The organism is Ochrobactrum sp. PL_is483, assembly GCF_055816855.1.
On the sequence record NZ_JBVPGS010000034.1, the window covers coordinates 171539 to 229209 of the forward strand.

48 protein-coding genes (1 of these 48 cut by a window edge) are annotated in these 57671 nt (G+C 58.9%); 32 read left to right on the forward strand and 16 right to left on the reverse strand.

Going from position 1 to position 57671, the window contains the following annotated elements; all coding sequences use genetic code 11:
* Nucleotides 1–98: 98 nt before the first annotated feature.
* Nucleotides 99–836 (forward strand): FadR/GntR family transcriptional regulator, encoded by a 738-nt coding sequence (locus tag AC0TNJ_RS11070; RefSeq protein WP_473771144.1) that lies wholly within the window; start codon nucleotides 99–101, stop codon nucleotides 834–836.
* 75 nt (nucleotides 837–911) lie between these two features.
* Here AC0TNJ_RS11070 and AC0TNJ_RS11075 read toward each other — a convergent pair whose 3' ends face one another.
* On the reverse strand, nucleotides 912–4475 hold the full coding sequence (locus tag AC0TNJ_RS11075; protein ID WP_473771145.1) for an autotransporter domain-containing protein: 3564 nt from the start codon (nucleotides 4473–4475) through the stop codon (nucleotides 912–914).
* Nucleotides 4476–4814: 339 nt separating this feature from the next.
* On the opposite strand from AC0TNJ_RS11075, the gene AC0TNJ_RS11080 reads away from it, so the two are divergent.
* The 4 genes from AC0TNJ_RS11080 to repC all read left to right on the forward strand — a co-directional run bounded on the left by AC0TNJ_RS11080 (nucleotide 4815) and on the right by repC (nucleotide 10491).
* Nucleotides 4815–5597 (forward strand): DeoR/GlpR family DNA-binding transcription regulator, encoded by a 783-nt coding sequence (locus AC0TNJ_RS11080; RefSeq protein ID WP_473771146.1) that lies wholly within the window; start codon nucleotides 4815–4817, stop codon nucleotides 5595–5597.
* Between the two features lie 1169 nt (nucleotides 5598–6766).
* The gene (repA, locus tag AC0TNJ_RS11085; protein ID WP_122000889.1) at nucleotides 6767–7963 is read left to right on the forward strand and encodes a plasmid partitioning protein RepA; all 1197 of its coding nucleotides are present in this window, start codon (nucleotides 6767–6769) and stop codon (nucleotides 7961–7963) included.
* 64 nt (nucleotides 7964–8027) lie between these two features.
* Complete coding sequence (gene repB, locus AC0TNJ_RS11090) at nucleotides 8028–9014, forward strand: plasmid partitioning protein RepB (RefSeq protein ID WP_473771147.1); 987 nt, start codon at nucleotides 8028–8030, stop codon at nucleotides 9012–9014.
* A gap of 295 nt (nucleotides 9015–9309) precedes the next feature.
* Nucleotides 9310–10491, forward strand: a complete 1182-nt coding sequence (gene repC / locus AC0TNJ_RS11095; RefSeq protein ID WP_473771148.1) for a plasmid replication protein RepC — start codon at nucleotides 9310–9312, stop codon at nucleotides 10489–10491.
* Nucleotides 10492–10734: 243 nt separating this feature from the next.
* Here the strand turns inward: repC and AC0TNJ_RS11100 are convergent, their stop codons facing one another.
* The gene (locus tag AC0TNJ_RS11100; protein WP_122000892.1) at nucleotides 10735–10917 is read right to left on the reverse strand and encodes a hypothetical protein; all 183 of its coding nucleotides are present in this window, start codon (nucleotides 10915–10917) and stop codon (nucleotides 10735–10737) included.
* Between the two features lie 143 nt (nucleotides 10918–11060).
* On the opposite strand from AC0TNJ_RS11100, the gene AC0TNJ_RS11105 reads away from it, so the two are divergent.
* Nucleotides 11061–11771, forward strand: a complete 711-nt coding sequence (locus tag AC0TNJ_RS11105) for an adenosylcobinamide amidohydrolase (protein ID WP_473771149.1) — start codon at nucleotides 11061–11063, stop codon at nucleotides 11769–11771.
* Nucleotides 11772–11775: 4 nt separating this feature from the next.
* Here the strand turns inward: AC0TNJ_RS11105 and AC0TNJ_RS11110 are convergent, their stop codons facing one another.
* Nucleotides 11776–12972, reverse strand: coding sequence for an MFS transporter (locus AC0TNJ_RS11110; RefSeq protein ID WP_473767789.1), 1197 nt, complete (start codon nucleotides 12970–12972; stop codon nucleotides 11776–11778).
* A gap of 185 nt (nucleotides 12973–13157) precedes the next feature.
* Between AC0TNJ_RS11110 and AC0TNJ_RS11115 the strand changes: the two genes are divergently transcribed.
* Together AC0TNJ_RS11115 and AC0TNJ_RS11120 are read left to right on the forward strand one after the other, a co-directional pair.
* Nucleotides 13158–15149 carry a PhoX family protein gene (locus tag AC0TNJ_RS11115; RefSeq protein WP_473771150.1) on the forward strand — a complete coding sequence of 664 codons (1992 nt, stop codon included), beginning with the start codon at nucleotides 13158–13160 and terminating at the stop codon, nucleotides 15147–15149.
* 129 nt (nucleotides 15150–15278) lie between these two features.
* On the forward strand, nucleotides 15279–16643 hold the full coding sequence (locus tag AC0TNJ_RS11120; RefSeq protein ID WP_473771151.1) for an esterase-like activity of phytase family protein: 1365 nt from the start codon (nucleotides 15279–15281) through the stop codon (nucleotides 16641–16643).
* 77 nt (nucleotides 16644–16720) lie between these two features.
* Here AC0TNJ_RS11120 and AC0TNJ_RS11125 read toward each other — a convergent pair whose 3' ends face one another.
* Nucleotides 16721–17494, reverse strand: a complete 774-nt coding sequence (locus AC0TNJ_RS11125; protein ID WP_473771152.1) for an SDR family oxidoreductase — start codon at nucleotides 17492–17494, stop codon at nucleotides 16721–16723.
* A 139-nt stretch (nucleotides 17495–17633) separates the two neighbouring features.
* Here AC0TNJ_RS11125 and AC0TNJ_RS11130 point away from each other — a divergent pair, with 139 nt between their 5' ends.
* Both AC0TNJ_RS11130 and rbsK read left to right on the forward strand, forming a co-directional pair.
* Nucleotides 17634–18548, forward strand: coding sequence for a LysR family transcriptional regulator (locus AC0TNJ_RS11130; RefSeq protein ID WP_473771153.1), 915 nt, complete (start codon nucleotides 17634–17636; stop codon nucleotides 18546–18548).
* 145 nt (nucleotides 18549–18693) lie between these two features.
* The gene (gene rbsK / locus AC0TNJ_RS11135; RefSeq protein ID WP_473771233.1) at nucleotides 18694–19572 is read left to right on the forward strand and encodes a ribokinase; all 879 of its coding nucleotides are present in this window, start codon (nucleotides 18694–18696) and stop codon (nucleotides 19570–19572) included.
* A 189-nt stretch (nucleotides 19573–19761) separates the two neighbouring features.
* Here the strand turns inward: rbsK and AC0TNJ_RS11140 are convergent, their stop codons facing one another.
* The 7 genes from AC0TNJ_RS11140 to AC0TNJ_RS11170 form a co-directional block, all read right to left on the reverse strand.
* On the reverse strand, nucleotides 19762–20697 hold the full coding sequence (locus AC0TNJ_RS11140) for a nucleoside hydrolase (protein WP_473771154.1): 936 nt from the start codon (nucleotides 20695–20697) through the stop codon (nucleotides 19762–19764).
* Between the two features lie 22 nt (nucleotides 20698–20719).
* Entirely contained in the window at nucleotides 20720–22105 is a 1386-nt protein-coding gene (locus AC0TNJ_RS11145) for an ADP-ribosylglycohydrolase family protein (protein ID WP_473771155.1), read from the reverse strand.
* 23 nt (nucleotides 22106–22128) lie between these two features.
* Nucleotides 22129–23025 (reverse strand): ABC transporter permease, encoded by an 897-nt coding sequence (locus AC0TNJ_RS11150; RefSeq protein ID WP_473767796.1) that lies wholly within the window; start codon nucleotides 23023–23025, stop codon nucleotides 22129–22131.
* Nucleotides 23022–24113 carry an ABC transporter permease gene (locus AC0TNJ_RS11155; protein ID WP_473771156.1) on the reverse strand — a complete coding sequence of 364 codons (1092 nt, stop codon included), beginning with the start codon at nucleotides 24111–24113 and terminating at the stop codon, nucleotides 23022–23024. The genes AC0TNJ_RS11150 and AC0TNJ_RS11155 overlap by 4 nt, the downstream gene beginning before the upstream one ends.
* On the reverse strand, nucleotides 24113–25684 hold the full coding sequence (locus tag AC0TNJ_RS11160) for an ABC transporter ATP-binding protein (RefSeq protein WP_473771157.1): 1572 nt from the start codon (nucleotides 25682–25684) through the stop codon (nucleotides 24113–24115). Before AC0TNJ_RS11160 ends, AC0TNJ_RS11155 begins: the two co-directional genes overlap by 1 nt.
* A gap of 2 nt (nucleotides 25685–25686) precedes the next feature.
* Nucleotides 25687–26793, reverse strand: a complete 1107-nt coding sequence (locus tag AC0TNJ_RS11165) for a BMP family ABC transporter substrate-binding protein (RefSeq protein ID WP_473771158.1) — start codon at nucleotides 26791–26793, stop codon at nucleotides 25687–25689.
* Nucleotides 26794–27036: 243 nt separating this feature from the next.
* A complete protein-coding gene (locus AC0TNJ_RS11170) occupies nucleotides 27037–27867 on the reverse strand; it encodes an IclR family transcriptional regulator (RefSeq protein WP_122000905.1) in 831 nt (276 codons plus the stop codon).
* Between the two features lie 362 nt (nucleotides 27868–28229).
* Here AC0TNJ_RS11170 and AC0TNJ_RS11175 point away from each other — a divergent pair, with 362 nt between their 5' ends.
* The 15 genes from AC0TNJ_RS11175 to AC0TNJ_RS11245 all read left to right on the forward strand — a co-directional run bounded on the left by AC0TNJ_RS11175 (nucleotide 28230) and on the right by AC0TNJ_RS11245 (nucleotide 43359).
* Nucleotides 28230–29276, forward strand: coding sequence for an ABC transporter ATP-binding protein (locus AC0TNJ_RS11175; protein ID WP_473771159.1), 1047 nt, complete (start codon nucleotides 28230–28232; stop codon nucleotides 29274–29276).
* Nucleotides 29277–29278: 2 nt separating this feature from the next.
* The gene (locus tag AC0TNJ_RS11180) at nucleotides 29279–30169 is read left to right on the forward strand and encodes an ABC transporter permease (protein WP_473771160.1); all 891 of its coding nucleotides are present in this window, start codon (nucleotides 29279–29281) and stop codon (nucleotides 30167–30169) included.
* A 4-nt stretch (nucleotides 30170–30173) separates the two neighbouring features.
* Complete coding sequence (locus tag AC0TNJ_RS11185) at nucleotides 30174–30980, forward strand: ABC transporter permease (RefSeq protein ID WP_473771161.1); 807 nt, start codon at nucleotides 30174–30176, stop codon at nucleotides 30978–30980.
* 11 nt (nucleotides 30981–30991) lie between these two features.
* Nucleotides 30992–31300: a (2Fe-2S)-binding protein gene (locus AC0TNJ_RS11190; protein WP_473771162.1), complete on the forward strand. Its 309-nt coding sequence runs from the start codon at nucleotides 30992–30994 to the stop codon at nucleotides 31298–31300.
* Nucleotides 31297–32691, forward strand: a complete 1395-nt coding sequence (locus tag AC0TNJ_RS11195) for an FAD/NAD(P)-dependent oxidoreductase (protein WP_473771163.1) — start codon at nucleotides 31297–31299, stop codon at nucleotides 32689–32691. Before AC0TNJ_RS11190 ends, AC0TNJ_RS11195 begins: the two co-directional genes overlap by 4 nt.
* Nucleotides 32688–33824: an NAD(P)/FAD-dependent oxidoreductase gene (locus tag AC0TNJ_RS11200; RefSeq protein WP_473771164.1), complete on the forward strand. Its 1137-nt coding sequence runs from the start codon at nucleotides 32688–32690 to the stop codon at nucleotides 33822–33824. Before AC0TNJ_RS11195 ends, AC0TNJ_RS11200 begins: the two co-directional genes overlap by 4 nt.
* A gap of 1 nt (nucleotide 33825) precedes the next feature.
* Nucleotides 33826–34875: an ABC transporter substrate-binding protein gene (locus tag AC0TNJ_RS11205; protein WP_122000910.1), complete on the forward strand. Its 1050-nt coding sequence runs from the start codon at nucleotides 33826–33828 to the stop codon at nucleotides 34873–34875.
* 136 nt (nucleotides 34876–35011) lie between these two features.
* Nucleotides 35012–35611, forward strand: a complete 600-nt coding sequence (locus AC0TNJ_RS11210) for a DUF922 domain-containing Zn-dependent protease (RefSeq protein ID WP_473767804.1) — start codon at nucleotides 35012–35014, stop codon at nucleotides 35609–35611.
* Between the two features lie 370 nt (nucleotides 35612–35981).
* Nucleotides 35982–36950 carry a UDP-glucuronic acid decarboxylase family protein gene (locus AC0TNJ_RS11215; protein ID WP_122000911.1) on the forward strand — a complete coding sequence of 323 codons (969 nt, stop codon included), beginning with the start codon at nucleotides 35982–35984 and terminating at the stop codon, nucleotides 36948–36950.
* Entirely contained in the window at nucleotides 36947–37933 is a 987-nt protein-coding gene (gene galE / locus AC0TNJ_RS11220) for a UDP-glucose 4-epimerase GalE (protein WP_473771165.1), read from the forward strand. Before AC0TNJ_RS11215 ends, galE begins: the two co-directional genes overlap by 4 nt.
* Entirely contained in the window at nucleotides 37930–39774 is a 1845-nt protein-coding gene (locus tag AC0TNJ_RS11225; protein WP_473771166.1) for a glycosyltransferase family 2 protein, read from the forward strand. Before galE ends, AC0TNJ_RS11225 begins: the two co-directional genes overlap by 4 nt.
* Before the next feature lie 73 nt (nucleotides 39775–39847).
* Nucleotides 39848–41284 (forward strand): UDP-glucose dehydrogenase family protein, encoded by a 1437-nt coding sequence (locus AC0TNJ_RS11230; RefSeq protein ID WP_473771167.1) that lies wholly within the window; start codon nucleotides 39848–39850, stop codon nucleotides 41282–41284.
* A complete protein-coding gene (locus AC0TNJ_RS11235) occupies nucleotides 41265–41834 on the forward strand; it encodes a DUF995 domain-containing protein (protein WP_473771168.1) in 570 nt (189 codons plus the stop codon). Before AC0TNJ_RS11230 ends, AC0TNJ_RS11235 begins: the two co-directional genes overlap by 20 nt.
* 11 nt (nucleotides 41835–41845) lie before the next feature.
* Nucleotides 41846–42790 (forward strand): glycoside hydrolase family 26 protein, encoded by a 945-nt coding sequence (locus AC0TNJ_RS11240; RefSeq protein ID WP_122000916.1) that lies wholly within the window; start codon nucleotides 41846–41848, stop codon nucleotides 42788–42790.
* A gap of 50 nt (nucleotides 42791–42840) precedes the next feature.
* Nucleotides 42841–43359 carry a DUF995 domain-containing protein gene (locus AC0TNJ_RS11245; protein ID WP_473771169.1) on the forward strand — a complete coding sequence of 173 codons (519 nt, stop codon included), beginning with the start codon at nucleotides 42841–42843 and terminating at the stop codon, nucleotides 43357–43359.
* A 177-nt stretch (nucleotides 43360–43536) separates the two neighbouring features.
* Here the strand turns inward: AC0TNJ_RS11245 and AC0TNJ_RS11250 are convergent, their stop codons facing one another.
* On the reverse strand, nucleotides 43537–43842 hold the full coding sequence (locus AC0TNJ_RS11250) for a hypothetical protein (protein ID WP_122000917.1): 306 nt from the start codon (nucleotides 43840–43842) through the stop codon (nucleotides 43537–43539).
* 312 nt (nucleotides 43843–44154) lie between these two features.
* On the opposite strand from AC0TNJ_RS11250, the gene AC0TNJ_RS11255 reads away from it, so the two are divergent.
* On the forward strand, nucleotides 44155–45303 hold the full coding sequence (locus AC0TNJ_RS11255; protein ID WP_473771170.1) for a helix-turn-helix domain-containing protein: 1149 nt from the start codon (nucleotides 44155–44157) through the stop codon (nucleotides 45301–45303).
* 110 nt (nucleotides 45304–45413) lie between these two features.
* Entirely contained in the window at nucleotides 45414–47153 is a 1740-nt protein-coding gene (gene ggt, locus AC0TNJ_RS11260) for a gamma-glutamyltransferase (protein ID WP_473771171.1), read from the forward strand.
* A gap of 83 nt (nucleotides 47154–47236) precedes the next feature.
* On the opposite strand, the gene pepT is transcribed toward ggt, so the two are convergent.
* Nucleotides 47237–48475, reverse strand: coding sequence for a peptidase T (gene pepT / locus AC0TNJ_RS11265; protein WP_473771172.1), 1239 nt, complete (start codon nucleotides 48473–48475; stop codon nucleotides 47237–47239).
* Nucleotides 48476–48570: 95 nt separating this feature from the next.
* Nucleotides 48571–50169: an ABC transporter substrate-binding protein gene (locus AC0TNJ_RS11270; RefSeq protein WP_122000921.1), complete on the reverse strand. Its 1599-nt coding sequence runs from the start codon at nucleotides 50167–50169 to the stop codon at nucleotides 48571–48573.
* Between the two features lie 299 nt (nucleotides 50170–50468).
* Between AC0TNJ_RS11270 and AC0TNJ_RS11275 the strand changes: the two genes are divergently transcribed.
* The 3 genes from AC0TNJ_RS11275 (at nucleotide 50469) to AC0TNJ_RS11285 (ending at nucleotide 53194) form a co-directional block, all read left to right on the forward strand.
* Nucleotides 50469–52013: a sensor histidine kinase gene (locus AC0TNJ_RS11275; RefSeq protein ID WP_473771173.1), complete on the forward strand. Its 1545-nt coding sequence runs from the start codon at nucleotides 50469–50471 to the stop codon at nucleotides 52011–52013.
* A gap of 4 nt (nucleotides 52014–52017) precedes the next feature.
* A complete protein-coding gene (locus AC0TNJ_RS11280) occupies nucleotides 52018–52626 on the forward strand; it encodes a response regulator transcription factor (protein WP_122000923.1) in 609 nt (202 codons plus the stop codon).
* Between the two features lie 85 nt (nucleotides 52627–52711).
* On the forward strand, nucleotides 52712–53194 hold the full coding sequence (locus AC0TNJ_RS11285) for a GlcG/HbpS family heme-binding protein (protein WP_122000924.1): 483 nt from the start codon (nucleotides 52712–52714) through the stop codon (nucleotides 53192–53194).
* 74 nt (nucleotides 53195–53268) lie between these two features.
* On the opposite strand, the gene AC0TNJ_RS11290 is transcribed toward AC0TNJ_RS11285, so the two are convergent.
* Together AC0TNJ_RS11290 and galU are read right to left on the reverse strand one after the other, a co-directional pair.
* On the reverse strand, nucleotides 53269–54645 hold the full coding sequence (locus AC0TNJ_RS11290) for a GntP family permease (RefSeq protein WP_473771174.1): 1377 nt from the start codon (nucleotides 54643–54645) through the stop codon (nucleotides 53269–53271).
* Nucleotides 54646–54837: 192 nt separating this feature from the next.
* The gene (gene galU / locus AC0TNJ_RS11295) at nucleotides 54838–55731 is read right to left on the reverse strand and encodes a UTP--glucose-1-phosphate uridylyltransferase GalU (RefSeq protein WP_473767819.1); all 894 of its coding nucleotides are present in this window, start codon (nucleotides 55729–55731) and stop codon (nucleotides 54838–54840) included.
* A gap of 378 nt (nucleotides 55732–56109) precedes the next feature.
* Between galU and AC0TNJ_RS11300 the strand changes: the two genes are divergently transcribed.
* Both AC0TNJ_RS11300 and AC0TNJ_RS11305 read left to right on the forward strand, forming a co-directional pair.
* A complete protein-coding gene (locus AC0TNJ_RS11300) occupies nucleotides 56110–57345 on the forward strand; it encodes a lytic murein transglycosylase (RefSeq protein ID WP_122000926.1) in 1236 nt (411 codons plus the stop codon).
* A gap of 221 nt (nucleotides 57346–57566) precedes the next feature.
* A protein-coding gene (locus AC0TNJ_RS11305; RefSeq protein ID WP_473771175.1) for an SGNH/GDSL hydrolase family protein crosses the window boundary here: on the forward strand, nucleotides 57567–57671 show its start. The gene runs 1026 nt beyond the window's last position; 105 of the gene's 1131 nt are visible here — the first part of the coding sequence; its start codon is at nucleotides 57567–57569; its stop codon lies beyond the right edge, outside the window.

The window sequence follows — 57671 nt, forward strand, 5'->3', positions numbered from 1 at the left end:
GATAATATCTCTATATCAGTGATATTATCTTGTAATTCTATTCACGACATCGTATCAATCACAAACAACCTGATCGGCCAAATTGGAACTGACGGACATTGAAGACGCTCACCGCACGGACAATTGAAAATCTTAAGGCCTTCATTCGCGATGGCGATTTTAAAACCGGGGACAAGCTGCCTACGCTGGTGGAGCTTGGCGAAACGCTGGGCGTCAGCCGTACGGTCATCCGTGAGGCCATTGCAGAACTTCGCTCTGACGGTCTGCTGGAAGTGAAGCACGGCGTTGGGGTTTTCATCCGCGATTTCGAAAGGCTGCGTTTTTCAGGCGATGATGTTTCGCCGCTTGAGCCTTTGGCGCGGTTGTCGCTGCCATTCATGGATTTGCTGGAATTGCGCATGGCCTTTGAGGTTCACGCTGCGGGATTGGCCGCGCAACGGCGCTCCTGGGCGCAGGAGGCCAATATGTGGGAAGCACTCAAAAAATTCGAGGCGTCCGTTGACGACGAGGCAGCACTCGATGAGATGGATTACATCTTTCACCGCTCGATTGCCGAGGCAACCAACAATCAGGCCTTTATCGAGTTTTTCAGCGTCATGAGCCTGAAAATCCTGCCGCAGCCCGCATTTTCGAGCGATCTCAATCCTGCATTGATTACGCCCGATTATATTCGCAACAGCGTGACTGAACATCGTGCGATCTGCGAAGCCATCAGTGCGGGGAACGCAGACGCCGCGCGCGACGCCATGCAGGCCCACCTCGCCCGCAGCCACCAGCGCTATCGCGGTTTCAACGGCAGCATCGGATCGCCTCTGAGCAATGTGACGGAGCTTTGAGCCTGGTCAGAAGCGCCGACCATGTTTCTACCGCCAAAATTGGTCTCTTTGGCGGTAGAAATAGTTCCAAGAAATTTAGAACTTTACGCTCAGCCTGGCCTTGCCCGCATTTTGATTGAAGCTTGAACCATACTGACCTGAATACTCAAGACCCAGCGTCGTCTGATTGCCAAGATCAATATCAAAGCCAGCTTTGATAATTGCGGTGTCCTTCGCAATTGGCGCACCAGCCACTTCAAATATCGTTCCGGTATCGAATGCGGCTGCTGTCGTCGGAATGGTATCGCCATAGGCGTGCTGCCAGCCAACCGTACCGCTAAGCCGGGCATTCATGCCGCCCAATACGACTGGAGCGGAAGCGCGAAGACCAATTGTGCTAAACGTGGCTGTCGTCGTTTCTTTTCCAATCCGGAGCGCTGCGTTCCCGCCATGCTCATTGAACCGGTCGGTTTGCAGGCGCACCACTGCGACATTTGCGAATGGCTCGATCGCCGTTCCGTTCAGATCAAAACGATGCGAGAGTTCGCCGAATGCCTGAAAGCTGTTTGCGCTGTAATCGGCATCGAGACTTTCTGAAAAGCCGGGGAAAGCGACAAGGCGATCCGTTTCGATCTTGTGCCAGCTATAGGCAAGGCCTGCCTTGAGCATCGTCGCGCTCCACTGGGTGCCGCCATAGATTCCCAGATGGTAGTTATCACTGTGGCTAGACGAGTTGCGATCATTCACATCGAAACTGGTGCGGCTATAGCCTGCGAGAGCACCCAGCCTCCAGTTTTCGGCGACTTCCGCGTCATAGCCCGCAACAAAGCCGCCCGTCGATTGCTTCAGCTTGCCAGCATTTCCATCCGCGCCGGTTTCACTCCATTGACCGAGCGCCTGTCCCCAGATTGCTGCGCGGGGCGCAGAAACCTGCGTCGAATCCGTATCCGTTGCGACCGACGATGATGCAGCATGCTGCCCCCCGCCACCAAACGCCGCGTCGACGCGGTCCATAACGGCATTGCGAACGATGGAGCTGTCATTGATGAGCGCAGTTCGCGTCGAAGCATGGATTTCCCCCGAAAGCGCGTTGAATGCGCGACGCGCATTCTCTTCGCTATCCTGCATGACGACCGTGTCGTAAACGGCATTACCAGCACCAAGATTCTCGACGGCTACGGCCACCGATTTCTGATTGCTTGTCTTCGCCGTTGCAGCGAAGTCGACATTGTTGCGAGCAATGTCGAGATAGACCGCATTGGGATCATAGGCCAGACCAAGATCCACGAAAGGCATGTTCTGGCTCAAATCGCCGAACGTACCCGCAATGCCGCCTTCAGCACTCAAAATGGTGTAGCGCTTGCCCGGCATATAGGTGCCAGCGGCTTTTTCAATATAGACCTTCGCGCCACCAAGCGTCGCCTTTCCGCTGACATCGATGCGGTCGCTTTTACCGGAGGCATCAATTTCCGCGACGTAAGTGGCTTCTGCATCAAATGCCAGATCGCCAGTGACCTTCAGCGTGCCGATAGAATTGCCCGGTGCGATGATACTGCCGGCGCCGGCATAAAGGCCTCCCATTGAACCTGCACCACCCAGATGAGCGCCGTTTTCCACGCGAACTGTGCCGCCAAGGAATGCTCCTGAATGGGATGCATCGCCAATGACAAGACCGCCTTCTTTTACAGTGGTCCCACCTGTGTAGGTGTTGACGCCATTCAGAACCAGCACACCAGCGCCGGACTTCGTGAGACTGCCAGTGCCATCGATATTACCGTCGAAACGGGTATTGGCGATCTGGTCAACGGTCAGAGCTGCCGAGCCAAGGCTCACTGTACCGCCCTCGCCCATCAGTGACGACATGCTCACATTGAAATTGTTGAGATCGAGCTTGCCGCCATTCACCGCGAAAGCCGTGTTGTCGACGAATGCCCCGCCCACGCCAGCCTGAAGCACTCCGCCTTCCACCAAGGTTCCACCCGTATAGCTGTTTGCCTGGCCCAGAACGAGCGTACCGGCTCCACGCTTGAGCAGTGCGCCCTCACCTGTGGCTTGCTGCAGCAGCGTCACGCGGTTGTTGGCATCCGCGATGTCGATCCATCCAAGCCCCTCAAGCGACACGGTGCGATCCAGCGTTTTCATGTCGCTGCCCGTTATACGCAAGCCGCCATCAATGAGACGCAGCCGAGCATCGGCATTGCCAAGAGCTGCATCTTCGCTGACAAGGATCGTCCCGCCGTCGGTGACTGCTGTTTCACCGATGAAGGAATGATCATCGACGCAATAGTCCTTGATCGCCTGCTGGAAGCGCGCATCCGTGCTCTCGCAGTTGAGCAATGTCTTCTTTTCTTCAAGCGTCAGATCGCTCAGAATCGGTTTGCCATTGGCGTCTGAAATCTGGCCGAGATAGAGATCTCTGCGTTGATTGTTTCGCGTTAGAACAAATTCCTTGTTCTTTTCCGCAAAACCATAAGCATTAGCGCCCCAAACGAGACGCGTCTTGCTGGTTTCATTTTCCGAGTAGGTCTGGAGCTGCGGGCCAACCCATCGAAAATCATGCGCAACGGGTTCATGGTCGGAGATTGCTTCCGGCTGGCGGCCCGGCCGAGTGACTTTTACGTCCTTGATCACTCCCGTGTAGGGATCATTGGGATCATCCACAATCTCATACCATTTTCCGAATGGCCGCGAGACGAGGAAGTGATCGATCTTGGCACGGTCCCAGCTCGCCCAGGTATTGGTTGCGTCTTCGCCTGCCGATGGCCATGTGGTGCTGCCATCGTTGAGATCATGTGGCTTGAAATCTTCACGGACCGCATCAGTCTGGAGCAGCATATACTGCTTCTTGAGCACATTCATCGTGACCGGCGTGTTGTTGGCAACCGCATAGGTTTCGTCTTGCAGCCCGACATCCTTCCCGGCCTTGTAGGCGGCTGCAAGAGCATCGCCCCATTGCTTCCACGACAGGGTGTCGATGTCCTGTCCGGCATAGGCTTCCTGTATGACCGCACGCATCGTCTGCTGATCGGCGTTGAGAACATATTGCCGCGTCAGATCGCGATAAAAAGTGTTGCCGTCAGATTGCTGCATCAGTCTGATCTGCGCATCGATGTGATGAAGGCCGCGCTCGGAAACATCTCCCGCATTGAAATCGCCCATGACGATGATTGGCTGGATGGCCCCTTTTGCCCATGTGTTGAGGGCTTTGGCTTCATTCACGCGACCGGTTGACCCATCCGCATAATCGAGATGGACCGTGCCGATGAGCGTCTGCGGACGCGAGCCCTGGGCATCCAGCTGAGTATAGCTGACATAACGACCTTGCGTATTTCCGCCCAGATTGATCGTGCCGAACTTGCCGGGCAAGCGCGAAATGATACCCACATCGCCGACCTGCACATTACCGTAAGTGCCGCGGCCCGCGGTTTGGAGGAAATCGGGTATGCGGGTCACATAGGTACTACCGTTGACTTCCTGCATCCCCAGGACATCGAAATTGGCGGCTGCCATAAAATCCGCTGTCAATTCCGGGTTCTGCTTGAACTTGTTCCAGATATTGAGCGTCATGATGCGGATGTCATAGCTATCGGCTGCGCGTGCCGGAGCGGCAGCAATTCCTGCGACTGCGACACCGCATAAAAGCTGCGCCGTTAAAGCCAAAAACTTTCCGTTACGTTTGGTCGTCCCCGGTACCATCCCTCGGTCCTTTTCTTGGAAGGTGCTTCCATTTCGGTGCGACAGCCAGATTGACCATCCAACTTCAACCGCTGCTGAAATGACAGAGTTCAATGTCACTTTTATTACATTTTACTCTCCGGCAGGGCATCTAGACTCCAGAACGGGAGTTCCTTGATAGTAAATGTCATTAATATTACATTTTTATTCGCTATCGATTCAGGAAGATATCCATATTTCAACCCCACAATTTCCTCGCCTCATTCAACGCGGAAATGAAATATGGTTCTGAGAAATCAGGCGCATAAGGACGCAACGACAAACATGAGCGAAATTTCTGGTTCCGGTAGCAAAAAGGAAATCCGGCAGCAGATGTTGTTGCAATGGATCGAGAACAGCCACTATGTTTCTCTTGAAGAGATCGCAGAACGGTTCCGTGTCACCACCCAGACAGCGCGGCGCGACATTGCTGATCTGGAGCATCGGGGAAAAGTCCGAAAGCTGCATGGCGGTGTGTCGCAACTGGCGCCGCTTGATCCCCTGACCTACCGTCAGCGCAGACATGATCGAGCCGACGAGAAGGTGCGAATTGCCGAAGCTGTCGTCGCGCTCATTCCCGATGGCGCTACTGTTTTCCTCGACACCGGTACGACCTGCGAAGCGATTGCCAATGCGCTTGTCAGCCGAAAGCGGCTGCACCTCGTCACTTACAGCTTGCGATCTGCCGCCATCATCAGCGAGAAGACGGATTTCACCCTCGCCGTTCCCGGTGGGTTCGTGCGCCCTATCGATGGGGGAATGTTTAGGGAAGACACACCGGAGTTCATTCGGCGTTTCAAGTTCGACTATGCCATCATCTCCGTGAGCGGCATCGATGATGACGGCGATCTATGCGACGACGATCATACGGAAGTAGCCGTCGTTTCAGCAGCGCTTGGGCAGGCTGCACACAAATTGCTCGCAGTCGATAGCTCGAAATTTGGCAAGCGTGCCATGGTGAAGCTTGGTTCGGTTCGCGACGTCACCGCCGTCATAACAAATGAAATGCCCGCTCCGATTTTGGCCCGCATGCTTGAGGAAGCCGATATCCCCGTCATTCTCTCGTGACCGGCAGACCGGCAGACGTTAACATCCATAGACTTACAATGTGCTGCTCCCCGCGTGGGCAGAGCCTTCCTTCCGGAAGCGGCGACGATCTTTCTGACGCGCCGAACCGACATCCGCAACCTTCAGAACTGAACCGAAAAGCGCGCCTTCTGGGTCGCACATTCGGTTCTCATATCCTACTGATAAATATGGCTTTCCGAATCCCTATTAAACCTAAAATGCCATTAGGTTTTGTCCGACTGACGGTCGCAAAGGGCTTTTGAAGGGGATTGCGAGGCGGCATTGTGCGCTGGTTCTTCAGAAGCCAGCATGGCCTGCTTGATAGTTTCAAGGCTACCCTGATTTGGTTAAGAAATCCACCCCTGAAAACAGGAAGCGAGATAAGCGGCAAGGGAAAATCTATCTACTCGCCCTCTCCTGGAGAAAAGCTCGTCGTCCGAACGACGAAGTTTTCCAAGAATGAGGCCCGGCGGAAAATCGGCCGATCTGATGAATAGAGTTGCCCTCTCCTTCCCCGCCGCCAAAATGCTCTGGCTTGATCCGGGAGCCGCCGCGCGGTCATCTTGCGTTGTGGGATTGCGGTATGGGACTTTCGCCAACCCGCTTTTGGGCGAGCGAGCCGGGACGAAACCGGTATCGTCACCTTCGCGGCCTGCCGGGAATGACGCGACTATAGAGTGTCTTGAGCCATCCGCATCAACGACGGACCAGGTAGAGATGATCTCAGCTTGCAAATACATAAAGACTGTCCATCGCCTCCACTGTCAAGGGGACCGTTTCTGCCGTCGCATCTGGCGCATCTTCACGGGCCGCTTTGCATCATTTCGGTTTCGCAATGATCACGGCGCTGCCGCGCCCCAGAGAATCGGCCCCAAGCGATTCTTCCACCGAAAAGCCCGCCTGTTCGGTGTGGAAACGGACTCTTCCCGATTGAAATTCCGGGCCAGTTTAGGGCCTCGAATTTTAGACCGCAGTCTAAAATGCATAAAAGCTCATAAAAACAAGGAGATACCGAAAATGCCGCCGAATCGATAAAATTTGGCTTAATTTTATTGTCGGCGCTAACTCTTTGTTAATTCGGCTGCCCCTTGCGATAGAATAAGAATCGGACATAATGACGGTATTTAGGCGGTATCAGTTCCAATGCCGTCACTAGGGACACCAAGCAAATGAATATCGCAAATCCGGCAGCAGCCTTGTCGTTTGACGACATGATATTATCGCAAGGGCGCGAGATTTCTCGCAAGCTCAATCTGCTGCGTCACGAAAACTTTCCGCCGGATGCGCGCAAGAACATGCTGCGCCAGTTTTCGATGGCCGAAGCCGCCTATTTCCTCGGCGTCTCCCCCAGCAATCTCAAGAAATTACATCTTGAAGGCAAGGGAGTCGAGCCGACCATTCTGACAGGTGGTCGCCGCGCCTATAGTGTCGAGCAAATTCAGGAACTGCGCCAGTGGCTCGACCAGAACGGTCGCGCTGAGGTCAAGCGCTACGTTCCGCATCGTCGCGGCAATGAAAAGCTTCAGGTTATCGGCGTCGTCAACTTCAAGGGCGGCTCGGGCAAAACCACGACGGCCGCGCATCTGGCGCAACATATGGCGCTGACCGGCCATCGCGTCCTTGCCATCGATCTCGATCCGCAGGCTTCGCTTTCTGCCCTGCACGGCATCCAGCCCGAGCTCGATGAGTTTCCCTCGCTCTATGAGGCAATTCGTTACGATGCCGAAAGGAAGCCTATTCGCGAGGTTATCCGGCGGACGAACTTCCCCGGTCTTGATATCATTCCAGCCATGCTGGAGTTGCAGGAATATGAATATGACACCCCGCTCGCCATGCAGAATGGCGGCGAGGGCAAGACATTCTGGAACCGCATCGCGAAGGCTCTTGCCGACGTCGACAGCGACTATGATGTCGTGGTCATCGATTGCCCTCCCCAGCTCGGCTATCTGACGCTGACGGCGCTTTCGGCTGCGACTTCGGTGCTGATCACCGTTCATCCGCAAATGCTGGACCTGATGTCCATGTCGCAGTTCCTGCTGATGCTCGGCGATATTCTGAAGACGGTTCGTCAGGCTGGCGGCGCGGTACAGCTGGACTGGTTCCGCTATCTGATCACGCGTTACGAGCCGACCGATGTCCCGCAGGCGCAGATGGTCGGTTTCATGCAGAGCATGCTGGCTTCGCATATGCTGAAGCACCAGATGCTGAAATCGACGGCGATTTCCGATGCCGGGCTTACCAAGCAGACACTCTACGAGGTCGAGCGTTCATCCATGAACCGCGGCACCTACGATCGCGCGATGGAAGCCATGGAAGCCGTCAATTCTGAAATTCGCAGCCTCGTTCATGAGGCATGGGGGCGTTAGACTGCCGTCTAAAACGGCGAATAGTGAATAAAATCAGGTCTCTGACCGGTTTGAGGATTTAGGAATGGCACGGAAGAACATATTCGAAAGCGTTATGCGGGACGAACCGGCGGCTGAACAGGGTTCGCAGTCGGTCGAAAACGTATCGCGCCGGTTCGGTGCCGCCAAATCTCTGTCCGCCTCGATCGACGAACTGGCAAAGCAGGCAGCCCAGAAGCTTGATGGCGAAACCATTGTCGAGCTCGATCCGGCGCAGCTGGACGTTTCCTTCGTGGCTGACCGCCTGCCGGAAGCGCATGACGAAGAGTATCAGGAGCTTCTGCAAGCCATTCGCGAGCGTGGACAGGACAGCCCTATTCTGGTTCGTCCGCATCCGGAGACCAGCGGCCGCTATATGATCGTTTTCGGTCATCGCCGCGCGCGGGTGGCCAGGGAACTGGGCATCAAGGTCAGGGCAGTCATCAAGCCCCTCGCCGATCTGGAACATATTCTGAGTCAGGGTCAGGAAAACTCCGCCCGGGCCAATCTGAGCTTCATCGAGCGTGTTTTCTTTGCGGCGCGCCTTGAAACTCTCGGCTTCGAACGGGAAGCCATTCAGGCGGCGTTGACGGTGGATTATCAGACCCTGTCGAAGATGCTGACCATTCCAAAGGCGGTTCCCGAGCATATTCTTCTGGCAATCGGCCCGGCCAAAGGCATCGGGCGTGACCGCTGGCTGGAACTGCGCAAGCTGATTGAAATTCCCGGCAAGAAAGATGCAGCCGAAGAGCTTCTCGCGACTTCAGCCTTTGAAAATGCGTCGTCTGTCGATCGTTTCGAGCAGCTTTACGGCTATCTGAAAGGCGGAAGGCCGAAGAAGCCGGTCACCAAGGCCGCTTTACGTCCCGGCACCAGCTGGACGGCTTCAGACAAGTCCGTCAGCGCCGTTGTCAAACAGAATGGCAAATCGGCTACATTGGCGCTCAGTGCCGCCAACGGGCCGCGTTTTGCCGATTGGCTTTCTCGCAACCTGGATGCGCTTTACGCATCATTCCAGAGCGAGGAGAAGTAAGTAGCGTACAGGCCGGAGCGTTTGCATCGGTCTGATTGTGTAAGGCATGTCTCCCGGAAACCGGACTGGTTCAGGATCATGACATGCTTGCTTAACTTGTAAGCGTGTTTGCGTCGAAACTGTTCAGGAAAAGGAAACGAGACAGCAAAAGAAAAAGGCCCCCAAACGTCGCCGTGTGGAAGCCCTTCTCATTGGTTTAGCAGCTAGAGAATCGCAAATCCACGAATCACTGTCAAGTGCAATTAGCGTCATTTCGGCGGGTGGATTTCTTTTGCCTTGTGGAAGGTGAAAGAAAATGGAGATTCAATTGGCCTCGACGCCGTTCGGCAGTCGAAGGATGACGCTTGCCTTGTTGGCAAGTCAACAAAACACACGGCAGATTGCGCCTGGAACGGTTGCCGACAAGTGGCAGCTGCACCGCTGGCTGTGTGAAGCAAAGACGCTGTTCAGCCTGAATGATCGCTCTCTGGCGGTTCTTTCGGCGCTCCTGTCTTTCTATCCTGAAACGGAACTGAACGAGCAGAGCAGCCTGATCGTGTTTCCGTCCAACAAGCAACTGGCATTGCGCGCCCATGGCATGGCGGACGCGACGCTGCGGCGTCATCTGGCGGCGCTGGTCGATGCCGGTTTCATACTCCGGCAGGATAGCCCGAATGGAAAGCGTTATGCGCGTCGCGCCAAGGGTGGAGACGTGCAGATTGCTTTCGGCTTTTCGCTAGCTCCGCTTCTGGCCCGTGCCTGTGAACTGGAACGTGCTGCCGAACAGGTGAGGGCGGAAAAGACTGCACTGCGTGAAATGCGCGAGCGGCTGACTTTGTTGCGCCGCGATATCACCAAGCTTGTCGAATTTGCCGCTCAGGAAGAACTCGGCGGTGATTGGCAGGACATCCATCATCGTTTCCGCCTCATCGTCGACAGCATTCCGCGTCGTGCGGAGCATGCAGAACTGGCAGCTTTGGTCGAATCCTTGCTGGCCATTCGTGCAGAAATAGATAACACTTTGAAAATCCATCAAAATGTTGAAAATTTGCACGGCAATGAATCTCAAAATGAGCGGCAGCAAATTGAATCGAATCCAGATTCCCATTTTGAAAAGGCAACGTCTGAATTTATCGACCAGCGCATAAATGACATCACCAGCGCCTCTCCCGAACCCACGGTCTCGCTCGACATGGTGCTTCGCTCCTGTCCGGAGATCACAGCCTATGCGGTCTCATCCATTCGGCATTGGCAGGATCTGGCCAATACGGCAGAGAAAGTACGTTCCTTCCTCGGGATCGATGCAAAGCTCTATGATCTCGCAAAGAAGGTGCTTGGAACCCATAATGCATCAATCGTGATTGCCTATATCCTGCAACGCTATGAGCAAATTCAGTCCGCTGGAGGCTATTTGCGCATTTTGACGGAAAAGGCTGCTAACGGTTCTTTCTCGATCAGACCAATGCTTATGGCTGCGCTGAATGGAAAAAATCGTTAACCATAAATGCCTGTCAGCATGACAAAACCTAATGGCTGTTTAAGTTTCGTATCGTTCATGAAACGCAGGAAGATCAAGCGGTCCTATTGCGGCTGAAAAACGGTTACAAAAGCTTTCGACAATGGCAAAGGATGATCGCGTGCCAGCATTTCCGGCCGCTGTACCGATCCCTGATGCCACTCAAATGTCCGTCTTATGAGGACTGTGAAAGACCAGCCGCGGAGAACACAATGACGGCAGAACTCAACGTTGGTCCTGAGCCTGAATGCGACGGCGACGCGAACGGCGGCGAGGGCGCAATGTGTTGAGGTCCTGCGCCTGATCGGTCTTGTGACGTGGGGGAGGCGAGAGAAGGCGCATGATGAAAAGGATGCAGCACCCGATGGTGAATATCCAGAATATCTCGTCGGTGAGATCGTTGATCATGGCGCAATCCAGAGCAAACCGCTTGTCCGTTTCCGCGACGCGCGAAACACTATTGCGCGATCCATATCGCCTTGCGGAACCTTGGCCAAGTCACGAAGCCGTGCTTTATCGCCGCGCCGGTGGCAGCCAGGCATCACGGTCCTGTGGATGGCTCAAAGGCGCTGGTCGCGAACTCCATGCCGATCTGCGATAGATTGATGATGCTGCCTTTCACGATCCATTGTTGCGGCCCGGTGCTCGCGGCTGACTTTCGAGACCCGCAAGACATTTTGAGCTGGTCGCTGACACGTCCGGGTTTTGTCCGGGCGCGTTCCGTCGCCTGGCTGGAAGTGCGCAATGATGATCTGACGCTGGATGTCGATCCGGCAGTTTTGTTGCAGGAAAGACTGGCAGAAGCCGGTTATGGCGAAGCCGTGCAGATGATGACCTCGCGCAGCGTGAAGAAGCATCATGTCGCAATGCGGCGCTCCGGCGAAGCGCAAGCCGCCTGTCTTGCCACTGTCGGCCTGTCGAATGCGGGGAGGGTGGGTGAACGCGCACAGATGAAGATGCTCGCCGGAACGATCAATCTTCTGGTTCATATAGACAAGGCCTTGTCGGTCGCAGCCCATTTGGAGGCAATGTCGATTGCCGCCGAGGCGCGCACCGCTGCCATTATGGAACTAGGGCTCGATATTGGCGGCAGGGCAGCAACGGGTACTGGCACGGATTGCATCGCCGTTTCCGCGCCGCAAGGGGAGCCTGGCGCATTATATGCAGGCTTGCACACGGATATAGGTGCCGCCCTCGGTGGTGCTGTTTATGACGCAGTGTCCGAAGGCGGCAGGCTCTGGATGAAAGAGCAGGGCTTTTGATCGATCAGGCTTCTGCGACAGCGCCTTTCGGCTTCAGGCGCAGGATAAGCGGCACCAGAACAAGCGCGACAATCGGGAAGACCAGCCAGTTGATGGTTTCCCAGCCGGAGGAATGCAGCAGCGACCCGGCGAAGAAAGAAGCGCAAGCCACAGTGCCGAACATGATGAAATCATTGGCGCCCTGAGCCTTGCCGCGTTCAGCCGGGGTGTGGCAGTCCGTCACCATGGCGGTGGCGCCGATAAAACCGAAATTCCAGCCGATGCCGAGAAAGATCAGCGCTCCCCAGAAATGGCCGACATCGAAACCGCCGAGCGCGATGATGGCGGAGAAGGCGATCAGCACCAGCCCAAGCGCGGTTATCTTTTCCTTGCCGAAACGGGTGATGAGCTTTCCGGTGAAGAAGCTGGGGCCAAACATGGCCAGCACATGCCACTGGATGCCAAGGGCCGCATGATCGACGGAATGGCCGTGGCCGACCATGGCGATGGGCGCTGCCGTCATCACGAAAGTCATCAGCGCATAGGAACAGACACCGGCCGCTACGGAAAGCATGAAGCGCGGCGAACGCAGGATTTCGCCAAGCGGTCGGCCTGTATCATGGACCGCGTTCGGGTCTTTCCTGATTTTGGGCGCGCGCAGCATGAAAAGGACGGGGAGGGCGAGAAGACCCAGAACCGCCTGGCTGAGGAAACTGCCGGCAAACATCGCGTCGGGAATGCTGTCGCGGGTCCAGATGACGAGCTGCGGCCCGACAATGGCCGCGACAAGCCCGCCCACCATGACCCATGATATGGCGCGCGCCTTCATGTCGCCCGTTGCCGCATCGGTGGCGGCAAAGCGATAGCTCTGGACATAGGCGGCATAGAAACCGGCGGTCAGCGTGCCGAGACAGAAAATGAGGAAGGAGGCCGCGAAAATGCCTGCGGCGGCAATCAGGCCCGCCGAAACGCCGACAAGCGCACCCAGCATATAGGCATTGCGGCGTCCGAACTGGCGCATGAAGAAAGCCGCTGGCAGGGTGCCCAGCGCAAGGCCGAGATTGAACAGGCTGACGGGCAGCGTGACAAGCGCCGGATCGGAGGAAAGTTTCTGGCCCACCAGACCGCCGAGCGAAATCACGATAGGCGGGCTGGAAGCGCCGAGAGCCTGTGCAATTGTCAGGATAATAATATTGCGCCGTGCAGCCGTCATGTCGGTCATCGCCAACCCCTCAATGGAAGAAATAGGGAGGGTTTTATTGGAAAGCGCATTTGCCCGCAAAATTATTCTATCGCCCGATCAGGATTTTTTCGGCATCACGAGGAATGCAACTGTCGGGATAATGTCGTCCGGCTGTCATGAACTGCTTCTAGTTTGCAGCTTCACTGTTCGATAGGGAGCCAGCAATGTCCGATACTCTTTCCCAGCAAAGTCTGTTCAAGACCAGCCAGTTGGAAGAAGCCGATGCCGATCCGCGCAATCCGTCCGATAATCCCACAATGGGCGAAATCATCAGCCGCCGCTTTTCCCGCCGCGGCTTTCTGCGCGGATCGCTCGCTGTCTCGGCCATTGCGGCAACCGTCAGCCCGCTCGCGCTGATGAGTGCAGGCGAGGCGCGCGCCGCGTCCGGTTCGGCCTTTTCGTTCACGGAAGTCGAGGCTGGCGTGGACGCCCATCACCATGTCGCGGAAGGCTATGATGCCGATGTGCTCCTGCGCTGGGGCGACAGGCTTTTCGCCGATGCGCCGGAATTCGACCCGACCAAACAGTCAGCTGAAGCGCAAGTGCGCCAGTTCGGCTATAATAATGACTATGTCGGCTATATCGCTATTGACGGATCGCCCGAACACGGGCTTCTGGTCGTCAACCATGAATATACCAATCCGCACCTGATGTTTCCCGGCCTCGTCAAGATTGTCGACGGCAAGGTGGAGCAGGCTCCGCTCTCGAAGGAACAGGTGGATATCGAAATGGCTGCCCATGGCGGCACGATTGTCGAAATCCGCAAGCAGGACGGCAAATGGCAGCCGGTGCTCGACGGCGCGAAAAACCGCCGCATCACCTCCAATACCGAGATGGTGCTGAGCGGCCCGGTCGCGGGTCATGACCGCGTCAAGACCAATGCCGATCCGTCCGGCACCAGGGTTTTCGGCACGATCAACAACTGTGCGGGCGGCGTCACCCCATGGGGCACCTACATCATGGCCGAGGAAAATATCCACGGCTATTTCATCGGTGAACTGCCGGAAGGTCACGCGGAAGCGGCCAATTACAAGCGCATGGGCATTCCCGAAGGCTCATATGAATGGGGCCGTTTCTACGACCGTTTCGACGTTTCCAAGGAGCCGAACGAGCCGAACCGCTTCGGCTGGATTGTCGAGGTTGATGTGTCCGACCCGAATTCCGTGCCGAAGAAGCGCACGGCGCTTGGCCGGTTCAAGCATGAGGGCGCGGAATCCATCGTCAGCAAGGATGGGCGCGTGGTCTTTTATCTGGGCGACGACGAACGGTTTGATTATGTCTACAAGTTCGTGACGGCGGGCAAGTTCAACCCGGATGATCGCGCCGCCAATATGGACCTGCTGGATGAAGGCACGCTGCACGTGGCGAAGTTCCATGAGGACGGCAAGGTGGAGTGGATGCCGCTGGCGTTCGGTGAGGGTCCGCTGACCGAACAGAACGGCTTCAAGAGCCAGGCCGATGTGCTGATCGAAACGCGGCGCGCTGGTGATCTTCTTGGCGCCACCAAGATGGACCGCCCCGAAGACGTGCAGCCCAACCCGGTCAATGGCCGCGTCTATGTCATGCTCACCAACAATACCAAGCGCAAGGACGATCAGGTGGATGCCGCCAATCCGCGCGCCAAGAACGCCTTCGGCCATATCATCGAGATCGAGGAAGACGGGCAGGATTTTGCCGCAACGACCGGAAAATGGGAAGTGCTGCTGAAATGCGGCGATCCTTCGGTCGCCGAAGTCGGCGCCAGCTTCTCCACCGATACGACGCGCAATGGCTGGTTCGGCATGCCGGACAATGCCGCCGTCGACAGCGCTGGCCGGCTGTGGGTCTCGACCGATGGCAACAGCAACAAGGATACGGGCCGCACCGACGGGCTTTGGGCGGTCGACACGGAAGGCGATGCGCGCGCGACCTCGAAACTGTTCTACCGCGTGCCGGTGGGGGCCGAAATGTGCGGTCCGCTATTCGCACCCGATGACGAGACGGCTTTCGTTGCCGTGCAGCATCCGGGCGATGGCGGCGAGGACTGGGACGGTCATGGCCGTCCGTCCTATTACGAAGACCTGTCCACCCGCTGGCCGGACTTCAAGGACGATATGCCGGTGCGGCCTGCCGTAGTGGCAATCACCAAACAGGGCGGCGGAAAGATCGCTGTGTAGTAACTTTATAAGGCAGTCGGCCCCCGGTGAAAGCCGGGGCCTTCGTCAAAGCTTCATGGAAGCGTCAAGCCAGCGATACAAAGCCAGCCTAATTGCATCCCTGTATTTGAATTCCAACGGGGACTTATCATGATATCGCGTCTTGTCGCCTCGACCATGCTTGCCGGTGCCGTCGCATTGGCGCTTCCGGCCTCCGCTGAAGAAAAGGCTTTTCCGGCCACGCTCAAGGCCCATGCCATCCTGCCGGCGAACACCATCGTCGCTGCGCCGGAGGATGCAGCTGAGCATCTGAAGACCTCGGGCAAGTTCACCACCGCCGACCGCAAGCGCGCTGAGGGCATCGGCACGGTGGAAGGCAAGGACGGCGTGCGCAAGACCGGCCTTTCGGTGCCGTTCGACGGCCAGCCGGTACAGGGCTTTTCGGGTATCAAGACCATGGAAGACGGCAGCTTCTGGTCGCTGTCCGACAATGGTTTCGGCTCCAAGCTCAATTCGCCCGATGCCATGCTGATGCTGCACAATGTCAAATTCGACTGGGACAAGGGAACGGTCGAGCGCGTCAAAACCGTGTTCCTCAGCGATCCAGACAAGAAGGCTCCATTCCCGATCGTCATGGAAGGCGCGGAAAAGCGCTATCTCACCGGCGCGGATTTCGACGTGGAATCCATCCAGCCGGTGGCGGATGGTTTCTGGGTTGGCGAGGAATTCGGTCCGTTCCTGTTGAAGTTCGACACGGAAGGCAAGCTCACCGATGTGTTCCCGACTTTTGTCGGGGAGAGGGAAGTGGTGTCGCCGGACAATCCGAAGCTCGCTCTGCCAGCCAATCCGAGCCTCAAGCTCCCGGCCTATAATCTGAAGCGCTCCGGCGGCTTCGAAGGGCTTGCCATGTCCAAGGACGGTTCCAAGCTCTACGGACTTCTGGAAGGCCCGTTGTTTGTCGATGGTGCGCCGGAAAAGACCGAGAACGGCAAGACGGGCTTGCGCGTTATCGAGTTCAGCGTGGCCGACAAGAAGTGGACGGGCCGCTCCTGGCTTTATCCGCTGGCGGAAGGCGGCGAAGCCATCGGCGATTTCAACATGCTGGATGAAACCACGGCGCTGGTCATCGAGCGCGACAATGGCGTCGGCACGGCGGACAAGGCCTGCGCCGATCCGAAGAAGCCGCAGGCCGATTGCTTCGATGTGCCGTCGAAGGTGAAGCGCATCTACAAGATCGCGTTTGACGACAGCAATGTCGGCAAGGACGTGCGCAAGATCGGCTATATCGACCTGCTGGCCATCGCCGACCCGGAAAACAAGCGCCGTCAGGGCGGGCGCGAGGGCATTTACGACATGCCATTCCTCACCATCGAAAATGTGGACCGCGTGGACGAGACGCATATCGTGGTCGGCAATGACAACAATCTGCCGTTCTCGGCAGGCCGCGCGCTCGACAAGGTGGATGACAACGAGTTCGTCCTGCTGGAAGTGGGCGAGTTCCTGAAAGCCGAGTAGGCTTTCCTCGATTTTCAACGACGCCGTATGGCGGCCTGCCCTTGCACCGGGCTTGCACCGGGCAGGCCGCTAATGCTCTACTTGGTCGTATAGCCGCCATTGACGAGGATGGTCTGTCCGGTCATCCACCAGCCTTCCGAAACCATGAAGCGGATATAGGGAACGATGTCCTCGATATCGGTAAGTCCGGTTCTGGAGAATTTTGAGAGTGCCGCCGCGCTCATGTGATAGGCGACCGCGTCCGCGCCTTCCGCCGGATAGAAGAACGGCGTGTCCATCGGGCCGGGGCCGATTGCGGTTACCGAAATGCCGCGTTCGCCGAATTCCTTGGAAGCCGCGCGCGTGAAATGCTCGACCGGGGCCTTGGTGCCTGCATAGGCTGCATAGAACGGCGTGTAGGCGCCGAGCAGCGATGTTACCAGAGTGCAGATCTTGCCATTGTCGTTGACGTGCTTGCCTGCTTCCTTCAGGAAGAAGAAGGCCGACTTGGAATTGACGGCGGTCATCTCGTCATATTCGGCTTCCGAAACTTCGACGATCGGCTTCTTCAAAACCTTGCCGACCGTGTTGATGGCGATATCGGGACGCCCGATGGCGGCAATCGTGTCCGCGAAGAGTTTCTCCATCGCACCGGCGGTGGTGAGATCGGCCTGAAAGGCAACCGCTTCCGCGCCAGCCGCCTTCACGGCGGCCACGGTGGCGTCGGCATCCGCTTTGGCCGAGGCGCTGTTGTAGTGGATTGCGATGGCCCTTGCCCCGTGTTCGGCAAGATCACGGGCGATCAAGCCGCCGAGGTTCTTGGCGCCGCCAGCGATGATAACAGTTTTGCCCTTGATGCTGTGGTCTGTCATGGCTTCAACCTTCTTTTCCGATGCGTCCGCGTTACGCGGCCGCTTTCAGGCCGGAAGAGTATCGTCTACAATAACCTTATAAAGACGGTCATTCTGACAACACCTGTCAGAAATGATGGACAATGGAGGGCAGAACACCTTGGATCGCATCGACCTTTTCCGTGTCTTTGCCCGTGTTGTCGAATGTTCGAGCTTTACCCGCGCTGCCGATACGCTGGGCGTGCCGCGCTCATCGGTTTCGGCGGCGGTTCTCGAACTGGAGGGGCGTCTCGGCGCGCGGCTCCTTCACCGGACCACCAGAAGCGTGTCGCTGACGCAGGACGGTGCCGCCTTCTATGAACGATGCCTGAGCCTGATTGCGGACGTGGAAGAAGCGGAAAACCTGTTCCGCAATACTGCCGCGCCATCCGGTACGTTGCGGGTCGACGTTCCCGGACGCATCGGGCGGCTGATCGTTGCGCCTGCCTTGCCCGCGTTTCTGGATGCCTATCCGGAAATCGATATACATCTGGGAGTGACGGATCGTGCCGTCAATCTTGTTGAGGAGAGTGTCGATTGCGTTCTGCGCGTCGGGCCATTGACCGATTCCGGGCTGATCGCTCGCTCGCTCGGAGAGCTTCCGCTGGTCAATGTGGCGAGCCCCGCCTATCTGGAGCGGTACGGCATTCCCGAAACGCCTTCCGACCTTTCCGCGCATTGGGCGGTCAATTATGCCTCGCCGTCGAGCGGGCGCGTCGAGCCTTGGGAATGGGTCGAAGGCGGCATATTGCGATCCATGCCGGTGCGCGGCCGCGTCACCGTCAACAATGCCGAAGCCTATATCGCCTGCTGTCTCGCCGGTCTCGGCCTCATCCAGATTCCCGCCTATGATGTCAAACACCACCTGGAAACGGGCGAACTGGTCGAAGTGATGGCCGATATGCGCGCCGAGCCGATGCGGATGACGTTTCTCTATCCCCACCGCCAGCATCTTTCCCGCCGTCTTCAGGTCTTTGCCGACTGGCTGGAAGAATTGCTGAAGCGGGAGCTGCACTTCAAGCCGGAGCCGGATTGACGACAAGGCTTTTCTCTCTGTGCATGGCGGCAAGCCCGGCGTGGAAGTTTTGTTTCGGCGCAGCTATTGTGCGGCGATCAAGCGATGGAGAAAACCGTTGAAGATTTTTATTTTCGGCAGTGTGAATGTGGATGTCAGCGCGCGGATGGCCGCGCTGCCGCGTCCGGGACAGACCGTGAATGCATCGGGCTATGGCATTGGCCTCGGCGGCAAGGGCGCCAATCAGGCGGTTGCGGTCGCAAAGCTTGGCGGTGACATTCGCTTCGTCGGCGCTGTCGGTAACGATGCCTTTGGCGAACTGGCCGTGAAGCAGATGCAGGAATTTGGCCTCAACACCGAAAGCGTGCGCGTGATCGATGGCGTCGATACGGGCATGGCGATCATTCAGGTCGAGGAAGCGGGGCAGAACACGATTGCGGTTTGCGCCGGAGCCAATGCGCGTTGGTCGGCTGCCGATATCGATGCCTATGCCGCAGACATTGCGAGGGCAAAGATCACGCTGTTGCAGCGCGAAGTTCCCCATGTTGCCAATCTGGCCGTAGCAAAAGCCGCGCGGGCAGCAGGCGGCAGCGTTCTGCTCGATCCGGCCCCGGTCGGCGATGCAAGCCGCATGGCGGACCTGATTTCATTGAGCGATATTATTTCTCCAAACGAAACGGAAGCCGCTGAAATCACCGGCATCGAGCCGACCGATCTGGCTTCCGCGGAAGCTGCTGCGCGCAATCTTCTGGAGCGCGGGCCGAAGACGGTCATCGTCAAGCTTGGCAGTCGCGGTGCATTGCTGGTGACGGCGGACGAGGTGAAGCACTTCGAGCCGTTCAAGGTTGATGTGGTGGATACGGTCGCTGCTGGCGACAGTTTCAATGGCGGTTTCGCGGTCGCCTACTCGCAGGGCCAGTCCCTGCACGATTGCGTGCGCTACGGTTCGGCGGCAGGTGCGATTGCGGTCACGAGAGCGGGGGCGGGTGCGGCTGCACCCACCGCTGCGGAAGTGGCAGCGCTTCTGCAAAATAAGGCAAAATGAAGAATAGCGGCAATTTGCGCCGGTTTCACTCGATTTGAGCGAAAAACTGCTCAAAAACACCACCTCAAATATGGCGAAGAAGCCGCGAGAATAAGGTTCTCGCGGCTTTTTTGTGGCTAAATTATGATTTAGAGCATGATCCCGAAAAGTGGACTTCCGGTTTTCGGATAAGATCATGCCCAGATAAAATCAAAGCGTCGCAAGCCGTTCGGTCAGCAGTTTGAAAAAGCCGTCTGCATCCACATCCTTGATGAAGAGCGCGTTCTTCGGACGGTCGGTGACCTCCCACCAGTCGACGACTGTTTCGCCGATGGTCAACTCCGAATTGATCTCGATTTCCACATTGCATTCCCGCCCGGAATAAAGTTCCGGCTTGATGAGATAGGCGATGACGTTCGGGTCGTGCAGCGGGCCGCCGTCGGTTCCGTACTTGGCTTCGTCATAGCGCTCGAAGAATTCGAGCCATGCCGCAACCACTTCGCCGACATGGGTGCCGATGCCGCGAATGGCGGCGATGCGCTTCTCGGTGGTCAGCACCTTGTGGGTGACGTCGAGCGGCATCATGGTGATCTTGATGCCGGATTTGAACACCACTGCTGCGGCATGCGGATCGACATAGATGTTGAATTCCGCCGAGGGCGTGATATTGCCGCCCTCGAAATAGCCGCCGCCCATCAGCACGATTTCCTTGACGCGTCCAACAATCTTCGGCTCGCGGATCAGCGCGGATGCGATGTTGGTGAGGGGGCCGAGCGGACAGAGCGTGACCGTGCCCGGTTCTTCCTTCATCAGCGTTTCGATAATGAAATCAACGCCATGCTGTGCCTGCAGCGGCATGGTCGGGGCGGGCAGGTCGTAGCCGTCGAGGCCGGTCTTGCCATGCACGTTTTCAGCCGTCACGAGCGGGCGCACCAGGGGGCGGATGGAGCCTGAAAACACTTTTGTGCCCGGCTTCTTCGCCACTTCGCAGATCGTGCGGGTATTGACTTCGGTGCGCGCCAGCGGGCCATTGCCTGCGACCGCGGTAATGCCGAGAATGTCGAGTTCCGGGCTTGCCAAGGCCAGAAGAATGGCGACGGCATCGTCCTGACCGGGATCGGTATCGATAATGATTTTACGGGCCATGATGGTTTCCTGATGAGGGGATTTAAAGGGCGTTTCGCGCCGCTTCGACCGTCTGGTCGACAAGCGCGTCGAAGGAGATTTTCGCCGGGCGGCGCATATAGGTGACGATGTCGTCGGCCAGAAGCGGCTTCGACCACCGTTCGGCGATGATGCCGGAACCGCGCTGGATAGCGATCATGCTTAGAATCTGCGCGGCATTGCAGTCGACGTCGTGGCCGATGCCGCAGACGATTTCGAGCGTGCGGTCGAAGTCGCCTTCGCCGAACCAGAGCGCGATAACCTGCGCGGCTGCATTCGGATAGACATGAATCCAGTTATACTCGGCATATTCCGCATCGCATTTCGCCCATGCCTCCTGCCAGTTCCCGGCAGAGCGGCAGGCGTCGAGCGCAAAGGCCAGAACCGCGCCATACTCGGTCTCGACCGGGAAAAGTGCTGCCGTTGAAACCAGCAATTCGCGCGTGTCGCTCACCACAAAGGCGCGCGCCGCCATGACGGCGTTGAAGACTTCGCCCAGAATACCGTTTCCGGCATGGGAGATTTCCGCATCCATGAAGGCAAGGCGGGCAGCTTCGCGGGCGCGGCCCGGCACGACCATGCCGCAGATCGTGCCGCGCATCTGCGCGCCGATCCATTCGTCGAACGGGTTGTCGCAAATGCCGGTTTCAGGCGGGGTAAGGCCGCGCCGCATGTTGGAAAGCGCGATTGCCTCCGCCGACCAGCCAAGCGGAATCAGCGAGGTCCAGCGCTCGGCAATGTCGGCGCTGGTGACCGCTGAACCCTTGTCGCCAAAGGCCTCGAGAAATGCGATCTCGAAGGTGATGTCGTCATTATAGGTGTTGGGCTCGCGCACATAATCGCGGATCGGTCCGAAGACCGCCATGATGTTTTCCGCCGTATAGCCTTCAAGCGCCGTGCCAGCCGCAGCCCCGACAAGCTGCGCCATCCATGCGGCGGCTGTGCGGTCGCGGAAATCATCGGACTGGATGGCATAGAGCACATCGTCCGGCCATTGAACGGCGGCGTCGAATTCCTCCCATGAGCGATAGCGCACCGTCTTTTGCGACGGATGGTCGGGGTCGGGTTGTGCCGCGCGCATCAGGACGCGCAGGCGCATGTCGATGCGATAGAGGGTTTCAAAATCGCCTTTTCCAAGTGCTGCCAGCCCGTCGCGCAGCAGTTCTTCATAAGGCGCAAGGACAAAGCCCTTGTTTTCCAGCGACTGCAGTGCGCCTGCCATCAGGCACTCGGGCGCTGCCGATCCCGGCACATTGCTTTTCCAGAACATGGCCATGAGATCGTCCTGCGCCTTCATGACGGCGCTTGCATCCCATGTCTGTTCTTCCGCCGTGCGTATGACAGGCTTTGTGTCGCGCAGCAGGTCGCGCGTCAGTTCCCAGGCTTTCATTTCATTCTCGTTTCAGGCTCATTTCAGGAGTTTTTCAGTTGCTTGGCGCGCCGCTGGCGCCGCGCCGCATGGATCGTCAGCACGACGACCGGGACGAGATAGGGGATCATCTGCATCAGCTCGAAAGGCAGGCCAAGGCTTTGCAGCGTGATGGCGAAACCTTCCGCCGCCGCCAGAACCAGGCTCGCCACGAGCGTTCCCCATGCGGTGCCCTGTCCCATGACTTCCGCCGCAATGGCGATGAAGCCGCGACCGGCGGTCATGTTCTGGGCAAACCAGGTGACATAGCCGAGCGACAGATAGGCACCCGCCGCGCCGCCGAAGAGACCGGACAGGACAAGCGCCATCATCTGCACGCGGCCTGTATGGATACCGGCGGCGCGCGCCGATTTCGGATCGACGCCGGTGGCGCGCAGATGCAGGCCGAAGCGCGTGCGCATCATCAGGAGGCTGACCGCCGGGACGGCCAGAAGGGCCGCGAAGGTGAGCACATGGATATTGCCGATGAAAGGCACGGCAAGGCTTGGCAGCGCGCCGCTTTTGAGCGCGCCCGACATGCCCTTGTCGCCCGTTGCCAGATAAAGCCCGAGCGTGGTTGCCGCAGCAGCCGCGATGTTGAGCGCGATGCCGGTCATGATGAGGTCGGTGCCAAGCCGGTTGACCGAAAGCGACATGAGCAAGCCGAGAAGCGCGCCGACGACAAGCGCCGCCAAAAGGCCGATGGCCGGGCTTCCCGTCGCGGCACTGGCCAGAACGGCGATGAGGGCCGCGACCAGCATCATGCCTTCCATGCCGATATTGAGCACGCCCGCGCGGTCGGAAATCATCACGCCGAGTGCTGCCAGCAGCAATGGCGTCGCCACGCGCAGGATCGTGCCGATGAAATGCGGGTCGAAAATCTGTGCGAGAACGGTGCTCATGCCTGTACTCCCGGCTGCACTGCGGCTTGTTCTCCATCGCGATTGCGAAGGTTGCGGATCAGCCGCAGGACGGTCGGATGATTGTGAATGACGCTTGCCGTCGCGCCCACCATGATGGCGGCGGTTACAAGCCCCACCACTTCGGTCGGGATGTTCATGTTGCGGGCCAGAAGATCGCCGCCCACCTGCACGAAACCAAGGAAAAGTGCGGACGGAACGAGCAGGAACGGGTTTTCGCGCGCCAGAATGGCGACGACGAGGCCGGTCCAGCCATAACCCGGCAGATCGAGCCAGGCAAAGCGGGCATGAAGGCCCAGAACTTCCAGCGCCCCCGCCATGCCCGCCACCAGTCCGCCGACGATCTGGGCGCGCATGATGATGCGTTTCAGCGGCAGGCCGAGATGATTGGCAAAGCCGGGGCTTGAGCCTGCGATACGGATATTGAGGCCGGAGCGCGTCCAGTAAAGCCAGATGCCGCCAGCGATGCAGGCAAGGATTGCAATGATCGAACCGCTGTTGAGGCGTGTACCGGCCAGAAGGCGGTCGAGCTTGGCATCCGCCGGAATCTTGAGCGACATCATCCCGCCCGCAGCCGGATCGCGGATGACATAGTTGAGGACGAAGAGGCCGAGAAACAGGAAGGCATAGTTGAGGACGAGCGAGGTCACCATTTCCGATGCGCCGAAGCGAAGCCGCAGCGCTGCCGGAATGGTGCAGGCGAAACTGCCCGCCACCGCACCGCAAAGGATCGCCACCGGCAGCGAGAACCAGCCGAGCGAAGGGAGCAGAACGGCACCCGCCACCGCGCCGAGCGCGCCGAGGAAGAAGCCGCTTTCCGCGCCCAGATTGAACAGGCCGGAGCGGAACATGATGGTGATCGCAAGGCCGGTCAGCATGATCGGCGTTGCCGCCTCCACCATATTGCCCATATGGCGAATGCTGCCGAACGGTCCGAGGAAGAAGGTTTTGAGAACGCCTGCCGGGTTGTCCTGCATCAGCGCCAGCGGCACAAGCAGAACGGCCATGATGACGCCGATCACCAGCACGGTCAGGAAGAATGGAATGAGATAGGAAATCAGTCTGCGCATTATATACGTGTCCCCAGCATATACGGTCCGAGGACGGCTGGTGTTATGTCTGGTCCGTTTTCCAGAACAGCGACGATGCGTCCATTGAAGAAAACGACGATACGATCGCTCAAACGCAGCAATTCGTCGAGATCGGCGCTGATAAGCAGCACGGCGCAGCCGCCTTGCGCCACTTCGTCGATGCGCCGATGCAGGAAGGCTGCCGCCGAAACGTCGATGCCGCGCGTCGGCTGGTCGGCGATCAGGAATTTCGGATTGGTGGCAAGCTCGCGCGCGGCGATGAGCTTTTGCGCATTGCCGCCGGAAAGGGAATCGAGCCGCTCGGTAATCGCGCCCGCGCGCACCGAATATTGCCTTATCATGCCGCTGACGCGCGCCTTGATGGCGTTCCAGCGCAGGAAAGGCCCCCGGAATATTTGCCGGTCAGCGGTAATCGATCCGGCTCCGGCTATGGCGTTTTCGGCCAGGGACAGGCCGGGTGCGCCGCCTTGCGAAAAGCGGTCCGCCGGCAGATGAGCAAGCCCCTGCTTGCGCCAGTTTGCCGTGTCGGCGCGCAGCATGTCCACGCCGTTGAGGCTGATCGTGCCGCTGGCCGCTTCCGCAAGGCCGGAAAGCACGGATACGAGGCCGCGCTGGCCGCTGCCATCGACACCGGCAACGCCGACGATCTCACCCGCGCCAACGGTCAGGTCCACATCCTTGATGCGGTCTGCCGGATCGGCGGCTTTCGTCGTGACGCCCTTCATGTCGAGAACGGTTTTCATCGCGCCGTGCTTGTGGGCGCGTTGGGGAATGTCGACCGCGTGGCCCATCACCATCTGCATGATGGCGTCGTCCGGCACGTCGGCAAGCTTTTCCGTGCCCGCGACGGCACCGGCGCGCAATACGGTCACGCTTTCGGCCAGCTCGCGCACTTCATTCAGCTTGTGGGAAATGAAGAGGATGGTAATGCCTTCGTCGCGCAGCGATTTCAGCTTGCGCATCAGCTCCTCGATCTCCGGCGGCGAGAGAACGGCGGTCGGCTCATCGAGGATGAGAAGCCTTGTGCGGCGCGCCAGCGCCTTGAGGATTTCAACCTTCTGCTGGGCGGCGACGGAAAGCGCGCCCGTGATCGCGTCCGGGTCGGCGTGCAGGTCATATTGCTGCATCAGCGCCTCGACCATTTTGCGCGCGCCCGCGCGGTCGATCAGGCCTGCCTTCACCGGTTCATGACCGAGAATGATGTTTTCGGTAACGGTCAGGGTCGGCACGAGCGAAAAATGCTGGTGCACCATGCCGATGCCTTGTGCGGCGGCGTCTTCCGGCGACCATGCGGCGATATGCTTGCCATCGACAACGATTTCACCCGCCGTGGCATTTTCGATGCCGAACAGGATTTTCATGAGCGTGGATTTGCCAGCGCCGTTCTCGCCGCAAATGGCGTGGATGGAACCGGCGCGGATCGAAAACGACACATCGCGAAGCGCCTCAGTGCCGTTCGGATAGACCTTGCTCACATCGCGGAAAGCGACGATTGGGCGGAAGGCGACGATAGCATCGCCGCCTTCAATATTTTCAGCTGGATTTTCCACGATCAGGGACGAACCTTGTTGCGGGTCGCGTTGAGATCCTCGGTGCTCATGCCGAACGCGGTCGGAACCGTGATCTTGCCCTCGGAAATCTCGTCGGAAGCCTTCTTGATGGCGTCCTTCATTTCCTGCGTGGCCATGGAAGCCATGTTGCCGTCCTGCACGATGCCGACAGCGCCTTCCTTGAGGCCGAGCGCTTCGGCCTTGCCGAACGGCAGGTCGCCTGCCTTGAAGCGCTCATAGGCTTGCAGGAGGCTGACATCGACATTCTTCAGAACGGAGCTGACAACCTGCTTGGCAATGGCCGGGTCGCTGTCCTTGAAGATCGCTTCCTGGTCGGAATCGACGCCCAGCACATATTTGCCGGTTTCCTTGGCAGCGGAAAGCTGGCCGAGGCCGGTCTGCGAGGCGACGACGAAGCCGAGCGCGACATCGGAGCGATACTGCGCGAGGCCAAGCTCCTTGCCCTTGGCGGCATCCATGAAGGACCCGGCATAGGAAATGGCGATCTTGGCGTCGGGCAGGACGGCTTGCGCACCGGCGATATAGCCGACGAGGAAGTCGTTGATGACCGGAATGTCCATGCCGCCGAGGAAGCCGAGGTTCTTGCCGGTATCGCCGAGCTTGCCGTCCTTCAGCAGCGAAGCCGCCAGCATGCCGCCCAGATAAGAGCCTTCGTTCTGCTTGTACTGGATGGAGTAGACATTGTCGTAGCCGCCTTCTTCATAAGGCACGCTTGCATCATAGAGGATGTATTTCTTGTCCGGATATTGCTGGGCGACCGAGCCAACGGTTTCCGACATCTGGTAGGTGCCGCCGATAATCAGGTCCCAGTCCTGTTCGGACGCATCGAGGAACACCGGCTCCCATTTGGTCGGATCGTCGCCGATTTCGAGAATCTTGGTCTCGACGTCGTCGCCATATTTGTCCTTGATCATCTTCATGCCCTTGGCGGCGCTGTCGAAGAACGACTTGTCGCCGAGCGCGCCATTGATGATGAGCAGGATCTTGTCCTGGGCCTGTGCCGCCGTGGTGGCGAATGTGCCCATCGCCGTCGATGCGGCAAGGGCAAAGGCAAGGCTGATTATTCCCCGTCTGGTGGATTTGATCACAACAGAACTCCAATGCTGTAGCGTTATAGAGATGGATTTTCTGCTTTGGATAATTTGCCTCCACCCACAGAACCCCCACACCTGGGGAGCGATCAAACGCTGACGGCGGGTGCGAGTCAATCGTCAAACTTTTTGCCCGCTGTGGACAAAGCAAGTCTGTTGCGCACAACCATTTGTTTCATCGCATTATCGCAACGCAAAACCGTTTCACACTTTTGCTGGAAATGCTCATAAAGCCATCGCTTATTTCAACAAAGCCTGATTTGGGTGCCGCAGGGTCGGGTCGAACGGGTTGAGCCGCTGCGAGATGATTGCGGCTTCCTTGCGCAGAAGTTCCGTCACCGTCTGCTGGCGCTTTTCGGTGAGGCGCGCGGCAAGCGTGCCGATGCTGAGCGCTGCCACTGCCTCGCCATCACGGTTGAGGATGGGGACGCCGAGGCCCGCCATGCCGTCGATCATGTTGAAATTGAAGGTCGCCGCGCCCGTTTCGCGCACTTCCGCAATCATGATGCGCAGGTCAACCTCGTCCACTGCGGATTTATCGAGAATGCGGGGCATGTTGAAGCGGATGATCGCCTCGCGCTCTTCTTCCGGCAGGAAGGCGAGAATGGCAAGGCTGCCCTGACCGATGCCGAGCGGCACCTTGCCGCCAATATCGCCGGTAAAGGAGCGGATCGGAAACGGCCCTTCCACGCGGTCGAGGCAGACCGCATCGAAATTGCTGCGCACGAGCAGGAAGACCGTGTCGTTGAACGTGGTCGACAGCCGCAGCAGCGACGGGCGGGCAATGCTCAATATGCCGTCGCGCTGGCGCGCCTGCGCCGCCATCGCAAAAAACTCCAGCGACAGGCGATAGGCCTTCTTGTCGGGAAGCTGTTCGACAAGGTTTTCGGCGATCAGCGTCTTCAGCAGGCGATGCGCCGATGGCTGGCTGAGTTCGAGGTCGCGCGCCAGATCGATGAGCCGCACGCCGTCATCCGTGCTGGCGGCGAGACCCTTCAAAATATGGATTGCCTTCACCAGACTTGAGTTAAGCGCGGCGCCGGATTTCGGATTCTCAGATATATCATCCATAAAATTGCTTCCAAATTCTGCATTTTGAAAGAAATATATAATTTCTTCCGGATTTGAAAATTATAATTTGCATTCCAGCGGATTTTTCCGCCATCTAAAACCGTCGCCAATGGGAAGGTCCGGCAAGGCATTGGAGAAGTGCCCGCAAGCGGATCGGCGGTTTTACTTGTAATCAAGGGGAACGCTGCGGCTGCGTAAGCGGCCGGACGGTCATGCGTTCAAACGGACAAGTCGGATCAGCGCTTCAAGCGCGGTCAGCCGCTCCCGCCAGCCAGCCCGACGAAGAGGCGACGTGAAACAACATCACGGCGCTTCCGCTCCCCCGCATCATTCCGCGGAAGTCAAGCCGAGAGGGAGACGCAATGAGCTTTTTGACCCTGTCCGGAATTTCGCGCCACTATGGCAAGTTCGCGGCTGTCGACAATTTCAACTTGGCGATTGAAAAGGGCGAGTTCATTTCGCTTCTCGGCCCTTCCGGCTGCGGCAAGACCACGACCTTGCAGATGATCGCCGGTCTGGTGACGCCGACGGCGGGCACGATCACGCTCGACGGGCGCGAGATCACGCGCCTTGCGCCCGCCAAGCGCGAGCTTGGCGTCGTCTTCCAGAGCTATGCGCTGTTTCCGCATATGACGGTGGCGCAGAATGTGAGCTTCGGCCTTGAAATGCGCAATGTGCCGAAAGCAGAGCGCGAAAAGCGCGTGCGCGACGTGCTGGAACTGGTGCATCTGGGCGCGCTTGCCGACCGTTATCCGCGTGAAATGTCGGGCGGCCAGCGCCAGCGCGTGGCCATTGCCCGCGCGCTGGTCATCAATCCGCCGGTGCTGCTGCTCGACGAGCCGCTGTCCAATCTCGATGCGCAATTGCGCGAGGAAATGCAGTTTGAGCTGCGCCGCATCCAGCGCACCGTCGGCATCACCACCATCATGGTCACGCATGACCAGGCAGAAGCGCTGTCGATCAGCGACCGCATCGTCGTCATGGAAAAGGGCGTCATCACGCAGGTCGATGCGCCCTACAAGCTCTATGAGCACCCGCATAACCACTTCATTTCCAATTTCGTCGGCAAGTCGAACTTCCTCAAGGCGCGCGCCGAAGGCGACATGATCGCGCTGGCCGAAACCGCGATCCGCTTTCCCGCCAGTGGCAGGCAGGTCTCGGGCGAGCTTTCCGTCTTCATCCGCCCAGAAAAAGTGCAGCTCGTGGCAGCGGGCGAGGGGCATATCGCCGGTGAAGTGACGACGCGCTATTTCATGGGCGCGCAGTGGCTGCTCGGCGTGACGACGCCTGCGGGCCAGCTTTCGGTGGCGCTTCCCAATCTCGGCAACCCGCCGCCATCCGAAGGCACATCGGTCGGCCTTAGCTGGAACCATGAGGATTGCCGCATCCTCACCGCAGGGGTGAACTGAGCATGTCGGCCGTCACCTCACAGGATATAACGCCTACGCCAAAACACAGGCGCGATCTGACGCCGCTCTTTCTGGTCGGGCCATCGACGCTTTTGTTCTTCGCGCTGGTGCTGCTGCCGCTCGGCCTTACCGTGCTGCTGTCATTCAACAGCTACAGCTATGACAAGGGCATCGAGAACGTCTACACGCTTGCCAATTATGTGCAGGTCCTGAAAGACCCCTATTACCTCTCGATCTTCTGGCGCACGCTCAAGCTCGCGCTCATCACCACCGTCATCACGGTGCTGATCGGCGTGCCGGAAGCCTATATTCTCTCTAACATGCGCAAGCCATGGCGCTCGATCTTCCTGCTGGTCATCATCGGGCCGCTTCTGGTTTCGGTCGTGGTGCGCACATTCGGCTGGAGCATGCTGCTGGGCCGCAACGGCCTCGTGAACAGCGCGCTCGACATGGTGGGCCTGCCGACGACGCAAATCCTCTACAGCGAAACGGCCATCGTCATCGGTCTGGTGCACATCATGCTGCCATTCATGGTGATTCCGGTCTGGACCGTGCTGCAAAAGCTCGATCCGTCGGTGGAAGCCGCAGCGCTGACGCTTGGCGCATCGCGTCTGACGGCATTGCGCCGCGTGGTGTTTCCGCAGGCGGTGCTTGGCATCCTGTCGGGCAGCCTCATCGTGTTTGCGCTTTCGGCCAGCTCGTTTGCCATTCCGGGCCTGCTTGGCGGGCGCCGTCTCAAGATGGCGGCAACCGTCGTCTATGACGAGTTCCTGATCGAGCTGAACTGGCCGCTTGGCGCTGCCATCGCCATCATCGTTCTGGTCGCCAATCTCGTGATCATGATTGCCTATAACCGTCTGCTCGAAGGGCAGGCCAAGAAGAAGCTGGGATAAAGCCATGGTCAAGAACGGTCCCTTTGCCCTTTTCTTCCACACGCTGATCGTCATCTTCATGCTGGCGCCGATGGTTGTGGTGTGCCTTGTGGCCTTCACGCCGGAAAACACGCTGACCATGCCGTGGAGCGGCCCGAATGCGGGCCTGTCGCTGCGCTGGTTCGAAGCCGTGTTCGCGCATAATGATTTCATGGCGTCGTTCTATAACAGCGTGCAGCTCGCATTCTTCTCGGCAACGATTTCCACGCTTCTTGCCGTGTCTTCGGGACTGGCGATTGCGCAATATAATTTCCGTGGCCGCGATGCGCTGAACGCGCTTTTCCTGTCGCCGCTCATCATCCCGCATCTGGTGCTGGGTGTGGCCTTCCTGCGCCTGTTCTCGCTGATGGGCTTTACCGGCTCCTTCGTCTGGCTGGTCGCGGCGCATTCGATTGTCGTGACGCCCTATGCGCTGCGCCTGATCCTCGCCTCGCTCGGCAGCATGGACCGCAATGCGGAAAATGCGGCGCGCACTTTGGGCGCTGGTGAATGGACCGTGTTCCGCCGCATCACCCTGCCACTGTTGCTGCCGGGTCTGTCGGGCGGGTGGCTGCTTGCCTTCATCAATTCGTTCGACGAACTCACCATGTCGATCTTCGTCACATCGCCATCCACGGTCACGCTGCCGGTGCGCATGTATATGTATGCAAGCGAATCCATCGACCCGATGATGGCGGCGGTTTCGGCCCTGATGATCCTCGTTGCCACCGTAACCATGATTATCATCGATCGCATGTTCGGTCTCGACCGGCTGCTGGTGGGCAAGGGCTGAGCAGGCAGATCATGACCATCCCGGTTTCTTCTTCGGCGGCTCAGTTCCGCAGACGGTATCGGCTGGCCGAACAGCCGCTCGGCTTCTCGCTCGACGGCGTGCGCTTCGAGGGACGCCGCGGCGATACCGTGCTGACGGCCATTCTCTCCGTGCAGGGCAAGCTGCGTCATAGCGAGTTCACGGGCGAGCCGCGTGCGGGCTTCTGCCTGATCGGTGCGTGTCAGGATTGTCATGTCATGACCGCTGAGGGCCACAAGCTTCGCGCCTGCACCACGCTTCTGGAAGAGGGCATGGCCTTTGTGACGGAGCCTGTGAAATGAGTGCGGTACTCGATCCGGTTATCGTTGGCGCTGGTCCGGCAGGCGTTCGCGCCGCCGAAACGCTGGTCAAGGCGGGCCTCAGGCCCATCGTGCTTGACGAAGGCTTTCGTTCCGGCGGCCAGATCTATCGCCGTCCGCCGCTCGATGACGGGCGCAGCTATCGCAACCGTTACGGGTCGGAGGCGCACAAGGCCGAAGCGCTGCACAAGAGCTTCGACGCCTTGCGCGGCGCAATCGATTATCGCCCGCAAACGCTGGCGTGGAATATTTCGCGCGGGGAAACCAATCGGCTCGACCTTTTGACCGATGGCGTTCACGGCCAGTTGCCCTACAGCCATCTCATTCTGGCGACGGGCGCGACCGACCGGGTTCTGCCGTTCAAGGGCTGGACCAAGCCCGGCGTCTACACCCTTGGCGCATCGCAGACGGCGCTGAAAGCGCAAGGCTGCACGGTGGGCGAGCGGGTGGTGTTCATGGGTTCCGGTCCGCTGCTTTATCTGGTGGCCTGGCAGTATCATCATGCAGGCGCCAAGGTTGTGGCGGTGCTGGACACGGCTCCTTTCGCATCCAAATTTCATCTGGCGCATCTGGCGCTTTATGCCCCGCGCATCGTGGCGCTCGGCGCTTGGTACGGCCTGCGCCTGAAGCTTGGCGGCGTGCCGATCCATTATAATGTGCGTCCCGACGAAGTTCTGGGCGAGGGCCATGTCGACGGCATTCGCTTTCGCACCGGCAATCGTGTGCGCGAGGTTGAGTGCGATGCGCTGGCTTACGGGTTTGCCTTGCGTCCTGAAACCCAGCTTGCCGATCTCGCCGGTTGCGATTTCCGCTTCGAAGAACGCGACCGCGCCTGGCTTCCCGCTGCCGACAGGCTTGGCCGCACCAGCCGCATCGGCGTCTATGTGGCGGGCGACGGCGCAGGCATTGCCGGTGCTGATGCCGCTGAAATTCGCGGATCATTGGCCGCGAGTGCCTTGCTGCGCGACAGGGGCCTGCCGTTTGACGAGGGCGCGGAACGCGGCCTTCTCGCAAGGCTCGATCATATCTATCGCGAGCGCCTGATCGTCGAAAAGGCATTCCCGTTCCCGCGTGACTGGTTCGACACGATAGCTGGCGACGTGACGCTGTGCCGCTGCGAAGAAATCGCGCTTAGCGACGCGCAGGCGGCCATTGGAGATGGCGACGCGCGCGAGATCAACCGGCTCAAGGCGCTGACCCGCGTCGGCATGGGGCGCTGTCAGGGCCGCATGTGCACGGCGGCGGCGGCGGAACTTCTGGCCGCGATGCAGGACAAGACGCCCGCCGAAACAGGCCGCATCCGCGCTCAGGCCCCGGTCAAGCCGATCCCGCTTGGTTTCGGCGCTCCGACGAGGGAGGACGTTTCGTCATGACAAGGCGTCTTCAGGCCGATGCGGTCATTATCGGCGGTGGGATCGTCGGCGGTTCGGCAGCGCTTTTCATGCGTCAGGCCGGATTGTCGGTCATCCTGCTCGACAAGGGCTTTTGCGGTGCGCAGGCCAGCGGCGTCAATTATGGCGGCGTGCGCAGGCAGGGCCGCGCGCCCGAGCAGCTGCCGCTTGCCCAGCGTTCGCACGCATTGTGGGCGCGCCTGCCGGAACTCATCGGCATCGATGGCGAATATATCCGCAGCGGCCATCTGAAGCTTGCCCGCACCGAAGAGCATTTCGCCAAGCTTGAGGCTTATGCGGCCACGGTCAGGCCGCTCGGCCTCGATGTGGAGCTGATCGGCGGCAATGCGATCCGCGAGCGTTTTCCATGGCTTCCGGGTGATGTGGCGGGCGCCTCGCTCTGCGCGGAAGACGGCCATGCCAATCCACGTCTGGTTGCCCCTGCCTTTGCCCGTGCGGCGCTGGCTGCTGGCGCGACGCTTCTGGAAAACACGCCGGTCATCGAAGCGCGGGAGACCGGCGACGGCTTTGCCATTCTGGCCGGTGACGGTGTCGAAATCCGCTCGCGTCTGCTGTTCAATTGCGCCGGTGCCTGGTCGGACCGGTTCGCGGCCTCGTTCGGCGAGCCGGTGCCGCTTCAGCGCATCTATCCGTCGATGGTCGTTACCGAGCCGATGCCGTTTCGCCTGCCGATGAGCCTTGGCGAGGAAGGCGGCGGCTTCTATGGACGTCAGGTCACGCGCGGCAATTACGTCATGGGCGGCGGGCGCGGCACGCCGCTTGAAAATCCGGACTTCTCGCGGCCTTCGGTCAATGCCGCTTCCTCGGTGATGCTGCGCGCCATCGAACTGTTCCCGCATCTGAAAAATGCCCAGGTTATCCGCTTCTGGTCGGGCACTGAATCGGAAATGCCGGACGACAATCCGGTCATCGGGCCAAGCAGCCGGGTCAACAATCTCTTTCACGCCTTCGGCTTTTGCGGCGCCGGTTTCCAGACCGGCCCGGCTGTGGGCGCCATTCTTTGCGATCTCGCCGTGAGGGGCGAGACGGAAACGCCGATCGACGCCTTCCGCATCGACCGGTTCGATATGAACTCAAACCACAAAGGGGAGTAGCATGAAGTACATCACCAAAACCGCCCTGCTGGCGCTCGGCCTGTCGGCAGCCTTCGCTTCGGCCGCATCGGCTGAAACCAAGACGCTCTATATCGGCATGAATGGCGGCAATATGGAGAAGGCCTATACCGAGCATGTCCTGCCGGAATTTGAAAAGGCCAATGACGTCAAGGTCGTTGTCGTGCCGGGCACCTCGGCGGATATTCTCGCCAAGGCAACCGCGCAGAAAGACAAGCCGCAGATGCATGTCATGCTGCTCGACGACGGCGTCATGGTGCGCGCGATCAATGCGGGCCTGTGCCAGAAAATCTCCGACGATCCGGTTCTGGCCGACATTCAGCCTGCCGCGCGCCTCAAGGACGACATGGCCATCGGCGTCGATATGGGCATGACCGGCATTGCCTATAACAAGAAGCTTTTCGACGAAAAGGGCTGGGCCGCCCCGACCTCGTGGATGGATTTTGCCGACGAAAAATATGCGAATGCCGTTGTCTTCCAGTCGGCTTCCGCCTCGACTTTCGGCCTGCATGCCTTCCTGATGTTCAACCGCATTCAGGGCGGCGACGACAAGAACCTTGAGCCGGGCTTCGAGAAGTTCCCCGACATGATCGGCAAGAACGTTCTGGAGTTCATCCCGTCTTCGGCCAAGATTTCGGAAATGGTCCAGACCGGCGAAGCGGCAATTTTCCCGCTGACGCCGACCGGCGTGAACAACCTGAAGGACAAGGGCATTCCGGTTGAATATGCGCAGCCCAAGGAAGGTTCCGTCGTCCTCGCCGTGACCGAATGCGTGCTGGCAGGCAACAGCGAGCCTGAACTGAGCCAGAAGCTTGCGCATTACCTGCTTTCCGCCGACGCGCAGAGCAAGGCGCTCGACCATGGCAATGTCATCCCGTCGAACCAGAAGGCCAAGGCCGGTTCGCCGGAAGCTCAGGCCAAGCTCGACGCCTTCAACGGTTACATGAAAACCGCCAAGACGCTCGACTGGGATGCGGTCAATGAAGGCCGCCAGCAGCTCAACAGCCGCTGGAACCGCACCATCGAAAAGTAAGATCAGCACCGTGATCTGAAAAAGCCCGCCTTGGGAAACCGGGGCGGGCTTTTTGCGGCAAGACCGCTTACGCATCGCCTGCCGATATTGTAGCTTGCGCGCAAATCATCCGGCAAATCGATGGATCGGGGCAAGCGTGAATAAAGCGGCAGCACTCGCATTATCTGGAATTCTGGTGGCGGCACCCGCGCTTGCCGAAGACAACTGGAAGCCCGTCGAGGAAATCAAGTTCTACGCCATCGCCGGGAAAACCGGCCCGGAACTTTATGAATCCATCGGCGAGCGCGGCCCCAAGATCGGCGGCGGCAAGACCCGCGTCATCGCCCATACCAGCTATGTGCTGACCTGGGACCGGCAGTTCGACCGCTCCAACAATGCCTGCACGATCCTGTCCGCCACGCCAAAGCTTAAGATCACCTATACGCTGCCGAAGCCCTCGCAGAAACTGGCTTCCCCGGTGAAGGAACATTGGGAAACCTTCTATGAAGGCATCCGCAAGCATGAACTTGTGCACGGCGACCATGCCAAGGACATGACGCGCGAGATCGTGCGCCGGACCGTGGGCCTGTCAGTTCCAGACGACCCGAAATGCCAGAAGATCCGCAAGGTGCTGATCAAGGAAATCACCGATATGGTCGACGTGCAGCGTGCCCAGGGCCGCGCCTTCGACCGCGTGGAGATGGGCAATGGCGGCAATGTCCACCAGCTCATTCTGGCGCTGGTGAACGGCGGCTGATTGATGGAACTGCTCTGACACTTTGTATTTATCGCATTATCCTACGCAAAACCGTTTCACACTTTTGCTGGAAATGCTCCAAGTCACTCCCGATGTTCAAGTAAATAGGAAATGCTTCAGAGCAAGTCTTTCCAGGCGTCAGAAATGGACGCAAGGATAAGTTTCGGGATTCTACGCTAACGACTCTGGTCTCCGGCCCGGCTATCTTCAATCATCAAACAGACCAAACAGAAAAAACCGTCAGGCACGCTTCTATTCGAGCGTGTTGGTGGATTTGCTTCGGTTTTTTCTGGATGGCACGAGTGAAGTGGCAGTGTTGGAGGCTCTCGTGAGTATAAATTTCAGATCGTCAGGTATATCTGCGGAGCGCATGGCGACACGGCGCATCCTCGTTGCAGGTGGAGCAGGCTTTCTCGGTTCTCACCTTTGCGAGCGTCTTTTGAGCGAAGGAAATTTCGTCATCTGCGTCGACAATTTTTCGACGGGGCGGCTTGAGAACCTGCGCAATCTCCTGCGTTACGACACGTTCAGCTTCGTGCGCCACGATATCGTCAATCCGATCGACCTGCCGGTGGACGAGATTTACAATCTGGCTTGCCCTGCCTCGCCGCCGCATTATCAGGCCGACCCGGTCCATACGATGAAGACGAGCGTCATCGGTTCGCTCAACCTGCTGGAACTCGCAGCGCATTATCAGGCGCGGATTTTCCAGGCCTCGACTTCGGAAGTCTATGGCGACCCGCAGACCCATCCGCAGCCGGAAGCCTATTGGGGCAATGTCAACTCCTTCGGCCCGCGGTCCTGCTATGATGAAGGCAAGCGCTCGGCCGAAACGCTGTTCTACGATTTTCACAAGCAATATGGCGTCGATATCCGCATCGTGCGCATCTTCAACACCTATGGCCCGCGCATGCGGCCCGACGATGGGCGCGTCGTGTCGAACTTCATCGTTCAGGCGTTGAAGCGCGAAGACATCACCATCTATGGCGACGGCTCGCAGACCCGTTCCTTCTGCTATGTCGATGATCTGATCGAAGGTTTCTGCCGGTTGATGAGCAGCCGCATTCAGCAGCCCGTCAATCTCGGCAATCCGGGCGAGTTCACCGTGCGCGAACTGGCTGAGCAGATCATTGCGCTGACGGGTTCATCCTCGCGCATAGTCCATCGTCCGCTGCCAACCGACGATCCGCGCCAGCGGCGCCCGGACATTACGCTCGCCAAGCGCGAGCTTGGCTGGGAACCGCAGATAGCGCTTGTCGAAGGACTGAAGCAGACCATCGCCTATTTCGAACGCCAGCTTGTCAGGCCATCGGGCGAGCTTTTCGAGGTGGCGAGATGACACGGCCCAACATCCTCGTCACCGGCGGCGCGGGCTTCATCGGAAGCCATACGGCCAAGCTCCTGCACGAAAACGGATTCTCGCCGGTCGTCTACGACAACCTGTCGACGGGCCACCGGTCTTCCGTGCGCTGGGGCGAGTTTGTCGAGGGGGACACGCTTTCTCAAGATCAGCTTGTCGCTGCGATCAGGAGCTTCGATCCGGCTGCGATCATTCACTTTGCGGCCTCGGCCTATGTGGGGGAATCCGTCACGGACCCGGCGAAATATTATCGCAACAATGTCGGCGGCATCCAGTCCGTTCTGGAAGCAAGCCGCCTGACGGGCGGACGCCCCGTCATCTTTTCGTCGAGCTGCGCCACCTATGGCATTCCGGATGTGCTGCCGATCCGTGAAGGGCAAACGCAAAACCCGATCAATCCCTATGGGCGCACGAAACTGATCGCCGAACATATGCTGGCCGACTATTCGGCAGCCTATGGCCTGCCCTATGCGGCGCTGCGCTACTTCAACGCCTGCGGCGCCGATCTGGATGGCGAACTGGGCGAAAAGCACGATCCCGAAACGCATCTGATACCCCGCGCCATGCTGGCTGCGGCGGGAAAGGCGGATTGCCTCGAAGTTTATGGCGATGATTACGACACGCCGGACGGCACTTGCATCCGCGACTACATTCACGTGGTCGATCTGGCGCGGGCCCATGTGCTTGCGGTCGAGCATCTGCTGAATGGCGGTGGCAATCTGGTTCTTAATCTGGGAACCGGGCGCGGAACATCCATCCGGGAAATCGTGGATGCGATAGACCGGCTGACCGGTCGCACGGTGCCTGTCGAAATGCGCCCGCGCCGGGCGGGCGATCCGCCGGTGCTTTATGCCGATCCGGCTGAAGCGTCTGCGAAGCTCGGCTTCCGCACGCTTCATTCCGATCTCGACACGATCATCCGCACGGCAGCACCCTTCTTTGGTCTGGAGATGCGGTCATGACACGGCGCGATCTTCATGCTGCCTTTGATAGGGGTAAACCGGAACCTTTGCTGGCGCCGATCTTTACGGGCCGCAAGCGGGTGGAATATGTGGTGGGCATTGTGCTCTGGGCGCTCGCCATCGCCTATTTCTGGCAATGGTGGTTCATCAGCGCAACGCACAATCACCTGCTCGGTTCCATTCTGGTGACGGCGCTTCTGGCCTGGATCACGATCCTGCCGCTTTACTTCATCACGGTTTTCTTCCACGCGGCACGCCCGACCGGGCCGCTGCGCATCCCCGCCGAAAGCCGTGTTGCGATGGTCGTCACCAAGGCCCCGTCGGAACCCTTCGCGGTGGTGGCTGAAACCTTGCGCGCCATGCTGGCGCAGGATGTGCCGCACGATACATGGCTTGCCGACGAAGACCCATCGCCCTCGACGCTTGCATGGTGCCGCGAGCATGGCGTTTTCGTTTCCACGCGCAAGGGCCGCGCCGACTATCACCGGCAGAGCTGGCCGCGCCGCACCCGCTGCAAGGAAGGCAATCTCGCCTTCTTCTACGACCATTATGGCTATGAACGCTATGATTTCGTTTCGCAGCTCGATGCCGACCATGTGCCGGAACCGGGTTATCTCTTCAATATATTGCGGCCCTTCGCCGATCCCGCGGTCGGCTATGTCTCCGCACCAAGCATCTGTGACCGCAACGCCCGTGAAAGCTGGTCGGCGCGCGGACGCCTCTATGTGGAGGCGAGCATGCACGGCTCCCTGCAGGCCGGTTATAATGGCGGCTTCGCCCCGGTCTGCATCGGTTCCCATTATGCGGTGCGCACGGCGGCGCTCAAGGAAATCGGCGGTCTTGGGCCGGAACTGGCCGAGGATCATTCCACGACCCTGTTCATGAACGCGCATGGCTGGCGGGGTGTTCACGCGCTGGACGCCATCGCCCATGGCGACGGTCCGCGCACCTTCGCCGATCTTGTGACGCAGGAGTTCCAGTGGTCACGCAGCCTTGTGATGATCCTGCTGCAATATACGCCAAAGCTGATCGGGCGGCTGCCGCTGCGCCTCAAGATACAGTTCCTGTTCTCGCAGCTTTGGTATCCGCTCTATGCCTTCTTTCTGGCGCTGACATTCGTGCTGCCGATAGCCATCCTGGTCTATGGCGATAATTTCGTCAGCGTCACCTATCCGGCCTTCCTGATGCACTTCATGCCGCAGTCGCTGGTGATTTTGGCGCTGGCATTCTGGTGGCGGTCAAGCAGGACGTTCCGGCCCGTCGACGGCAGGATTTTCAGCTGGGAGGCGATGCTGTTCCTGCTGGCGCGCTGGCCGTGGGTTCTGGCTGGCACCTTCGCGGCTTTCCGCGACTGGCTGACCGGTTCCTTTGTCGATTTTCGCGTCACGCCGAAGGGTTCTTCGGAAGTCGATCCGGTGCCGCTGCGGGTGATCGCTCCCTATGCGCTGATCTCCGGCCTGTCCATTCTGCCGGTGCTCTTCGTCAACGATGCCGACCAGACGCGAGGCTTCTTCATCTTCGCCATCCTCAATGCGTGTTTCTACCTGTTTCTGATGGCGATGATCGTCATCCAGCACACGCGGGAAAATCAGGTACGGATGACGAGTCGCCTCTATCGACCGGCAATGGCATGCAGTTTTACGGCGCTGGTGGCGCTGACCGGCTTCACGACCGCCGAACGCGGACGCGACGGCATTGAGGCTCTGAGCTGGGGCACGAAAAGCTTCACGATCTTTGACGACCGCTTCTCGGTAGCTGGTGCCGGTCGAGGCGGGCGCGACGTGCACAGGACAATCTTCAATCCGCGCTGGCGCACCAACGGTGCCAGCGCAGCAAATTAGCGCATGTCTGCCGAAAGCGGAAACCGGTTTCGGGCAAGGACATGCGTAAAACAAACAGAGAGGCGCGACGGTTATGAAGATCGCTGTCATCGGTACGGGATATGTCGGATTGGTCAGTGGCACATGCTTCGCGGCATGGGGACACGAGGTCGTCTGTGTCGACAAGGATGCCCGGAAGATCGCCCGGCTGGAGCGCGGCATCGTGCCGATCTATGAGCCGGGGCTGGATGAATTGGTGGAACGCAACTTCGCCTTTGGCCGTCTCCGGTTCACCACCAATCTGGCGGAAGCGGTCAGGGGCGCGGCGCTGGTCTTCATCGCTGTCGGAACGCCGGCCCGTGCTGGTCACGGCGATGCGGACCTGTCTTTCGTCTATATGGCCGCCCGCGAACTTGCGCCTCTGATCGACGACAACAGCGTCGTCGTGGTCAAGTCCACTGTTCCGGTCGGCACCGGCGATGCCGTGCAGAAGATCATAGGCTCGGTTCGCAGGCCCGGCACATTCTCCGTCGCCTCCAATCCGGAATTTCTGCGCGAGGGTGTCGCCATCCGCGATTTTCTCGAACCGGACCGTGTTGTCATCGGCGTGGAGGATGAGCGGGCGCGTTCCGTGCTTGTGGCCCTTTACGCGCCGCCGCTCGAAGCCGGAAAGACGCCGATCGTGATCACGCAGCGCCGGACGGCCGAACTCATCAAATATGCGGCCAATGCCTTTCTGGCCACCAAGATCACCTTCATCAACGAACTGGCGGATTTGTGCGAGGAAGTTGGCAGCGATGTCACCGAACTGGCGCTCGGCATGGGGCTGGACAAGCGTATAGGCACCAGTTTTCTCAATGCGGGGCCGGGCTATGGCGGCTCCTGCTTCCCGAAGGATACGATTGCGCTGCTGCGCACCGCCCAGGACCACGGGGTGGCCTTGCGGCTGGTCGAGGAAACCGTGACGGTCAATGAAGCGCGCAAGCGCCGCATGGCGCTCAAGGTGCTGGATGCGCTTGGCGGCAGCGTCGAAGGCCGGACGGTTGCCATCCTCGGCCTGACATTCAAACCCGACACGGACGACATGCGGGACGCGCCGTCCATTCCGCTTATCGAGACCTTGCAGCGCTTCGGCGCCAGCATTCGCGCCTATGATCCGGCGGGATTGGAGAATGCCCGCCGCCTGCTCGGCGACGTCGAGTTCCATGACGATCCCTATGAATGCCTCAGCGCCGCTGACGCTGCCGTGGTCGTGACCGAATGGGACAGCATTCGCAAGCTCGATCTTGCCCGGGTGAAGCAGACCATGCGGGACCCCGTGATCGTTGACCTGCGCAATGTCTTTTCACCGGCGATTGCCGGGAGCCTGGGCTTCCGGATTTCGACAATCGGCCATCCTGTTCAACAGCGGCAGGAAACAAGAGCAACAAACGTTCTGCCGCAGGCGCGCATCCGTCAATCGCAAGACCCTTTGGCGGGTGCGCGCAACCTGAAGGTCGTGGGAGGTTCAAATGAAACATTCGAAGTTTGAGGCGAAGTTTGAGGGTCGGCGGACCCCATCGTTGCGGTGCGGGCGCGTGCTGCCATTGCTCGCGGTGCTTGCCGGGCTGAGTGCGCCAGCCGGTGCGGCGCCAACCGCAAGGGATGCCTTGCCGGACGGCGCCCGCCCGATGACGCCTGCCGAGCTTTACATGCTCTATCATGACAAGAGCTGGCAGTGGGCCGATGGCGCTGGCCGGATGGAAAGCCGGAACCGCCGGTTCACCGCTCGCGTCGACGGCGAGAAGGGCAAGGCATGGGCCGAAGGACGCTGGCGGATCACATGGTCGGGCCAGATGTGCTTCGATGCGAAATGGCATCTGGCTCAGGGCATTTTCCCCAACAAGACCTGTTTCTCGCACCGTATCGCGGATGGGACGATCTATCAGAAACGAGAGCCGAACGGCGTCTGGTATGTCTTCCGCCATGCGGGCGGAAACAAGGACGACGAGGCGCGCAAGCTCATCTCCATCGAAACGATAACACCGGCCACGGAAGCGCTCAATCTGGCGCTGCCGGTCGCCCAATCGCCAACGCAATAAAGGAGGCGGCGATGAAAACCTCATATAAAATAGCAACAGCCATTCTTGGCGTCGTGCTGCTTTCAACAGCCGTCTACGCCGCCAGCGGTGTTTCGGGCGCCAATGTCGACACCCGCAACATGTTCCACGACAAGCGCCCGGTCATCACTCCGCAATCCATCACGTTCGGAGCCTATGACCCGCACGGAGATTTCACCAACGATCCCAATTCCCGCATCGAGCATTTGTTCCTGCCGTGGGAAGATGTGGACCTGACCAGCCTTTCGGCGGCGGATGCCTATGCGCAGGAACGGGGCCGCGAACTGCTGATCACCGTGGAACCATGGTCATGGGCGCGCGACTGGCGTGTTGCGCCGGACGACCTCTTGAGCGGCATCGTGCGTGGCCGCTACGATTCCAACATGGCCGCCGTCTGCTCGGCTGCGTCGAAGCTGAAGAGCCCGGTCACGATCCGCTGGGCGCAGGAAATGGACGACAAGACAGGCCAGTTCACCTGGTCCTATTGGTCGGCGGAGGGCTATATCCGCGCCTACCAGCACGTGGTCAGCGTCTGCCGCAAATCCCTGCCGCATGCCAAATATATGTGGTCGCCGAAGGGAGATGAGGGGCTGCAAGCCTATTATCCGGGCGATGGCTATGTCGACGTGATCGGCCTGTCGGTGTTCGGCTACGAGCCCTACGATATGCTGGAACTGGGCCGCGCATCCACTTTCGTCGAACGCGCCAAACCGGGCTATGACCGGGTGGTCGGGTTCGGGAAGCCGATTGTCATCGCGGAACTCGGCTATGAGGGAAGCGACGCCTATGTCCGCGCCTGGGCGCAGGAAACCAACAAGCCGCAAGCCGAATTTCCAGCACTGACCGCAACCGTCTACTTCAATGACCGCGAAGTCTATCCGTGGCCACGTGGTGTCGGGCGGCCCGACTGGCGGGTTGCAAACCATCCGCTCGATTGATCCGCAAGGCGGATCAATTTGCGCTCCAACATCTGAACAGGATTACGACAATGTTTTCGATCCGTTTGAGAACCGTCAGTGCGGCGCTGGCCGTGCTTCTTCTGGCAGGTGCCGCCGATGCCGCGCCGAAGCAGAAAGCCGATGATCCGGTCGCCGCCAAGGCTGCTGCTGCGGCGCCGTTATCAGCCAGGGCACTTGAGGCGCTTTATTCCGGCAGGACGTGGAAATGGAAGGATGGCGGCGGCTATTTCTCTGCCGACAGACATCGTTTCATCGCCTGGTCGCAGAAGGGCAGGGCGTGGTCTTACGGGCAGGGGCGCTGGTACGCTACTGACAGCGGCAAGCTTTGCCTGCAAGCCTATTGGGTCAACAAGATGAGCGGCGGCGGTGACACGACCTGCTTCCTCCATCGCGAGAAAGAAGGCGTCATCTACCAGAAGCGCTCGCTGGGCGGCACGTGGTACGTCTTCCGCAACAATCCGCCGCGCCCGTCCGACGAGGCCGCCAAGCTCCTGCGTGGCGACCGCGTAAGCAAGGGACTGGCGCGCATGAAAGCCGAAGCGAGTTGATCGCGAGGCGAACATGCCGGCTCGCCGATCTGTATGGCGTTTCGGCGAGCCGGTGTGACTGGCGCGTACTTCACCCTAGAGCGCGTTTCGATTTGATTGGATCAGATCGGCGCTCTAAAGCTTTCTATTTTGAGCATGATCTTATCGATCCTCGTTTCACTCCGGTCGGATTATGCTCTAGTTGCGGTTGAAGCAGCGGGATTTCTGCCCAAAGCCGCTTGGCGTGCACACGAGGGACGTGCCGCTTGCATATTGCGAGGCGGAAACCTTCATGACCTTTGCCGATCCCGGCTTGTTGTAGCGAACTTGACCGTTTGTCTCGACCTTGGCGCGATAAACGGAAATCGTTTCGCTTTTCTGCTTGCGGGCATCCTTGGCTTCGGCGCCTGCCGTCAGGCACAATGAAGCAGAAAGTCCAACCACTATAGCGGCAGCCCATTTCAAGCTTTCGCGGCGCACAGTAAATGCAAATACATTGTTCATGCGATTGCCTCCGGTTGTTATTACCGTGCTTTCTATCGGATGCGTTTTAATATTCTGGCCGGATTTTCCTGAAAATTTTCATCAAATGGGATGCAATTATCTTCCTTCACAAGCCGATTCCGGCCAACTCCAGGCGAAGCCGGAAAGCAGGTCTTCGCTGTGCATGAGGATACCGGCTGCCGCTCCCAACGGATAGCTGGCAGATAATGTTCCGGCTTATTTTGATTTTATACGTGCAAATGCTAATATCACGGCAAGGACTTGGGATGAGGTGTGCTTTCCCTGGCCCCCGGTTTGGTTTTGGGAGTTGCCGTGACATCCCCGAGCGACAAGGCCACGAATGATCTGAAGCCGGAATTTGTGGAGCGCCGCCAGTCAGCGCGTGTGCCGCTTGCGAGGCTTGGAGAAGAAGCCCGAAGCACCAATATTCTGGCCCCGCTGGTCTTCACGACCGAACAAATGGACCCCTCCGCGCAGTTTTCCTCATGGCAGCAGCACGTGGCTCCGCTCTATGATGTGCGGTTGCCGGACGGGATGGATGCCCGGCAGGGATTTGCGGTTCACCAGAAAGTCTGGGATCTGCATGGCATGCTGCTTGTTGAACAGACAGCGCCCGCGTTCAGCTATGAACGCACGGCGGAAAAAGTCCGTTTCAGCCCGATCGATCACTGGCAGATCAGCTTTATGCGCAGTGGCCGCTCATGGACCTCGGTGGATGGCCGTGTGGCGGAAAACGAACCCGGCATGATCAATATCCGTTCGTTCGGCTTTCCGTTTCGTGGCCGTGCGCTGGCAGCGGAAGCGGTGCTGCTGATCATTCCGGTCGACCAGTTCGCGGGGCTCGGCGGCATGCCGGAGGCGTGCAACAACGCGACGCTCGGCGGCTATCGTGCCAAGCTTTTGATCGATTTCGTATCGACCATTCAGGCGGGGCTGGACCGTATAACAGCCGAAGACCTGCCCGAATTGCGCGCTGCACTGCGCCAGCTTATATTCGACTCGATCGTTCCTCTGGTGAAGGAAAGTGACGCGAACGGGCCCAACGCCTCTCTGTCGCTGATGACCAGAGCCAGACGGTTTATCCAGAAAAACCTTATGTCCCGCGATCTCACGCCCGATGCGCTCAGCCGGGAACTTGCGATTTCCCGCACGCATCTCTACCAGCTTTTCGAGGGCTCGGGCGGGGTGCTCAACTATATCCGCCAGAAGCGGCTGTTCGCAGCGCATGAACTGCTGGCCGATGCATCGGAAAACCGCAAAGTGTCGGATATTGCGCAATTGCTGGGGTTCGAGACCGCCGCCAATTTTACACGGGCCTTCACGCAACATTTCGGCTACAGCCCGACCAATGTCCGCAAGGCCCTGCCGCGAAACGACGGCATTGGTGAGGGGCAGCCCGATGCGAACCGCTCCGTTACATTCGCCAGCCTGTTACGGACATTGGCCATGTTCGATACATGATGCGCAGCAGCCGAGGCGAATACTGACTATTTCTTATACTTGCTTTTGGAAAAGATTTTGCAGACGCTGTGCCCTGACTCCCATCGGGGAGGACACAAGGGAGGAAAGACATGCAGCATTACAGACTGAAATCGCTTTCCCTTGCCACGGCCATTGCCGTTGCAGGTCATCTGCCGTCGGCCTATGCGGCATCGCCAGCCCCGGCGGAAGGCCAGAACGGGATGGTGGTAACGGCACAGCATCTGGCGTCGCAGGTTGGTGTCGATGTGCTGAAAAACGGCGGCAATGCCGTCGATGCGGCGGTCGCGGTCGGCTACGCGCTGGCGGTCGTTTATCCGACAGCGGGCAATCTTGGTGGGGGCGGTTTCATGACGATCCGCTTCAAGGACGGCAAGAGCACCTTTCTTGATTTTCGCGAGCGCGCGCCGCTGGCGGCTACCAAGACGATGTATCTGGACAAGGACGGCAAGCCCGTCAAAGACGCCAGCACTGAAACCTATCTCGCCATCGGCGTGCCGGGAACGGTGGCTGGCCTCGAGGAAGCACGCGAAAAATACGGCACCCGCAAGCGTGAGGAACTGATCGACCCCGCGCTGAAGCTCGCCAAGGACGGCTTTACGCTGGAGCTGGGCGATATTCTTTCCTTCGCCGACGGCAATGAAAGACTGGCGAAGGACCCGGCAGCTGCAAAAATCTTCCTGAAGGACGGAAAGCCGCTCGGTCTGGGGGAGAAGCTTGTCCAGCCTGATCTTGCAAAGTCGCTCTCGGCCATTTCGGAAAAGGGTCCGGCAGCCTTCTATAAGGGCGACATCGCCGATCTGATCGTCAAATCGAGCAAGGAAAATGGCGGCATTCTCGCCAAGGCCGATTTCGAGCAATACAAGGTCCGCGAACTGGAGCCGGTCAAATGCAGCTATCGCGGCTATGATATCGTTTCATCGCCGCCGCCTTCCTCGGGCGGGCTCATCATCTGCGAAATCCTCAATGTGCTTGAGGGCTACCCGATTTCCTATCTCGGCTACGGCTCGGCAGAAACCACGCGTTTGATGGTGGAAGCGATGCGCCATGCCTATGTGGACCGCAACACGGCGCTGGGCGACCCGGATTTTGTCGATAATCCGGTCAAAAAGCTCACCAGCAAGGACTATGCCGCAGAAATCCGTAGCCGCATCGATCCTTATCGCGCCGGTGTCAGCGAGGCGCTGAAGCCTGCCGAATTCAAGGAATCCAACGAAACCACGCATTATTCCATCGTCGACAAAGACGGCAATGCGGTTGCAGTGACCTATACGCTGAACGGCTCGTTCGGCACGGCCAAGGTGGCCGAAGGCACCGGCATTCTGCTCAACAACGAGATGGATGATTTCACCATCAAGCCGGGCGTGCCCAATCTCTACGGCCTCATACAGGGTGAAGCCAATGCCATCGAGCCGCGCAAGTCGCCGCTGTCCTCGATGAGCCCGACCATCGTATCGAAGGACGGCAAGCCGTTCATGGTCATCGGCAGCCCCGGCGGTTCGCGCATCATCACGATCACGCTGGAGGCGATCATGAATGTCATCGACCATGGCATGGATATTCAGGAGGCGATTGACGCTCCGCGCATCCATCACCAGTGGCTGCCTGATCGGGTCTATATGGAAGCAAACGCGCTCTCGCCCGATACGATCCGGCTCCTGACCGGTATGGGCTACACGGTCGGCGAGGACCATAACTGGCCGGTCTGGGGCGAGGCGGCAGGCATTCTTGTCGGCGGCAAGAACATGGCGGCAATCGAAAAGGGCGGCGACAACCGCTATTACGGCGCTATCGACAGCCGCGCCGTCGCCGGTGCCGCCATCGGCTATTAGAGCGTGGACCGCTCCGGCGCCTGATCGCTCGAACGAGGAGACGAGATATTTCACGTCTCCTCAGGATTTGAGGCTGTGCGGGATCAGCTTTTGCCGTTGATCCGCGCAGTCTTCAAAATCTCAATGACCATTTCGGATGCCTTGTTGAGCGAACCGACCGGCAGGAACTCGTAAATCGAGTGGAAGTTGTGCGCGCCGCAGAACAGGTTGGGGCAGGGCAGTCCTTTTTCGGATAGCACCGCGCCGTCATAACCGCCGCGCATCGGCAGCGGCGTCGGCTCTACGCCTATTGCCTTCATCGCCTCAAGGGCAAGCGCGACCGGATAACGGTTTTCGCCTTGCAGGCTCTCGGCTGCGTTGCGGTAGACGGCCTTGTAGTCCACGTGAACCGTGCCCTCGCCATGGAGCTGGTTGAAACTCGCGGCCAGGTTTTCAATGAACATGCGGCGCGTCTCGTATCCGTCCTTCGTGAAATCGCGGATATCGATGACAAGGGTTGTCTCGGCCACGGTTCCCTGAATGCCCTTCGCCCAGTAATAGCCTTCGGTGCCTTCCGTATATTCGGGACGCTCGCCGCCCGGCATCATTGCAATGAACTGCTGGGCATAGAGAATGGCATTGCGCAGCTTGCCCTTGGCCGACATCGGATGGGCAGGCTGGCCCTTGAAGGTGAGGCGGAACTCACCGGCATTCCAGTTTTCATACACGATCTCGCCGACCGCACAGCAGTCGAGCGTATAGGCGAAATCGGCATTGAGGGACGCCACGTCGAGCGCCTTGGCGCCGAGCAATCCGATTTCCTCATCGGGAACGAAAACGACCTTGACCGTGCCGTGTTCGATTTCGGGATGGCTGGTCAGGACCTGCATGGCATGCATGATTTCGGCAATGGCGGACTTGTTATCGGCCCCGAGCAGGCTGGTGCCGTCGGTCACGATGATCCGGTCGCCGACATAGCGTTCCAGCTCGGGAAACTCGGCAAGCCGCATGGTGGCGCCGGTCGCCTCGTTGAGCACGATATCGCCGCCCTTGTAATCGACCACATGAGCGCGGGTATCGGTCGTGTATTCGCTGGACGTATCGAGATGGGCGACCCATGCAATTGTCGGAAACTGGTGGTCGGCATTGGAGGCATTGGCAGGCAGCGTGCCGACGACGATTGAATGGTCGCGCTCCTCAACCTCCATGCCCATGGCGCGCATTTCGCCGGCGAGCAGCTTTGCGAGATCGGTTTGCCCGGCGCTCGACGGGAGTTCGCCCGCATTGGGCACAGCGGTCGTGTTGATGCGGGTATAGGCTAGAAAGCGGTCTACGATATCCATATTTTTCTCGATCATTGGTCAGAATCGACCCGGATTACATACAGGCAAAAAAGAATAGCGGGCGTTTCCGCCCGCCAACCATAATTCACCGCCAGTTATTCCTCGATGTCGACATCTTCAAACAGATAGCCGCCAAAAGGATCGATGCGGAAGTCTTTGACCTTCTTGCTGACCGGCTGTTCAACGATCTGATGGGCGATTGTCAGCCAGGGAGCCTGTTCCTTGAAGACGACCTGCGCCTGCTCATAGAGCTTGGTGCGCTCGGCCTGGTCGGTCGTCAGCTTGGCTGCCTGAATGAGCTTCTCGAAATCCTCATTGCACCAGTTAGCGCGGTTCGCGCTGCCGATGGCCTTGCAGCTCAAAAGTGCGGCGAGGAAGTTGTCGGGATCGGCAATGCCGCCGGTCCAGCCAAGCATGACGGCGCCATCACGGTCCTTTTCCAGCGAGCGCTTGAGATATTCGCCCCAGTCATAGGTTACGATTTCCGCTGTTACGCCCACCTTGGCGAAGTCGGCCTGCATGAGTTCGGCAGCGCGGCGCGCATTGGGCATGTAAGGCCGCTGCACGGGCATCGCCCAGATCTTCATCTTCAGGTCCTTGACGCCCGCCTCATCGAGCAGCTTGCGCGACTGTTCGGGATCGTAGGCATCGTCCTTGACGTTCTTGTTGTAGCCCCAGACGCTTGGCGGCAGCGGATTGACCGAAGGGACAGCCGAGCCCAGATAGACCGCATCGATGATCGCGGCCTTGTTGACCGCCATGTTCAGCGCCTTGCGCACGCGCACATCGTCAAACGGCTTTTGCTGGGTGTTGTAGGCGAGGAAGGACAGGTTCAGGCCTTCCTTGTGCAGCATTTCAACAGCCGGGTCTTTCTTCATCTCCGCAATGTCGGCGGGGTTCGGCGCGGCGATGACGTGGCACTCGCCCGACTTCAGCTTCTGATAGCGCACTGCCGCATCCGGCGTGATTGCAAAGATGAGATTGTCGATCTTCTGTTTGCCCGCCCAGTAATCGGGATTGGCCTGATAGCGGATGGCGCTATCCTTCTGATAAGCGACAAACTGATAGGGGCCGGTTCCGACAGGCTGCTGGCTGAACTCGGTGATGCGGCCTTCCGCGACAAGCTTGTCGGCATATTCCTTGGACTGAATGACGGCGAATGTCAGCGACAGCGTCGAGATGAACGTCGCTTCTGGATGCGCCAGCACAAACTTGACGGTGTGGTCGTCGATCTTTTCGATCTTCTCGATCAGCGAAGGGAAGGAATAGGCCCCGAATTGCGGCCATGCGCCCTGATTGTAATAAGGGTTTTCCTTGTTCCCCTGACGGTCGAAGGTGAAGATCACATCGTCCGCATTGAATTCACGCGTCGGGGTGAAAAAGCTCGTGGTGTGGAACTTCACGCCCTTGCGCAGATGAAACGTGTATTCCTTGCCATCGGCGGAAACGTCCCAGCTTTCCGCAAGGCCGGGTTCCAGCTCGGTCGAGCCGCGCTTGATCTTGATAAGCCCGTTGGACACATTGCGCGCCGACGCATCGTAGACGGCGCCGGATGTCGTTTGCGCAGCATCGAACATTTCGGGAGATGCCTCGGAGCAATAGATCAATGTCTTGGCGAAGACCTGTCCAACTGCCGTGCTGTTGAGCGCAGCCGCGACCAGCGCGGCTGAAAATAGTTTTCCGTATGTGTTCATGAGGCTGCATTCCCTTGCTGACGACGCGACCCACCTTCGGTGGTGTGTTGTTCAGGATCGACTTTTCCAGATGATTCTAAACAGCGGTGCAATTTTTATATGAGCGCGCAAAGGTGTATGAAGCAAGCTGGTCTTTGGAGTTCCAGCCGATAATTCGCAATTGCCGGGCCCGCTTCCGGCGAGAGAACCGCATTTGCAGGCCGTGGGAAAGTTCAATAACCTCCCCAACCGGATCGAATGACGAATGTCGGTGGGTGCAATATTCTGTCTGAACGAAGGCTGATACCGGAATGCAATCTATGAACGTCAACAGCCGCCGGGGAAATATCCGATCTGGCCTGCTCCCGTTTTTCATATGGTTGCTGTTCAATTGTCTGGCGATTGGCAGCCTTGCCGCCTACCAGCGCACCGCACTGTTGTCGGAGCTTCAGGCTGCGAGCTTCACGCTGCATCGCGAGGCCTCGCAGCGCGCAGGCCAGCACGATGCCCATCTGACCGCACTTTCCACGATTGCCCAGTCCAAGGCGCGAATGTCCGATGTTTCACAGGACGATGTCTTCTTCGAAGTGGCGACGACGATCACCCGTTTCTATCCGCGCATCGACGAAATTCAACTCGTCCCGATGGACCCGACCCTGCCCGTGACCGGCACCAGGGCGCTGGAACCGGAGCTTGCTGACACCATACGGGCGGCTGTCCGTTCCTATCGCGGCCTTCCGGAACTGCTGGCGCCATCCGCGCGGCCCGGCCACTACATGATGGTAAAACGCAGCCCCAATACGGACAATCCGCATGACGGCCTCGCCCTGTCGATCGATGCGGGAAGCCTCATCAGCTCCGACGATGCATTCTGGAGCGGTAAGGGTGTGGCGCGACGCATCCTCCTGCCCGACGGCACGGTTCTCTTCAGTCATCCGGCTTCCTTTGACGCTGTCGATTTCTCCAAGAAGCTCGGCAGTGCCTCGCAGCCGCTGCTTTTCCAGACTGCCCTTGCCATGAGCTGGGGCGACCTGCTGCCGTTCGACCAGCTTATTCCGCTCCTCATCCTCACCAATCTGCTGTTCTTCGGCGGATTAATCATCATTCGCCAGACGCAACGCACCCGCCATGCCGAACGCCGGGCGGAATTGAGCCGCTTTGAGGCGCGTCTGGCCCATGCGTCACGCGTCAACACGATGGGCGAAATGGCAAGTGGCATGGCGCATGAACTGACCCAACCCCTGACCGCCCTTCTTGCCGGTGCGCAGGCCGGGCGCCGTCTGTTGAGCCGCAACAATATGGCTGCCCTCGCCGGTGCGCTGGACGATATGGTCGAGCAGGCGCGGCGGGCATCTGCCATTCTGGACCGGCTGCGCAACTGGTCCCGTCCGCAACGCGGGCAGACCGTGCATGCTGACCTGCGCGTTTCGCTTCAAAATGTGAAGGCGCTGCTTGCTTCCGAAGCGGCCCGGCAAGATGTCGGAATCGAACTTGTCCTGCCCGACACACCTGTGGTGGCAGCAGTTGACCCGGTTGAAATGGAGCAGGTTATGTTCAATCTTCTCCGCAATGCGATTGAATCCTTCCATGCGGATGATCGGGACCGGCGCGTCAATGCATCCCTGAAGACCGAGCGGTCGATGGCAATTCTGGAAATTGCGGATAATGGTCCAGGCGTCGCGCCCGAGCTGTTGCCGCGCCTCTTTACTCCGTTTACCACAAGCCGCCCGGAAGGGACCGGCCTTGGTCTGGCGCTCAGCCAACGGCTGGTCGAACGTTTTGGCGGCGAGATTTCCTATATCCAACAGGAGCGCGGCGCGCTGTTTCGTGTTGTGCTGCCAATCGCCGAAGATAAGGGAAGCTAAGGGAATGGCCCAGCCGGTCTATCTTGTCGATGACGATGAAGCGGTGCGCAAGTCGCTCAGCCTGCTGTTGTCCACGATTGACATTGAGGTCAGGAGTTTTTCCGACCCAACCGCCTTTCTGGCGCAATTGCCGCGACTGCAGCCGGGATGCCTGATCTTCGATATTCGCATGCCGGTGATGACGGGCCTGAAATTGCAGGAGCGTCTGGCCGGGCAGGGCATTGACTGGCCGGTCATCATCATTTCCGGCCATGGCGACATCGAGGCCTGTCGCCGGGCCTTTCGAAATGGCGCGGTGGACTATCTTTCCAAGCCGGTCGACGAGCAGGACCTGATCGACGCCATCCAGAAGGCGCAGCAACTGCTTGAACACCGGCTTGGCAGCAAGGCGCTGCGAGCGGAAACGCTGGCGTTGCTGGCTACATTGACGGCGCGCGAGCGCGAAGTGCTTGGCCGTATCGCGCAAGGTTTCACAACCCGGCAGATTGCCGATGGTCTTGAACTGTCGCCACGCACGATCGACAGCCATCGTGCGGCCATCGGGGCGAAACTCGGCACGACCTCGCAGGCGGAAATGACGCGCTTGTGGCTGGAAGGACAGGCCAATCCGTAGAACTACCGAGAAGTTTGTAAGAGTTACGGATTCCGCCGCTCGCTAACCAAAACTAGATGTTCCTCGTCACAACTGAGGAACGACCATGATCCGTAAACTTGCAATTGTCGCCCTGTCGATGGCTCCGGCTACCGCTTTCGCCCAGACTCTCCCCACCACGCCTTATCTGCCGCTCGATCTGGCAACCAAGGCCGCACAGGCTGCGCTGGATGCCTGCGTCGCCAAGGGCAGCAATGTGAGCGTCGCAGTCGTTGCACGCGACGGGGCGACCAAGGTTCTGCTCAAGGCCGACCTGTCCGGCCCGCATACCGGCAACAGCGCCGAAGGAAAGGCGTTTACATCAGCGGCTCTCGGCCGCGATTCCGGCGAACTTGCGGAATTCATCGCTTCGAAGCCAGCCAATAACGGCATGCGCGACATGGATTCTCGCTTCGTTATCCAGGCGGGCGGCCTGCCGATCAAGATCGGCGATGCGCTGGTTGGCGGTATCGGCGTCGGCGGAGCGCCGTCCGGTGCGATCGACGCGGAATGCGCTCTCGCGGGCGTGCAGGCCATCACGGCAAAGTAAGAAAAACGGTCGGGACTGGCCTTGCCCGGTCCCGACCGTTTCGCGTTTTTGGGAGGCATGCTCCAGTGGCCGGCTCAGGCGAGCCAGAACAGAAGGCAGGCCATTCCAAAACCAAGGAGCCCGATAAGGGTTTCCAGAACCGTCCATGTTTTCAGCGTCGTCTTCACGTCCATGTTGAAGAAGCGTCCGACCAGCCAGAAGCCGGAATCGTTGACGTGGGACAGCATGACCGACCCCGCCGCGAGGGCGATCACTACCGCTGCGGTCTCAAGCCCGTGATATCCGGCGGCCTGAACGGCAGGCTGAACAAGCCCGGCAGCGGTTATCAGCGCTACCGTTGCCGACCCCTGCGCCACGCGCAAAATCGTTGCAATCAGGAAGCCCGCGACGATGACAGGCAGTCCGGTATCTGCAAAGGCATTTGACAGGGCATCGCCAATGCCGGACGCGCGCAGGACGCCGCCGAACATTCCGCCTGCGCCCGTGATCAGGATGATGGAACACACCGGACCGAGCGCTGAATCGAGAATGCGTTCCACGCTGGCTGCATCCCTGCCACGCCGCGGCCCGAGCACATAGGACGCCACCAGCACGGCCACCAGAAGCGCAACCGGAGTCGATCCGAACATTCGCGCCAGCTGATACCAGTTCGCATCGGCGCTGACCCAGCCTTGCGCGCGGGCAAAATCGAGGCCCGTATTGATGAAAATCAGAACCAGCGGCAGCAGAAGAAGCAGTATAACCAGGCTGGGGCTCGGAGGGTTTACAGCCTCTTTTACACTCGCCGCCTCGAAATTGTCAGGGACAGGAAGATTGATCCGCTTGCCGATCCACGCACCGAACAGGTGCCCGGCGATAAACCAGACGGGGATGACGACCACGATGCCGACAAGAATGAGAAGCCCCACATCCGCACCCAGCAGCTCGGATGCTGCAACAGGCCCCGGATGCGGGGGCACGAAAACATGCATCACCGAAAAGGCGGCAGCGACTGGAATGCCATAGAGAAGCAGGCTTCCCTTGAGACGCCGCCCGACGGTGAAGACCACCGGGAGCATCACGACCAGCCCGGCATCGAAAAAGATGGGAAAGCCGAAGATGAGCGACGCGATGCCAAGCGCCATGGGCGCGCGGTCTTCGCCGAACCGCCGGATGAGATCGTCGGCAAGCGCCTGCGCGCCGCCCGATATTTCAAGCAGCCGGCCAAGCATTGCGCCAAGCCCCACCAGAAGCGCCACCCCGCCAAGGGTAGAACCGAAGGCAGATGTGATCGTCGTGAGGATATTGCCTGCCGGGATGCCGGTCGCGAGTGCTGTCAGAAGGCTGACGATCACAAGCGCGACGAAGGCATGAACACGAAACCGGATGATGAGCAAAAGCAATAAAAGGACAGCGCCAACCGCTATCGAGATGAGCGCACCTGCACCCAACGTCTGCTGGAATTCCTGCATGCTTCATTCCTTATATGGGAGGAGCCCGTTTGATCCATTGCGCCCAAAAAGGTGTTTCACACTTTTTGGGATGCATGTTAGGCAAATTACCTATCATCGTCGTCCGGAAAAGCAAATTACACGAAATAGTGCTTTAAACACAAAAAAACGCCCCCTTTGCAGGGGGCGTTGACCAGAGACCGGATGAATTTATCAGGCTGGCTTGATTGTGTTCAGCAGATTGCCGATCGAGCCTTCGACCGAAGGGCGAATATCGTTGCGCCACAAGGCAAAAGCGACATTGGCTTCGATAAAGCCGGCCTTGGAGCCGCAGTCGAATGTCAGGCCCTGATAATTGAAGCCGAAGAATTTCTGCGCGTCGGCAAGCTTGAGCATGGCATCGGTCAGCTGGATTTCATTGCCAGCGCCTTTTTCCTGCTTGCTCAGAAGCTCGAAGATTTCCGGTTGCAGGATATAGCGGCCATTGATGTAAAGATTGGAAGGAGCCGTGCCTTTGGCGGGCTTTTCGACCATCTGGGTGATCTCGAATCCGCTGCCGATGGTCTCGCCCTTGCCGACGATGCCGTATTTATGCGCCTCGTCCGGATCGCATTCCTGCACGGCGATGACATTGCCGCCGGTCTTTTCGTAAAGCTCGACCATTTCCTTCAGGCAGCCCTTCTTGGACTGCATGACCATATCCGGCAACAGAAGAGCAAACGGCTCGTCGCCGACAAGCTCGCGCGCGCACCAGACCGCATGGCCAAGACCAAGCGGCACCTGTTGGCGGGTGAAGCTGGTCGTGCCCGGCTGTGGCTGGATATCCTGAAGATGCTCCAGTTCCGCCGTCTTGCCGCGCTCGGCGAGCGTGGAATAAAGCTCTACCTGCGCATCGAAATAGTCTTCGATGACTGCCTTGTTGCGTCCGGTGACGAAAATCAGATGTTCGATACCAGCTTCGCGCGCCTCATCGACCACATATTGAATGACGGGCTTGTCCACGACCGTCAGCATTTCCTTTGGGATCGATTTGGTGGCGGGCAGGAAACGGGTGCCAAGACCTGCGACAGGGAACACGGCCTTGCGAATTTTTCGGATCGAACTCATTCCTCTCCTCGATTTCACTATTTCAGATTTGCTATCAAAGCATTGAAACGACTGAATTTCAAATAAGGCCTTTTCATTAAAGAACGACGAAATTGCGAGGTGCGTCCCATCACATTCAATGCCCGGTCTTAATGTTGCTTGATTCAAAAATTTTTCGAAACTTCCGACAAATTTCAATCGAGACCAGCGATGGTAAACCAATTGCTAACCGACAGGTTCTAATTTGAACGTTCAACGGTTTGGTCTGGAATTTTCTGCTGGCTCAAATTCAACACAGGATGGTATTAATTGATGAATGCAATCCGGAGCGAGCAGAATCCAGGTCGAAGGAAAACGCGCCGGTATCGGCTAAATTTGATTGCAGAAGGGAAACACAGAATGCTGCGATTTCCATTCACGGTGAGCCCGTCAATGAAGCTGAAAGCTGCAACGGTTGCGATAGCTGCGCTCGCCTCAACGCTTACAACCGGTTCCGCACTGGCTGATGCGCAATTTCGCCAATGGGTCGCCAGCTTCCGTCCTGTCGCCATAAAGGCGGGTGTTTCGCCGTCCACGTTCGACCGCGCATTTCGCGGCGTGGATGCGCCGGACCCGGTGGTGCTGCAGAAGGCCCGCTATCAGCCTGAATTTACCGAGCCCGTCTGGAACTACATCGATAACCGGGTGAACGAGCAGTCCGTCGCAGTCGGCCAGAGCATGGCGCGCAAATGGGGGCCATGGCTCCAGCGCATCGAGCAGCGTTTCTCGGTCGACCGCAATATCCTGCTCGCCATCTGGTCGATGGAAAGCAATTACGGTGAAATCCTCAAGCGTGATGACGTCATGCGCGATGCCGTGCGTTCGTTGGCCACGCTTGCCTATGCGGACCAGCGCCGCGCCAAATATGGCCGCACCCAGCTGATTGCCGCAATGAAGATTCTCCAGACCGGCGATATCGACCGCGGCCATCTTTCCGGTTCCTGGGCCGGTGCGCTCGGTCACACGCAATTCATCCCGACCAGCTATCAGGCATACGCTGTCGACGTGGATGGCAATGGCAAGCGCGATATATGGAACTCGGTTCCCGACGCGCTTGGCACGGCAGCGAACCTCCTGCACCGCAATGGCTGGCAGCCAGGCCGTACATGGGGCTATGAAGTGGCGCTTCCGGCGGGGCGCAAATTCCCGTCCGGCTCGCTCACCGTCGCTGAATGGCAGAAAATTGGCGTCGTTCGTGCCAACGGACGCGCGTTTCCCGATCCAAACGAGACGGCAACGCTGAAAGTGCCGGATGGGCGTCAGGGCCCGGCCTTCCTGATGACCAAGAACTTCTTCGTGCTGAAGCGCTACAACAATGCCGACAAATATGCCCTGGCCGTCGGTCTGCTGGCGGACCGCATTGGCGGCTATCAGGGTCTGCGGCAGGACTGGAATCGCCCGTTCACCCCGATTTCGATGAACGAACGGCTGGAGTTGCAGACGCATCTGAAGGCACTCGGCTATTATGACGGCAATATCGATGGCAAGATCGGCTCCACTTCGCGTGCGGCCATCGAAGCCTTCCAGCAGCGCAACGGACTTCAGCCGGACGGACATCCAAGCAAGGAAGTTCTGTCGGTCTTGCGCCGTCGCTAAACTATCGGGCAGAACGAATGGGGCGCGCTTCTGATCAAGTGCGCCCCATTTTGTTTTTGCGGATTGCCAAGCTAGGGCGGTTCCTATTTTTACTGAATCACCGGAACCGCTCTAACTATTTGTTTAGTCGCATTTTCCAACGCAAAACCGTTTCACACTTGTGCTGGAAATGCTCTAATATACCGGCCATGAAGGCAGGACGGATGCGTGAAAATCGGATTATGGGTAGTCGGCTGGTGAAAGTTGCTGGCATCATGCTGGCGGTGGCAGCGTTGCTGTTTTCAGGCGTCGCCACGGCCTTCGCACAGGAACGTCCGCGCACGCTT

Coding starts and splice junctions, on each gene's coding strand:
- ggt (WP_473771171.1), top strand. CDS start 45,414: ATGCAGCATTACAGACTGAAATCGCTTTCCCTTGCCACGGCCATTGCC.
- AC0TNJ_RS11300 (WP_122000926.1), top strand. CDS start 56,110: ATGCTGCGATTTCCATTCACGGTGAGCCCGTCAATGAAGCTGAAAGCT.
- AC0TNJ_RS11185 (WP_473771161.1), top strand. CDS start 30,174: ATGGTCAAGAACGGTCCCTTTGCCCTTTTCTTCCACACGCTGATCGTC.
- AC0TNJ_RS11195 (WP_473771163.1), top strand. CDS start 31,297: ATGAGTGCGGTACTCGATCCGGTTATCGTTGGCGCTGGTCCGGCAGGC.
- AC0TNJ_RS11150 (WP_473767796.1), bottom strand. CDS start 23,025: ATGAGCACCGTTCTCGCACAGATTTTCGACCCGCATTTCATCGGCACG.
- AC0TNJ_RS11140 (WP_473771154.1), bottom strand. CDS start 20,697: ATGGCCCGTAAAATCATTATCGATACCGATCCCGGTCAGGACGATGCC.
- AC0TNJ_RS11230 (WP_473771167.1), top strand. CDS start 39,848: ATGAAGATCGCTGTCATCGGTACGGGATATGTCGGATTGGTCAGTGGC.
- repC (WP_473771148.1), top strand. CDS start 9,310: ATGGAGATTCAATTGGCCTCGACGCCGTTCGGCAGTCGAAGGATGACG.
- AC0TNJ_RS11180 (WP_473771160.1), top strand. CDS start 29,279: ATGTCGGCCGTCACCTCACAGGATATAACGCCTACGCCAAAACACAGG.
- AC0TNJ_RS11235 (WP_473771168.1), top strand. CDS start 41,265: ATGAAACATTCGAAGTTTGAGGCGAAGTTTGAGGGTCGGCGGACCCCA.
- galE (WP_473771165.1), top strand. CDS start 36,947: ATGACACGGCCCAACATCCTCGTCACCGGCGGCGCGGGCTTCATCGGA.
- AC0TNJ_RS11110 (WP_473767789.1), bottom strand. CDS start 12,972: ATGACCGACATGACGGCTGCACGGCGCAATATTATTATCCTGACAATT.
- AC0TNJ_RS11225 (WP_473771166.1), top strand. CDS start 37,930: ATGACACGGCGCGATCTTCATGCTGCCTTTGATAGGGGTAAACCGGAA.
- AC0TNJ_RS11125 (WP_473771152.1), bottom strand. CDS start 17,494: ATGACAGACCACAGCATCAAGGGCAAAACTGTTATCATCGCTGGCGGC.
- AC0TNJ_RS11155 (WP_473771156.1), bottom strand. CDS start 24,113: ATGCGCAGACTGATTTCCTATCTCATTCCATTCTTCCTGACCGTGCTG.
- AC0TNJ_RS11240 (WP_122000916.1), top strand. CDS start 41,846: ATGAAAACCTCATATAAAATAGCAACAGCCATTCTTGGCGTCGTGCTG.
- AC0TNJ_RS11250 (WP_122000917.1), bottom strand. CDS start 43,842: ATGAACAATGTATTTGCATTTACTGTGCGCCGCGAAAGCTTGAAATGG.
- rbsK (WP_473771233.1), top strand. CDS start 18,694: ATGGCCGCGCTGCCGCGTCCGGGACAGACCGTGAATGCATCGGGCTAT.
- AC0TNJ_RS11170 (WP_122000905.1), bottom strand. CDS start 27,867: ATGGATGATATATCTGAGAATCCGAAATCCGGCGCCGCGCTTAACTCA.
- AC0TNJ_RS11270 (WP_122000921.1), bottom strand. CDS start 50,169: ATGAACACATACGGAAAACTATTTTCAGCCGCGCTGGTCGCGGCTGCG.
- AC0TNJ_RS11120 (WP_473771151.1), top strand. CDS start 15,279: ATGATATCGCGTCTTGTCGCCTCGACCATGCTTGCCGGTGCCGTCGCA.
- AC0TNJ_RS11280 (WP_122000923.1), top strand. CDS start 52,018: ATGGCCCAGCCGGTCTATCTTGTCGATGACGATGAAGCGGTGCGCAAG.
- AC0TNJ_RS11145 (WP_473771155.1), bottom strand. CDS start 22,105: ATGAAAGCCTGGGAACTGACGCGCGACCTGCTGCGCGACACAAAGCCT.
- AC0TNJ_RS11175 (WP_473771159.1), top strand. CDS start 28,230: ATGAGCTTTTTGACCCTGTCCGGAATTTCGCGCCACTATGGCAAGTTC.
- AC0TNJ_RS11290 (WP_473771174.1), bottom strand. CDS start 54,645: ATGCAGGAATTCCAGCAGACGTTGGGTGCAGGTGCGCTCATCTCGATA.
- AC0TNJ_RS11115 (WP_473771150.1), top strand. CDS start 13,158: ATGTCCGATACTCTTTCCCAGCAAAGTCTGTTCAAGACCAGCCAGTTG.
- galU (WP_473767819.1), bottom strand. CDS start 55,731: ATGAGTTCGATCCGAAAAATTCGCAAGGCCGTGTTCCCTGTCGCAGGT.
- AC0TNJ_RS11275 (WP_473771173.1), top strand. CDS start 50,469: ATGAACGTCAACAGCCGCCGGGGAAATATCCGATCTGGCCTGCTCCCG.
- AC0TNJ_RS11245 (WP_473771169.1), top strand. CDS start 42,841: ATGTTTTCGATCCGTTTGAGAACCGTCAGTGCGGCGCTGGCCGTGCTT.
- AC0TNJ_RS11285 (WP_122000924.1), top strand. CDS start 52,712: ATGATCCGTAAACTTGCAATTGTCGCCCTGTCGATGGCTCCGGCTACC.
- repB (WP_473771147.1), top strand. CDS start 8,028: ATGGCACGGAAGAACATATTCGAAAGCGTTATGCGGGACGAACCGGCG.
- AC0TNJ_RS11205 (WP_122000910.1), top strand. CDS start 33,826: ATGAAGTACATCACCAAAACCGCCCTGCTGGCGCTCGGCCTGTCGGCA.
- repA (WP_122000889.1), top strand. CDS start 6,767: ATGAATATCGCAAATCCGGCAGCAGCCTTGTCGTTTGACGACATGATA.
- AC0TNJ_RS11190 (WP_473771162.1), top strand. CDS start 30,992: ATGACCATCCCGGTTTCTTCTTCGGCGGCTCAGTTCCGCAGACGGTAT.
- pepT (WP_473771172.1), bottom strand. CDS start 48,475: ATGGATATCGTAGACCGCTTTCTAGCCTATACCCGCATCAACACGACC.
- AC0TNJ_RS11200 (WP_473771164.1), top strand. CDS start 32,688: ATGACAAGGCGTCTTCAGGCCGATGCGGTCATTATCGGCGGTGGGATC.
- AC0TNJ_RS11080 (WP_473771146.1), top strand. CDS start 4,815: ATGAGCGAAATTTCTGGTTCCGGTAGCAAAAAGGAAATCCGGCAGCAG.
- AC0TNJ_RS11100 (WP_122000892.1), bottom strand. CDS start 10,917: ATGATCAACGATCTCACCGACGAGATATTCTGGATATTCACCATCGGG.
- AC0TNJ_RS11215 (WP_122000911.1), top strand. CDS start 35,982: ATGGCGACACGGCGCATCCTCGTTGCAGGTGGAGCAGGCTTTCTCGGT.